Annotated in this window: 45 protein-coding genes and 1 pseudogene (1 of these 46 only partly in view); 30 read left to right on the top strand and 16 right to left on the bottom strand. The window is 61.2% G+C overall.

What is annotated here, in order from left to right; genetic code table 11:
* Positions 1-250 (bottom strand): hypothetical protein (locus QEZ49_RS05980; protein WP_280385053.1); only part of this gene is annotated, 250 nt, incomplete at its 3' end.
* 213 nt (positions 251-463) lie between these two features.
* Here QEZ49_RS05980 and QEZ49_RS05975 point away from each other — a divergent pair.
* The 9 genes from QEZ49_RS05975 to QEZ49_RS05935 all read left to right on the top strand — a co-directional run bounded on the left by QEZ49_RS05975 (position 464) and on the right by QEZ49_RS05935 (position 11078).
* Positions 464-1414 (top strand): acyl-CoA dehydrogenase family protein, encoded by a 951-nt coding sequence (locus QEZ49_RS05975; protein ID WP_280385051.1) that lies wholly within the window; start codon positions 464-466, stop codon positions 1412-1414.
* Entirely contained in the window at positions 1411-1992 is a 582-nt protein-coding gene (locus tag QEZ49_RS05970; protein ID WP_280385049.1) for an acyl-CoA dehydrogenase family protein, read from the top strand. The genes QEZ49_RS05975 and QEZ49_RS05970 overlap by 4 nt, the downstream gene beginning before the upstream one ends.
* The gene (locus tag QEZ49_RS05965) at positions 1938-3002 is read left to right on the top strand and encodes an acyl-CoA dehydrogenase domain-containing protein (protein ID WP_280385047.1); all 1065 of its coding nucleotides are present in this window, start codon (positions 1938-1940) and stop codon (positions 3000-3002) included. The genes QEZ49_RS05970 and QEZ49_RS05965 overlap by 55 nt, the downstream gene beginning before the upstream one ends.
* A gap of 112 nt (positions 3003-3114) precedes the next feature.
* Complete coding sequence (locus tag QEZ49_RS05960) at positions 3115-5115, top strand: 3-hydroxyacyl-CoA dehydrogenase NAD-binding domain-containing protein (protein WP_280385044.1); 2001 nt, start codon at positions 3115-3117, stop codon at positions 5113-5115.
* Positions 5116-5131: 16 nt separating this feature from the next.
* Complete coding sequence (locus tag QEZ49_RS05955) at positions 5132-6436, top strand: acetyl-CoA C-acetyltransferase (RefSeq protein WP_280385042.1); 1305 nt, start codon at positions 5132-5134, stop codon at positions 6434-6436.
* 172 nt (positions 6437-6608) lie between these two features.
* On the top strand, positions 6609-7928 hold the full coding sequence (locus tag QEZ49_RS05950) for a cyclopropane-fatty-acyl-phospholipid synthase family protein (protein WP_280385040.1): 1320 nt from the start codon (positions 6609-6611) through the stop codon (positions 7926-7928).
* 116 nt (positions 7929-8044) lie between these two features.
* Complete coding sequence (locus QEZ49_RS05945) at positions 8045-9589, top strand: diguanylate cyclase (RefSeq protein ID WP_280385038.1); 1545 nt, start codon at positions 8045-8047, stop codon at positions 9587-9589.
* Between the two features lie 126 nt (positions 9590-9715).
* Positions 9716-10186, top strand: coding sequence for an Rrf2 family transcriptional regulator (locus tag QEZ49_RS05940; protein WP_280385036.1), 471 nt, complete (start codon positions 9716-9718; stop codon positions 10184-10186).
* The gene (locus tag QEZ49_RS05935) at positions 10176-11078 is read left to right on the top strand and encodes an NAD(P)/FAD-dependent oxidoreductase (protein ID WP_280385035.1); all 903 of its coding nucleotides are present in this window, start codon (positions 10176-10178) and stop codon (positions 11076-11078) included. Before QEZ49_RS05940 ends, QEZ49_RS05935 begins: the two co-directional genes overlap by 11 nt.
* Positions 11079-11149: 71 nt before the next feature.
* Here the strand turns inward: QEZ49_RS05935 and QEZ49_RS05930 are convergent, their stop codons facing one another.
* Positions 11150-12787 carry a long-chain fatty acid--CoA ligase gene (locus QEZ49_RS05930; RefSeq protein WP_280385033.1) on the bottom strand — a complete coding sequence of 546 codons (1638 nt, stop codon included), beginning with the start codon at positions 12785-12787 and terminating at the stop codon, positions 11150-11152.
* A gap of 609 nt (positions 12788-13396) precedes the next feature.
* On the opposite strand from QEZ49_RS05930, the gene QEZ49_RS05925 reads away from it, so the two are divergent.
* From QEZ49_RS05925 to QEZ49_RS05910, 4 genes are all read left to right on the top strand, one after another.
* Complete coding sequence (locus QEZ49_RS05925) at positions 13397-13549, top strand: hypothetical protein (protein ID WP_280385031.1); 153 nt, start codon at positions 13397-13399, stop codon at positions 13547-13549.
* A gap of 152 nt (positions 13550-13701) precedes the next feature.
* Positions 13702-14946 (top strand): beta-ketoacyl-[acyl-carrier-protein] synthase family protein, encoded by a 1245-nt coding sequence (locus QEZ49_RS05920; protein ID WP_068458928.1) that lies wholly within the window; start codon positions 13702-13704, stop codon positions 14944-14946.
* A gap of 396 nt (positions 14947-15342) precedes the next feature.
* Positions 15343-15639, top strand: a complete 297-nt coding sequence (locus QEZ49_RS05915; RefSeq protein WP_280385027.1) for a cyclophilin-like family protein — start codon at positions 15343-15345, stop codon at positions 15637-15639.
* A 221-nt stretch (positions 15640-15860) separates the two neighbouring features.
* The gene (locus QEZ49_RS05910; protein WP_280385025.1) at positions 15861-16175 is read left to right on the top strand and encodes a hypothetical protein; all 315 of its coding nucleotides are present in this window, start codon (positions 15861-15863) and stop codon (positions 16173-16175) included.
* A 55-nt stretch (positions 16176-16230) separates the two neighbouring features.
* On the opposite strand, the gene QEZ49_RS05905 is transcribed toward QEZ49_RS05910, so the two are convergent.
* Positions 16231-16524, bottom strand: a complete 294-nt coding sequence (locus tag QEZ49_RS05905; protein ID WP_280385024.1) for a hypothetical protein — start codon at positions 16522-16524, stop codon at positions 16231-16233.
* Positions 16521-17330: pseudogene (locus QEZ49_RS05900) on the bottom strand (lyase family protein). Before QEZ49_RS05900 ends, QEZ49_RS05905 begins: the two are co-directional and overlap by 4 nt.
* Position 17331: 1 nt before the next feature.
* On the opposite strand from QEZ49_RS05900, the gene QEZ49_RS05895 reads away from it, so the two are divergent.
* The 3 genes from QEZ49_RS05895 (at position 17332) to QEZ49_RS05885 (ending at position 19156) form a co-directional block, all read left to right on the top strand.
* Positions 17332-17655, top strand: a complete 324-nt coding sequence (locus tag QEZ49_RS05895) for a hypothetical protein (protein WP_280385022.1) — start codon at positions 17332-17334, stop codon at positions 17653-17655.
* A gap of 522 nt (positions 17656-18177) precedes the next feature.
* Entirely contained in the window at positions 18178-18378 is a 201-nt protein-coding gene (locus QEZ49_RS05890) for a hypothetical protein (RefSeq protein ID WP_173953884.1), read from the top strand.
* Positions 18379-18808: 430 nt separating this feature from the next.
* Positions 18809-19156 carry a zinc ribbon domain-containing protein YjdM gene (locus QEZ49_RS05885; RefSeq protein WP_280385107.1) on the top strand — a complete coding sequence of 116 codons (348 nt, stop codon included), beginning with the start codon at positions 18809-18811 and terminating at the stop codon, positions 19154-19156.
* A 160-nt stretch (positions 19157-19316) separates the two neighbouring features.
* Here the strand turns inward: QEZ49_RS05885 and QEZ49_RS05880 are convergent, their stop codons facing one another.
* The 3 genes from QEZ49_RS05880 to QEZ49_RS05870 form a co-directional block, all read right to left on the bottom strand.
* Complete coding sequence (locus QEZ49_RS05880) at positions 19317-21806, bottom strand: EAL domain-containing protein (protein WP_280385020.1); 2490 nt, start codon at positions 21804-21806, stop codon at positions 19317-19319.
* 205 nt (positions 21807-22011) lie between these two features.
* Positions 22012-22560, bottom strand: coding sequence for a J domain-containing protein (locus tag QEZ49_RS05875; RefSeq protein ID WP_280385018.1), 549 nt, complete (start codon positions 22558-22560; stop codon positions 22012-22014).
* Between the two features lie 31 nt (positions 22561-22591).
* A complete protein-coding gene (locus QEZ49_RS05870; RefSeq protein ID WP_280385017.1) occupies positions 22592-23413 on the bottom strand; it encodes a CpsB/CapC family capsule biosynthesis tyrosine phosphatase in 822 nt (273 codons plus the stop codon).
* Positions 23414-23819: 406 nt separating this feature from the next.
* On the opposite strand from QEZ49_RS05870, the gene QEZ49_RS05865 reads away from it, so the two are divergent.
* The 7 genes from QEZ49_RS05865 to gltX all read left to right on the top strand — a co-directional run bounded on the left by QEZ49_RS05865 (position 23820) and on the right by gltX (position 32106).
* On the top strand, positions 23820-24179 hold the full coding sequence (locus tag QEZ49_RS05865; protein WP_280385015.1) for a hypothetical protein: 360 nt from the start codon (positions 23820-23822) through the stop codon (positions 24177-24179).
* Between the two features lie 214 nt (positions 24180-24393).
* The gene (locus QEZ49_RS05860) at positions 24394-25845 is read left to right on the top strand and encodes a sugar transferase (protein WP_280385013.1); all 1452 of its coding nucleotides are present in this window, start codon (positions 24394-24396) and stop codon (positions 25843-25845) included.
* Between the two features lie 605 nt (positions 25846-26450).
* Positions 26451-26990: an XRE family transcriptional regulator gene (locus tag QEZ49_RS05855; protein ID WP_348534794.1), complete on the top strand. Its 540-nt coding sequence runs from the start codon at positions 26451-26453 to the stop codon at positions 26988-26990.
* Between the two features lie 397 nt (positions 26991-27387).
* Complete coding sequence (locus QEZ49_RS05850; RefSeq protein ID WP_280385009.1) at positions 27388-28356, top strand: porin; 969 nt, start codon at positions 27388-27390, stop codon at positions 28354-28356.
* On the top strand, positions 28356-28805 hold the full coding sequence (locus QEZ49_RS05845) for a porin (RefSeq protein WP_280385007.1): 450 nt from the start codon (positions 28356-28358) through the stop codon (positions 28803-28805). The genes QEZ49_RS05850 and QEZ49_RS05845 overlap by 1 nt, the downstream gene beginning before the upstream one ends.
* Positions 28806-29086: 281 nt before the next feature.
* Positions 29087-30469: a porin gene (locus tag QEZ49_RS05840; protein WP_280385005.1), complete on the top strand. Its 1383-nt coding sequence runs from the start codon at positions 29087-29089 to the stop codon at positions 30467-30469.
* A gap of 269 nt (positions 30470-30738) precedes the next feature.
* Positions 30739-32106, top strand: a complete 1368-nt coding sequence (gene gltX / locus QEZ49_RS05835; protein WP_280385004.1) for a glutamate--tRNA ligase — start codon at positions 30739-30741, stop codon at positions 32104-32106.
* 71 nt (positions 32107-32177) lie between these two features.
* On the opposite strand, the gene QEZ49_RS05830 is transcribed toward gltX, so the two are convergent.
* The 4 genes from QEZ49_RS05830 to QEZ49_RS05815 form a co-directional block, all read right to left on the bottom strand.
* Complete coding sequence (locus tag QEZ49_RS05830) at positions 32178-32579, bottom strand: hypothetical protein (protein ID WP_280385002.1); 402 nt, start codon at positions 32577-32579, stop codon at positions 32178-32180.
* Between the two features lie 73 nt (positions 32580-32652).
* On the bottom strand, positions 32653-35553 hold the full coding sequence (locus QEZ49_RS05825) for a DUF3772 domain-containing protein (RefSeq protein WP_280385000.1): 2901 nt from the start codon (positions 35551-35553) through the stop codon (positions 32653-32655).
* Positions 35477-35866, bottom strand: coding sequence for a hypothetical protein (locus tag QEZ49_RS05820; RefSeq protein ID WP_280384998.1), 390 nt, complete (start codon positions 35864-35866; stop codon positions 35477-35479). Before QEZ49_RS05820 ends, QEZ49_RS05825 begins: the two co-directional genes overlap by 77 nt.
* 44 nt (positions 35867-35910) lie before the next feature.
* The gene (locus tag QEZ49_RS05815) at positions 35911-36258 is read right to left on the bottom strand and encodes a flagellar biosynthetic protein FliO (protein ID WP_280384996.1); all 348 of its coding nucleotides are present in this window, start codon (positions 36256-36258) and stop codon (positions 35911-35913) included.
* Positions 36259-36493: 235 nt separating this feature from the next.
* On the opposite strand from QEZ49_RS05815, the gene QEZ49_RS05810 reads away from it, so the two are divergent.
* Both QEZ49_RS05810 and QEZ49_RS05805 read left to right on the top strand, forming a co-directional pair.
* The gene (locus QEZ49_RS05810) at positions 36494-39091 is read left to right on the top strand and encodes a PAS domain-containing sensor histidine kinase (protein WP_280384994.1); all 2598 of its coding nucleotides are present in this window, start codon (positions 36494-36496) and stop codon (positions 39089-39091) included.
* A 178-nt stretch (positions 39092-39269) separates the two neighbouring features.
* Positions 39270-39746, top strand: a complete 477-nt coding sequence (locus QEZ49_RS05805) for a hypothetical protein (RefSeq protein ID WP_280384992.1) — start codon at positions 39270-39272, stop codon at positions 39744-39746.
* 101 nt (positions 39747-39847) lie between these two features.
* Here the strand turns inward: QEZ49_RS05805 and QEZ49_RS05800 are convergent, their stop codons facing one another.
* Together QEZ49_RS05800 and QEZ49_RS05795 are read right to left on the bottom strand one after the other, a co-directional pair.
* Entirely contained in the window at positions 39848-40732 is an 885-nt protein-coding gene (locus QEZ49_RS05800) for a hypothetical protein (protein WP_280384990.1), read from the bottom strand.
* Positions 40733-40914: 182 nt separating this feature from the next.
* Positions 40915-42192, bottom strand: a complete 1278-nt coding sequence (locus QEZ49_RS05795) for a TonB family protein (protein ID WP_280384988.1) — start codon at positions 42190-42192, stop codon at positions 40915-40917.
* A gap of 376 nt (positions 42193-42568) precedes the next feature.
* Between QEZ49_RS05795 and recA the strand changes: the two genes are divergently transcribed.
* The gene (gene recA / locus QEZ49_RS05790; RefSeq protein ID WP_280384986.1) at positions 42569-43669 is read left to right on the top strand and encodes a recombinase RecA; all 1101 of its coding nucleotides are present in this window, start codon (positions 42569-42571) and stop codon (positions 43667-43669) included.
* A gap of 433 nt (positions 43670-44102) precedes the next feature.
* Positions 44103-46775, top strand: a complete 2673-nt coding sequence (alaS, locus tag QEZ49_RS05785; protein WP_280384984.1) for an alanine--tRNA ligase — start codon at positions 44103-44105, stop codon at positions 46773-46775.
* Positions 46776-47012: 237 nt separating this feature from the next.
* Here alaS and QEZ49_RS05780 read toward each other — a convergent pair whose 3' ends face one another.
* Positions 47013-48233: an NADP-dependent isocitrate dehydrogenase gene (locus tag QEZ49_RS05780; RefSeq protein WP_280384982.1), complete on the bottom strand. Its 1221-nt coding sequence runs from the start codon at positions 48231-48233 to the stop codon at positions 47013-47015.
* 140 nt (positions 48234-48373) lie between these two features.
* On the opposite strand from QEZ49_RS05780, the gene QEZ49_RS05775 reads away from it, so the two are divergent.
* From QEZ49_RS05775 to rpsD, 3 genes are all read left to right on the top strand, one after another.
* Positions 48374-49585 (top strand): RNA methyltransferase, encoded by a 1212-nt coding sequence (locus tag QEZ49_RS05775; protein WP_280384981.1) that lies wholly within the window; start codon positions 48374-48376, stop codon positions 49583-49585.
* A 159-nt stretch (positions 49586-49744) separates the two neighbouring features.
* A complete protein-coding gene (locus QEZ49_RS05770; protein ID WP_280384979.1) occupies positions 49745-50350 on the top strand; it encodes a hypothetical protein in 606 nt (201 codons plus the stop codon).
* A 306-nt stretch (positions 50351-50656) separates the two neighbouring features.
* Positions 50657-51274 (top strand): 30S ribosomal protein S4, encoded by a 618-nt coding sequence (gene rpsD, locus QEZ49_RS05765; protein ID WP_280384977.1) that lies wholly within the window; start codon positions 50657-50659, stop codon positions 51272-51274.
* A gap of 154 nt (positions 51275-51428) precedes the next feature.
* On the opposite strand, the gene QEZ49_RS05760 is transcribed toward rpsD, so the two are convergent.
* The gene (locus QEZ49_RS05760; RefSeq protein WP_280384975.1) at positions 51429-53066 is read right to left on the bottom strand and encodes a tetratricopeptide repeat protein; all 1638 of its coding nucleotides are present in this window, start codon (positions 53064-53066) and stop codon (positions 51429-51431) included.
* Positions 53067-53227: 161 nt separating this feature from the next.
* Positions 53228-53591, bottom strand: the 3' portion of a protein-coding gene (locus tag QEZ49_RS05755) for a paraquat-inducible protein A (protein WP_280384973.1). It continues 926 nt past the right edge of the window; only the last 364 of its 1290 coding nucleotides appear in the window; its start codon lies beyond the right edge, outside the window; its stop codon occupies positions 53228-53230.

The raw sequence follows: 53591 nt of genomic DNA, 5'->3' as shown, positions 1-53591 counted from the left end.
ATGTGAAATCGACAGAATGGTAGCGGATTAATTCCCGTGAGGAATGCGCAGGACGAAGCGCACGGTCCGATGGCCGATGGCGGATTGCATGGCGCGCGTGCGCAACCGCTTCGCGTTGTCGGTTGATGCGACGTCCCGACGTGGGCTCGATTCCGGTGTTGGCCCGTTGAAGACGGTGGCGCGCATTTCGCGGCAGTTCGAGCCTTTTGGAGAGCTGCACCATCCACAGGTCATACGCGCGGTTTTCCACAGCCTGTCCACAGGCCGGCGCGCATGCTGAGACGCGGTCGCGGAGTGCCGTAATATGGGGGCGATATCAGGGTTCTGGCTCAGCCATCGGCGCCTCGATTGAGGACGGACGGCAAGCCCGGATTGAGCTTAACGCCAATGCAACAGCCGTGGCTCTAGTTTAGCGAGCCGCCACAGGCAGGGCGTCAAGATCCGTATGGAGGCGTAAGGGGTTATGGTCGGGCTTATGTTTTGCGTTGCGCTGCTCGGCGCCATTCTGGTGCTTGGCCTGTACAAGCCTGCGCTGTGGGCATGGTCAGCGGCGCTCGCCATCGCCGCGCTGCTCTGGCAGTCCGACGCCTTCAATGGTTCGGCGGGCTTGTTCGGCGCGCTGCTCTGGTTTGCTGCTGCAAGTTTTGCCGCGCTCGCAATTCCGTCACTGCGCCGCGCGCGGGTGACCGGGCCGCTGTTCGAGCGTGTGCGTGGCACGCTGCCGAAGGTATCGGAGACCGAAACCCAGGCCCTTGAAGCGGGCACCGTTGGCTTCGATGCGGAGCTGTTTTCCGGCGAACCACACTGGAACAAGCTGCGTGCGATGCCGTCGGTGATGCTGACGCCGGAGGAGCAGGCGTTTCTTGACGGACCGACCGAAGAGCTGTGCGGTCTGATCGACAACTGGAAGGCGCACCATCAGCAGCGAGACATTCCGGACGAGATCTGGGACTTCGCCAAACGCCATGGCTTCCTGGGCATGCTGATTTCAAAGGCGCACGGCGGCCTTGGATTCTCCGCGCAGGCGCAGTCGCTGATCATCGGCAAGATTGCATCGCGCTCGCCTGACGCCGTCATCATCGTCATGGTTCCGAACTCGCTCGGCCCCGGTGAGCTGATCGAAAAATACGGCACCGACGCACAGAAAGAACATTACCTGCCGCGACTGGCGCGGGGTGACGACATCCCATGCTTCGCGCTGACCGGGCCGACATCGGGTTCGGATGCTGCGACCATGCGCGATATCGGCACCGTGTTTCGCGGCGAGGACGGCAAGCCCGCCATCAGCCTGTCGTGGGACAAGCGCTACATCACCTCGCGCCCAAGGCGACACTGCTCGGGCTCGCGTTCCGTCTGCTTGATCCGGACAACCTGCTGGGCAAGGGCACCGAGCCGGGCATCACGGTTGCGATGATTCCTGCCGATCATCCGGGTGTGCAGATCGGCCGCCGCCATCTGCCATCAGGCGCTGCATTCCCCAACGGGCCGACCTGGGGCCGCAACGTTGTCATTCCAGCTGATTGGATCATCGGCGGCGAAGCGATGGCCGGGCAGGGCTGGCGCATGCTGATGGAGTGTCTGTCGGCGGGCCGGGCGATTTCGCTGCCATCGGTGGCGACGGCGGGATCGAAAGCGATGCTGCGTTTCACCACGGCCTATGCGCGCCTGCGCCGTCAGTTCGGATTGCCGATCGCGCGCATGGAAGGAGTTGAGGAGCCGCTCGCCCGCATGATCGAAACCGCCTACGCCAGCGAAGCGGCGCGTGCGGTGACGGCGGCGATGGTTTCGCGCGGTGAACGGCCTTCGGTGCTTTCGGCGCTAATGAAATATCAGACGACGGAGCGCATGCGCCGCTCGGTCAACGATGCATTCGACATCCACGGTGGCCGCGCGCATCTCGCGATGGACCGTCGAACTATCTGCAATCGGCCTATCGGATGGTTCCGATCGGCATCACGGTCGAAGGCGCCAACATTCTCACGCGCACGCTGATTACCTTCGCGCAGGGTGCGCTGCGTTCGCATCCCTATCTCGTCGATGAGATCAAGGCGGCGCAGGATCCGAACGAGGCGCGCGGGCTGGAAGAGTTCGACCGCGCCTTATCCAGCCATGCGGCTTATACATTCGCGAATGGTGCGGGCGCGTTCCTGCACGGCATCACCGGTTCGATGTTTGTGCCGGCGCCGGAAAAATCGTTCGATACCGCGAACTGGTATCGCCACCTCGGGCGTGCATCGCGCAGCTTCGCGTTCGTGGCCGATCTGACGATTACGACGCTCGGCGGCCGTCTGAAGACGCGGCAGAAAATTTCCGGCCGTCTCGCCGATGCGCTGTCGGAACTTTACATTCTCGCCTGCGTGTTGAAGCGCTTCGAGGACGACGGCCGGCTTTCGGTTGACCGCACGTTTGTCGATCTGGCGGCGATGAACGGGCTTTATCGCTTCCAGGAAGCGATGCGCGAAGCCATCGACAACTTCCCGGTGGCGTCGGTGCGCTGGGCGATGCGCGCAGCGGTGTTTCCGCTCGGGGCGCGCTATCGTCCGGCTCCGGATGAACTGGGCCAGCGCGCGGTGCAGCTTGTGCTAGGTTCGCAGGACGTTCGCGACCGCCTGACGCGCTACATCTATGTCTCGCACGATCCCGATGATCCGACCGGATTGCTCGAAGTTGCGCTGAAGAAGGCAATTGCCGCTGAGCAGGCCGAGAAGAAGCTGGATCGCGCGGTGCGCGATGGCCTTGTCCACCGCTATCACGGCGTCGACTGGATCGGTGAAGCAATCGAAAGGGGCGCGGTGACTGAAAGTGAAGGTCAGCAGTTGCGCGATCTCGAAGCGTTGATCGCCCGCGTGATTGCCGTCGACAATTTCGATCCCGCTGCATTGAAGCCCAACTATCGCTCCGGTTCGCCGTTCAGCAACGGCAGCACCCGCAGCGGCTCCAATGGCGCGGGCAACGGTAACGGCAACGGACATGGACGGAGCTATGAGGCTGCGGCGGAATAGGGCCGCAGCTGTTTGCGCCGCGCGATGACGTTTGGGCGTTTGACGTGAGACCAATGTAGGCCTGCGCTGCTGGGTGCGCACGTGGGTCAGATGTGAGAGGGCAGGTCACGAGATGTTCAAGGCCAAATTCCATCCGCTCACCGATCTTGAGGATTGGCGCTTTTCCGTCGACGAATGGGGCATCGCGTGGGCCGAGTTCGATCGCGAGGGTGAAAGCCAGAACGCGCTTGGCCGTCGTCCGCTTGAGGAGCTGGGACGCATCGTTGCCGCAGTCGAGGACGGCGCGCGCGACAAAAACATCGTCGGTCTTGTGATCATCTCGGCCAAGCCGCGCGGCTTTATTGTCGGTGCGGATATCCGTGAATTCGCCGAGATGAAAACCGAAAGCGATGTGTATGAGCGGCTGCGTCCGGTGACGGCGCTGTTCGACCGGCTCGAACGTCTGCCGGTGCCCGTAGTGTGCGCCATCAATGGATTTTGTCTGGGCGGCGGGCTCGAACTTGCGCTGGCGTGCCACTATCGCATCGCCACCCGGGACGCGGGCACCAAGCTCGGCTTCCCGGAAGTCAAGCTCGGCATCTTCCCGGGATTCAACGGCACGGCCCGTTCCATCCGGCAGGCGGGTCCCATTGCGGCCATGCAGGCGATGTTGACGGGCAAGATGCTGTCGGCGTCTGCGGCGCGCGCTGTTGGATTTGTCGATCAGCTGGTCGACAGTCGCGGTGCACTGCCCTGGGCGGCGCGCAAGGCAATTCTGCGCGGGCGCAAATCCAAACCTGCCGGCTTTGCCAAGCAGGCGCTGACGAAGTGGCCTGCACGCGAGTTTCTGGCCAAGCGGATGCGCGGTGAAGTGGCCAAAAAGGTGCGCGAGGATCATTATCCCGCGCCCTATCGGCTGATTGAACTTTTCGAGCGCCACGGCGGTAATGTAGAGGCGATGAAGGCGGCGGAAACGCGCGCGTTCGCGCCGCTGATGGTTTCCGACCAATCGCGCAATCTGCGCCGTGTGTTCAAGCTGTCGGAACTGCTGAAGGGACAGGCGCCCAAGAAGCTGGCGTGGAAGCCGTTGCGCGCGCATGTCATCGGCGCGGGCACGATGGGTGCCGACATCGCAGGCTGGTGTGTGGCGCGCGGCATGGAAGTGACGCTACAGGACGTTTCGCCGGAGCAGATTGCGAAGGGCATCGCGGCACAGGGGAAATTGTTCGCGCGCAAGTTCAAGACCAAGCCACAGCGCGATGCCGCGAAAGCGCGCCTAATTGCTGATCCGAATGGCGAAGGCGTTGCGCGCGCCGACGTGGTGATCGAGGCCATCGTTGAAAAGCTCGACATCAAGCAGACGGTTCTTGCAGAGGTTGCAAACAGGCTGAAGCCTGGCGCGCTGCTGGCGACGAATACATCATCGTTGCAAATCGAAGACATCGCGGCGGGATTGCCAGATCCAGGCCGCCTCATCGGACTGCACTTCTTCAATCCGGTTGCGATGATGCCGCTGGTGGAAGTGGTGCGCGGCGAGCAATCGCGCGAGGACGAAGTCAGCCGTGGCGCTGCGTTCGTCACTGCCATCGACAAGTTTCCGCTCATCACCAAGAGCGTGCCCGGCTTCCTCGTCAATCGCGTGCTGACGCCATACATGTTCGGCGCGATGAAGTTGATAGAGCAGGGCGAGGACAAGGAGCGCATCGACGAAGCGGCGCGCACGTTTGGCATGCCGATGGGGCCGATTGAGCTGGCCGACACCGTGGGGCTTGATGTCTGCGCGCATGTTGCCCGCATCCTCGGTTTTTCATCGGAAGGCTCGCAGCTGGATCGGCTGGTCGGGGCGGGCAAGCTGGGTAAGAAGTCCGGCGAAGGATTTTATGTCTGGAAGGATCGCAAGCCGCTGAAAGGCGACCGCGTGTTCGACCGTGTCGAGATGGAGCGCCTCGGGCGTGAGTTGGTCGCGCCGCTGATCGCTGAAGCTCAGAAGAGCCTCGACGATGGCATTGTCGCCAGCGCCGATCTTGTCGATGCAGGTGTGATTTTCGGAACCGGCTTCGCGCCGTTCCGTGGCGGTCCGCTGCACTATCAGGCGGAACATGCGCTGCCGCAGGCAGCCATAGCGGAACAGTGAGCGGGGAGGCAGCACGATGCAGCGTTTCATGCGACGCGTGGCGGTGATTGGCGGAGCGCGTATTCCATTTTGCCGCTCCAACACGTTCTATGCCGACCTGACCAATCTTGACCTGATGACCGGCGCACTCAACGCGCTGATCGATCGCTATGGCCTCAAGGGTCAGCACATAGATGAAGTGGTGGGCGGCGCCGTCATCACGCATTCGAAGGATTTCAATCTCACGCGTGAAGCGGTGCTTGGCACCGCCCTGGCGCCGTCAACGCCCGGCATCACCATGATGCAGGCCTGCGGCACCAGCTTGCAGGCTGCGCTCGGCAGCGCCGCCAAGATTGCGACCGGCGATATCGATTGCGCCATTGCTGTCGGGTCGGACACGACATCGGATGCACCGATTGTCGTTTCAAAGAAGCTCGCAAAGCGACTGACGCAGGCGGCGCAACGTAAAACTTTCATGGACAAGCTGAAGACGTTCAAGGGTTTTGCGCCGGGCGAACTGGTGCCGCAGGCGCCCGCCAATGCTGAGCCGCGCACGGGCCTGTCGATGGGTGAGCACGCCGAGATGATGGCGCGCGAATGGGACATCACGCGCGATGCGCAGGATCGGTTTGCGCTGGAAAGCCATCTGAAGGCGGCCGAGGCCTATCGCAGCGGCTACATGGACGACATCGTCACGCCGTTTGCCGGTGTTTTTCGCGACAACAACATCCGTGCCGATGCCAGCATAGACAAGCTTTCCAGCCTGAAAGCGTCGTTTGACAAATCCGGCAAGGGCACGCTGACGGCGGGCAACTCCACCCCGCTCACCGATGGCGCTGCGGCGGTGCTGCTGGCGTCAGAAGAATGGGCGGAAAAGCATGCTCTGCCGGTGGCGGTGTATCTCACCTATTCGCAGTCGGCGGCGAACGATTTTGTGGCTGGCGATGGGCTGCTGATGGCACCGACCATTGCGGTTTCACGCATGCTGGATCGCGCCGGGCTGAAACTGCAGGATTTCGATTTCTACGAGATCCACGAGGCGTTCGCGGCGCAGGTGCTGGCGACGCTGAAGGCGTGGGAAGACCCGACCTACTGCAAGGAAGTGCTGGGTCGCCCCGAAGCGATGGGCGCTATCGATCCGGCCAAGATCAACGTGCACGGCTCGTCGATCGCGCTCGGGCATCCGTTTGCGGCCACGGGCGCGCGTATTGTCGGCAACATGGCCAAGCTGCTGGCGGGCCACCATGGCCGCGGGCTCATTTCCATCTGCACGGCGGGCGGCATGGGCGTGGCGGCGATTCTCGAATCGAAGGACGCGGCCGAGATCCATCAGGCGGCCTGAGCTTGAGAGCTACGTCTGCAGCCAACGCCAGTCAGGCGGGATGGTCAGCGAACCTGGTGGGGATGAACGGCGCGGAAACGGCTGCGGCGGGCCCCGCCCCCTCGACAGGGGCGGGCAGTTATGCGAGCACCCCTAACTAACATGGCGCAGCAACACGGGGTACGCATCCGGCATGGCTAAGGACAAGAGCGCGAAGGCGGCAAAGCAACTCGCAGCGGCAAAGGCACTAGCCCGTGAGCTTGCAGGGACGCTCGACCTCAACGCCTCGCTGCGGCTGTGGGATGGCTCGGTGACGCCGCTGGGTGGCAATGTCACCGGCCCGTTCGAGATCTCGATTGCCGATGCCGGGGTTATCGGGTCACTGCTGCGCTGGCCCAGCCTCGACAATTTCATCCGCCACTATGTGGACAAGGGCATCGACTTCTCCGGTGGCACGCTGATCGATCTGGGTAGCCAGCTCAATCGCGATGGCCGCTCGGTGAAGCTGAAGGGCCGCGATGCGCTGAAGCTGGCGCGCCGGCTGTCACCGTTCCTGCTGGCGCGCACCGAAGACGCTGCCGACAATCAGGGCTTCGAAGGCGAGATCACCGGCCGTCGCCGCAAGACCGCGGACAACAAGGATTACATCCAGTTCCACTACGATTTGTCGAACGACTTCTACGCGCTCTTTCTCGATCCGGAGATGGTCTATTCCTGCGCCTATTACACGGATTGGGAAAATGACGTCGCCCAGGCGCAGCGCGACAAGCTGGAGATGATCTGCCGTAAACTGAGGCTGAAGCCGGGCGACCGCTTCCTCGATATCGGCTGCGGCTGGGGTGGGCTGATCTGCCATGCCGCGCAGAATTATGGCGTCACCGCGCATGGCATCACGCTATCGGAAGAGCAGCTCGCGTTCGCGAAGGAGAAGATCAAGCGTCTCGGGCTTGAGGATCGCGTCACCGTCGAGCTGAAAGATTATTCGATGATGGAAGGCCAGTTCGACAAGATTGCCTCCATCGGCATGTATGAGCATATCGGCCTGAAGAACATTCCGGTCTACATGCGCAAAATGCAGTCGCTGCTGGCGCCGGAGGGGCTTTTTCTCAATCACGCCATTTCGCGTCGCGCGCCCAAGCAGGGCTGGTTCAAGCGCGGCATGCGGCCGGAGCAGAAGGCAATTGCGAAGTACATCTTCCCCGGCGGCGAACTGGATGACATCGGCCGTTCGGCGGTGGCACTGGAGCGCGCCGGATTTGAAGTGCTGGATATCGAAGCGTGGCGTCTGCACTACGCGCGTACATGCAAGCTATGGTGCGAGCGTTTGACTGCCAACCGCGAGGAAGCGCTGAAGCACGTCAGCGAGGAAAAATATCGGATCTGGGTGGCTTATCTCGCGGGCGTTTCGCTGGCGTTTTCGCGCGGCACGCTGCGCATCTATCAGACGCTGGTTTCCAAGAATGCCAAGCGTCCGCCCGCTGTGCCGCCGACCCGTGCGGATCTTTACCGCTAGGAGCCCTGAAGGGGCGGGCAATAAAGGCCGTTAACCTTCAAAATTGCACCCGGCGGGCAAGGTCTTGGCAGCGAAACCGTGCGATCCTAGGCGGAGTTTCGTCTCGGAGCACGGATATGCTCTCCAAAGCGACGCCACTACAACGGTTGGCGCTAGCGTTCGCCTGTGCTCTGGCGATCCTGATGGTTGCTGCGGTGGCTTCGTACCGCTCGATCGAAGCCTCGCGCGCCTCGTTCGAATGGGTTCGCCATACCGGCGATGTCATCGCAACCGTGAACGCGCTGATGGAGACAGCGGGCGAACTTGCTGACAACGATTGCATCGGCATGGGGAAGCTGTCTTGCAGCGGCGAGGTCATTTCAAGCCGTAAAGCAAGCACCGCGCTTCTCGACAGGCTTTACCAACTCACCAATGACGATCCCGAGCAACGGGGCCGCTTGGCCGACATTCGCAATTCTCTGAATGAGTATCTGCGGCTGGTTGAGATTGAGTCCGCCGGTGGTGGTAATCGTGTGGAGCGCCGTCAGGCCTGGAACGATTTTGACAACGCGTCCGAAGCGTTCAGAAATCGGGAAAATGCGCTGCTCACCCTGCGTCAGCAGGCTTCCGATGCCGAATTTGCAAAAGCAGCCTGGAATGTCGGCATTGCGATGCTGCTCGGCCTGTTGATCAGCGCGGTTGCTGCGCTGGGGGCGGTGCGCGAACTGCGTCGCCGTCAGACGGCTGAGGCGCAGCTCTCCATCGAGAAGGAACTGGCGCAGCGGACATTGGATTCCATCGCTGAAGCGGTGGTGCGTGTCGACAGCGCCGGTAAAATCACACTGTTCAATCAGGCTGCAGAGTGGCTGACCGATTGCCCACGACAGAAGGCGATCGGACGCCACGTTACGGATATCGTCACGCTGCTGGATAGCGAAAATCGTTCGCCACTTTCGGCAGATGCAGTGCTGCCCAAAAACGCGAACGACAGCATGGCGGCGCTGGAGACAGCGCTGCTGGTGCGTGCCGATGGCAAGGAGGTGCCGATCCTGAATACGGTAGCGCCGATCCTCGACAGCGACGGTGCTGTCATCGGCGCGGTAAACATCATGCGCAATGACAGCGCTTCGCGCGCGGCGGTGCAGGAGCTTCGGCACGCGGCCACGCATGACATGCTGACCGGTCTGGGCAATCGCAAGCTGTTCGATGAGCGTATAGACGAGGTGCTGGCAGGGCCGCGACCGTTGCGGCTGGCGGTGTTCTATATCGATCTCGATGGCTTCAAGAATATCAACGACAGCAAGGGGCACGCTGTTGGCGATGCCCTGTTGCAAACTGTCGCCGACAGATTGCGCGGCGCCACACGGCAGAGCGATACGATCGCACGGGTGGGTGGCGATGAGTTCGTCATCCTGCTGCCGGAGGTCGGGGACGAGTCGGTTCTAATCATGATGGCCGAAAGACTGCTGGATGAATTGACCCGGCCATACAGCATCGGGGAAGACTTGATCCGCGTGGGTGCCAGTGTCGGCATCAGCGTATTCCCCAAAGATGCAGTGACGGCAGAGGGACTGCTCAAGGCCGCCGACGAAGCGATGTACGCGGCCAAGGCCGCGGATAGCTCTGGATACTGCCTGTACTCCAGACTTGTGGATCAGAAGGCCGGAGTGCGCCGGGCCTGATCAAAACCTGATCGACACTTTGATAGCCTGAACGGCTGGACGGATCTTCACAGCGATAGTCACCGCGTTGGGCAATCTGAATTGCCCCCGTTGACATGCGTCTCTGAATGTAACTAATAACATTACATGAGATGCGACAGCCGATTGTCCGGGGTTTTGCATGTTCTGCTGCACATGGCGGAGCATGACGGTCCGTCGACCTCGGAGACGCTTGCAAGGGCGATGGAGACAAACCCCGTCGTCATCCGCCGCGTAATGGCCGGGCTGCGTGAAGCAGGATACGTGCGTTCCGAAAAAGGTCATGGCGGCGGCTGGAGCATCGTTTGCGATCTGTCGGCCGTGACGTTGCGAGACATCTACGATGCGCTTGATCAGCCGTCGCTGCTTGCCATTGGCAACCGCTCCGCTGAGCCTGAATGCCTCGTCGAGCAGGCGGTGAACCGCGCGCTGGGCAAGGTGTTCGATGAGGCCGAGGCGCTGCTGCTTGAACGCTTCGGCGCGGTGACGCTGCAGATGCTCAGCGATGATTTTCACAAATCGATGCGTGCGCGGCGCAAGAGCACGCACAGTAAGGGAGTGCACGGCCATGATGCATGACGCGATCATTGTCGGCGGCAGTTTTGCCGGCCTGTCGGCGGCCATGTATCTGGCGCGGGCGCGGCGCAACGTGTGCATCGTTGATGCTGGCACGCCACGCAATCGATTTGCCGAACACTCGCATGGATTTTTCGGCCATGACGGCAGTGCGCCCGGCACGATGCTTGATAACGGTCGATCGCAGGTGGTGGCTTATCCAACGGTGTCGTTCGTTTCCGGCAAGGTGGATGGGGCGCAATCGGCTACGGACGGCGAAGGCTTCGCTGTAACGCTCGACAATGGAGAACGGCTCGCTGCCAAGGCGCTCGTGCTGGCTTTCGGCATCAGTGATGAACTGCCAGCGATCGAAGGCCTGTCGCCGCGCTGGGGGCGTACGGTGCTGCATTGCCCCTATTGCCATGGCTTTGAATTCAGCGGCCAGAGCCTGGGCGTGATCTATGCGGCGCCGCTGTCGGTGCATCAGGCGATGCTGATCGCCGAGTGGGGACCGACGACGCTTTATCTCAACGGCCATGCGCTCGATGCGGTGGCCCGGCAGCAGCTTGCCGCGCGCGGTGTGGCCATTGTCGAGGCGCCTGTCCGGCGGTTGCGCGGTGAGGGCACAGCGCTTGAGGCGATCGAACTGGAAGACGGTTCACTCAGCGCTGTGGACGCCCTATACATCGGCGCACGCACCCACCTCAACAGCCCGGTTGCGGATCAGCTAGGCTGCGCGATGGAAGAGGGCATGGTGGGCCGGTTCATAAAAACCGATGAGATGAAGCAGACCAGCGTGCCGGGTGTTTGGGCGGCGGGCGATATTGCGCGGCCGATGCACAGCGTGACATGGGCCAGCGCCGATGGCGTCACGGCAGGGGTGGCGGTGCACCGATCGCTGGTGTTTCCGGCCTGAACTCGCACATGCACGACCTCGGGTTCAAACCTGAGGCTGGTGTGGCGCGTGCAGGGGGATTGGCCCCGAAATTACGACGCCAGCGCCTTGGCGTCTTCCTCGGCCTTGAGCTCCTTCTTTGACAGCTTGCCGATCAGGGTCTTCGGCAATTCGGCGCGGAACTCGATTTCCGCCGGCAGCTCGATCTTGGAAATGCGTGTCTGCAGGTGCTCCATCAGCTCCGCCACCGTAACGGCAGCGTCGGCTTTCAGGCGCACGAACGCCTTGGGGGCCTCACCACGCTTTTTGTCCCGGATGCCGATGACGGTCACTTCCGCCACTGCCGGGTGTTCGTAGAGCGCTTCTTCCACCCGTCGCGGATAGACGTTGAAGCCGGAGGAGATGATGAGATCCTTGATGCGGTCCTTGATGTAGAAGAAGCCGTCGGCGTCCATGCACGCGACGTCGCCGGTGCGCAGGTACTCGCCCACCATCTGGGCTGCCGTGTCTTCGGGACGCTTGTAATAGCCCTTCATCACCTGCGGACCCTTGACGCAGATCTCGCCTTTTTCACCCAGTGGCACTTCCAGTTCGGGATTACTCAGGTCGCGCAGTGAGATCATCGTGCCCACCAGCGGGATGCCGATGGAACCGGCGCGTGCCGGGCCGTCAATCGGATTGCAGGCAACCACCGGCGAGGCCTCCGACAGGCCATAGCCTTCCACCACCTTGCAGCCGGTTATGGTCTCGAAGCGCTGTTTGACCTCGATGGGCAGGGCCGCGCCGCCCGACAGGCAGAACTTGAGCGAGGAAAGATCAAAGCTCGCGATCTTGGGGTGGTTCATGATCGCGTTAAACAGCGTTGGCACGCCGGGCATGATGGTTGGCTTGGTGCGGTCGATCAGCTTCAGGGCATCGTCGAGCGCAAAGCGCGGCATGATGATGATCTCGGCCGCCTTGGCGATGCCGAGGTTCATGACAACCGTCAGTGCGAACACATGGAAGAACGGCAGCACACCCAGAACACGCTCGACGCCCGGCTCAAGGTCCGGCGCCGTGGCCGCAACCTGCTGCACATTGATATAGACGTTTGCGTGGGTCAGCATCGCGCCCTTGGGCGTGCCGGTGGTGCCACCGGTATATTGCAGCACCGCGACATCATTCTCGGGATCGATGGCAACCGGCTGCATCGTTGCGGCACCGGCCAGCGCTTCGCCCTCCAGCATGACGCGATTGGCGACCGGTGATGACAGCGGCCGCGCCAGTTCGCGGGACCGGAACAGGCGGAACAGGGCAGCCTTGGTTGCGGGCAGCAGAGACGGGAAGGGTGCCACCAGCGCGCGGGCCAGACATCCCGATTGCAGCAAGGCTTCAACCTTGTCGAACAGCACCTTCAGGTCCAGCGTGATCATCAGCTCGGTGTCGCTGTCCTCAACCTGATGGGTAAGCTCGGCTACGGTATAAAGCGGGTTGAAATTGACCACCGTTCCGCCAGCCTTGAGAACGGCGAAAAAGTAGATGATGAAGGTGGGCGAATTGGGCAGGAACAGCCCGACTTTGGTGCCCTTGCGGACCCCCTGGCGCTGTAATCCGGCCGCAGCCTGCTCGACCAGGTCGCCAATTTCACCATAGGAGAGGGTTCGGCCCAGGAAATTGGTGCAAGGCAGGTGCCCATAATCGCGTACCGCGTCGTCCAGGAGGGCATAAAGCGGCGCGACCTTAAGAGGCATGTGCCAATCGATTCCGCTAGGGTAGTGGACCTGCCAAGGCAAGGTCGGCTCAGCAGCGGCGGCCGGAGCCGGAGGGCGGACTGTCGTCATCATCCTCGAGCGTCTCCCAAATAGGTGCTCGTAGTATAATGTCGAGCCGTTGCCGGACTGTTGCGCACCCGGACGGAAAGCTGTAACAGGCCGTTCAAGCACGCCCTGTTATAGAACACCTTCGGGGCTCTGCGGCCAAGTGCGGGTTTTTCAAAAAACCCAACGGAAGCAACGGTTGCGAAGATATTTTGCTGTACCGTCAAACGCAGCACGGGGCCCGGAATACGGGCTTCGGGTGTCGTGCCGGCCGGGCTCGGCTGGCGGCAGGCTTACGCTAGACTTGCTGGGCGTTTAAGTATATGTGACGCGCCAGCTTGTTGTGCTACGGGCCTTGCACTAGCTAGGAACCAAGTAATTCGGGCCCCAGGCTTCAATTAGAGCGGGGGTGGGAGACTGAAATGGACGAAGTTGGTACCAAGATCGTCGAGATCCTGAAGAAGCACATGAAGGAACCGCGCGACGACATCTCGCTGTCGACGCCGCTGACGGATCTCAAAGATTGAGTCGCTTGATCTTGCCATGATCGTTTTTGATATCGAAGATACTTTCGGCATCGAAATTCCTTACAACGCGAACGAAGACGTCGAAGACTTCAAGACCGTCGGCTCTGTAGTCGACCGCGTGAAGGATCTCATGGCAAAGGGCCCTGAGGCTGCAGGCGCCAAGGCTTGATTAAGAAAGCCTAGATAGCTCGGGGTGCATTATCAGCACGCCGGGCTCTAGCCCTGGTTTCATGCGAGCTGCCGCCGCAACGGTGGGGTCACGGCTCGCTTTTCTCGTTCTGTTGCGGCGCCAGTAGCGCCGCTACAACCGGCAGGTATCCTATGGCAAACGCGAACGGCGCACGCCGCGTCGTGGTGACCGGAATGGGCGTCGTTACGCCGATCGGCCTCAACGTACCCGATTTCTGGGCGTCGATGCAGGAAGGCAAGTGCGGTGTGACCGCGCTTGAAGGCTTCCCGCTCGAAGATCTCAAGATCCGCATTGCAGCGCAGATCAAGGATTTCGATCCAAAGCAGCGGCTGCGGCACTTCCAGCGCGACAAGCTGGTCATGCATGCTGACCGTTATTCCTGGTTCGCGGCTGCTTCGGCCGACGAAGCCGTGAAGCAATCCGGCCTCGAATTTCCGATCGCCAATCCTTATCGCTCGGCCTGCATCATCGGGTCTGGCGCTGGCGGTCTGGTCACCTTCGAGAATTCATACCGCTCACTGTTCATCGAGAACAAGCGTGCGACCCATCCGCTTACGCTGTTGCGTATTATCGGATCGTCGGCCAGCGCGCACGTCGGCATTGAGTTCGGCATCAAGGGTCCGACATTCGCGACCTGCAGCGCCTGTTCTACGGCTACGCACGCGATCGCGCTCGGCGTTGATTATATCCGCAACAACGTTGTCGATGTGGCCATCGTCGGTGCATCGGAATCCGTCATCAACTACGGCACCATGAAAGCCTGGCAAGCACTCCATGTGCTGTCGCCGGAAGGCTGCTTCCCGTTTGCCAAGAAGCGCAACGGTACGGTTCTGGGCGAGGGTGCCGGTACGCTGGTGATCGAATCGCTGGAGCACGCCCAGGCGCGCGGTGCCAACATCCTGGCCGAGATTGTCGGCTACGGTATGTCGTCGGACGCCAAGGACATGGTGAACCCGGATATCGAAGGCCCGAACGAGGCCATGCGCCGGGCGCTGGACGACGCCAAGCTGGCACCGTCGGATATCCAGTATCTGAACGCGCACGGCACGGCGACGACCATCAACGACGCCAACGAGACCAACGCCATCAAGGCGGTGTTCGGCAACCACGCCAAGAACCTCGCCATTTCCTCGACCAAGTCGATGACCGGCCACCCGCTGGGCGCCGGCGGCGGCATTGAGGCGGCGACGTGCGTCAAGGTCGTGAACGAAAACTGGGTGCCGCCGACAATCGGCCTGGATGATCCTGATCCCGATTGCGATCTCGATTACATCCCGAATGTCGGCCGCAACCTCGATGTGACCTACGCCATGTCGAACTCGTTTGCGTTCGGCGGGCTCAACGCCGTGCTCATCTTCGGGCCCGCGCCGAACTGAAAATAACGCCTTTTTGGGCGCAACGATCAAAAGCCACGTCCCACTCAACAGTGGGCGTGGCTTTCTTGTTACGGGTGTCTGATGTCCCCCGATGCTTGCCATTTAGTCGTGTCGCTGTTTTTTTGCCCGTGCGCTAAAGGGATAACTTACCCGCATCGATGTGGAAGCAGGTAAGCGGGTATGCGGAGTGCAGAAACTCCGCATGGGGATGGCGTTGGTGGGTATTGCTGCCGCCGCGCTGAGATGCATAGAGTACGCTTCCGGGTCAGCGAGAAGGCTGGCCGGCAGGGGATTGCGGCATGCGCGTGGTTATTATTCGTGCAGGTAAGGTGGCCATCGGGGCCCGTCTGTTGGAAACTCCGACAGCTGAGCGGATCTGGGCTGCGCTGCCTATCCATGCCGAGGCCCGTATGTGGGGCCGCGAAGTTTGACTTTAACTCGCCCGTCAGCTCCGATCGCGAACCGGAAGCCCGTGAGGTTGTGAACGCGGGTGAAATCGCTTTCTGGCCGGACGGCGATGCGATCGCCATCGGCTTTGGGCCGACGCCGGTATCGCGCCGGGGCGAAATACGGATGGCGAGCCCGTGTAACATCTGGGCAATGGCCCTCGACGATGTCAGCTCGCTGCGGACGGTCTATGCCGGTGAGGGCATCTCCGTAGAAGACGCCAGCGCGTCGGTGGTGGAGCGCTGAGCGGGTCTCGCCGTTCCCGCACGCGCGATTTTTAAATTGAGATACCGAACGTGGAATGAGCGGACCGGCACTGTCGTGGGGCGCCGCTTGCGGGTGAAGCCGTCTCAAATTGTGTGGCGCTAATTCCGTTTTCAGTAAGCACATTCAAAATGTTAGGTCGGAACTAAAGTGCTGCGCGGCGGTTCACCTCCTCGGCTGACGGGGCCACAGGAGGAGCGCACATGATTTTCGGAAAATCGATCGCTGTTGCAACACTAGCCGTCGTCAGCGCCATGGCGTTGTCATTCACCGCTTTCGCTCAGGATAGCGAGGTGATCGACGGAGAAGCCCTTCTCAAGGACGAGCAGCCGCCAATCGTAGACGGTGCGGTCATTGTCGATGATGCGCCGACCGCCGTTTCGCCCGGCACACGGGTCTACGGCTGGACCGGTCGCCGCAACAGCGGCAGTTGTGGCATGTATCACTATTGGGATGGAGCCCGTTGCGCTGATGCGCGGGATCGAAGATCGCCGAGCTGTCAATTGACCAGTCATTGACCTCGGCAAACGGTGAGGCGCTGGATCGCGCCTGACGGCGGGCGTGTGAAGAAGTCTACAGCACGAAAGGCCAGCCCGGCATTGCCTGGCTGGCGCTTGACCCGATTTGGAGCGGCTCGGAACGGTTCAGGAACGGTTCGGCCTGCGCAGAATAGAGCCGGTGGAGGGCGCAGATCCCAGGCCGCGCCGAACACCCGGTTGAAGATCGTGTCCACGTGCTTGAGGAGGCTGATGGCCGAGGTCGAACAGCGCGGTCGAGTTGCTCGGCCGACAGACGCGCAGTCACGTCAGCGTCGGCCTTCAGCAGTTCGAGCAACGAAAGTCTGGCCGTCGCTTCCCAGACCTTCATCGCGTTGCGCTGGACGAGCGCATAGCTGTCCTCGCGGCGTCGCCCCTGCATGCGGTCAGCGCGAGCAGGACGCGCTGCGAATGGACGAGGCCGCCCATGCGATCGAGATTCTTCTGCATGCGCTCGGGATAGACGAGCAGCTTGTCGACCACGCCGGTCAGTCGCGCGAGCGCGAAGTCGAGCGTGATCGTCGCGTCGGGACCGATGAAGCGTTCGACCGACGAGTGGCTGATATCGCGCTCGTGCCACAGTGCGACATTCTCCATCGCCGGGATGGCGGCGCTGCGCACCATGCGCGCGAGCCCGGTCAGATTTTCGGTGAGCACCGGGTTGCGCTTGTGCGGCATGGCCGACGAGCCCTTCTGCCCCGGCGAAAAGTATTCCTCCGCTTCGAGCACCTCTGGTGCGCTGAAGGTGGCGGACCTCGACCGACAGGCGTTCGATCGACGAGGCGATCACGCCGAGCGTTGCGAAGAACATGGCATGGCGGTCGCGCGGGATCGACCTGCGTCGACACGGGTTCGATCGTCGAGGCCCAGCTTCGCCGCGACATGCGCTTCGACGCGCGGGTCGATATTGGCGAAGGTGCCAACCGCGCCCGAAATCGCGCAGGTCGCAATTTCCGCGCGCTGCGACCAGCCGCGCCTTGCAGGCGCGTCGAACTCGGCATAGGCTTCGGCCATCTTGAGGCCGAAGGTGACCGGCTCGGCATGGATGCCGTGGCTGCGGCCGATCGTCGGGGTCAGCTTATGTTCGTATGCGCGTCGCTTGATCGCCTCGAGCAGCGCGTCGAGGTCTGCGAGCAAGATGTCGGCGGCGCTGCGCGAGCTGCACCGCGAGGCAGGTGTCGAGCACGTCGCTCGACGTCATGCCCTGATGCATGAAGCGCGCTTCCGCGCCGACAATTTCGGCGACCCAGGTCAGGAAGGCGATGACGTCGTGCTTGGTGACTCGCGCTCGATCTCATCGATGCGCGTCAATGTCGAAGGTAGCGTTCGTCGGCCCTTTTCCCAGATCCGGTCGGCGGCTTCCTGGGGAATCATCGCCGAGCTGGGCCATGAGCGCGACGGTCAGCATGGGCCTCGATCTCGAACCAGATGCGAAATCGGCTCTGGGCATCCCAGATGGTGACCATGTCGGGGCGGCTGTAGCGCGGAATCATTTCGAAGCCTCTGCGAATAGGAATTGCGCAGCCCTAGCAGAAGCGGAGATGCCGAGCCATGAGCGTGTTGTTGCGCGGTGGATGAATGCAGCCCTAGCAGACGCGAGGCATCAATTTCAATCGATGCGCAATGTTTTGGCGAGGTTGAAATACTTCTGCATGTCAGTTTAGTGAAAACGATCGGGATATAAAACCCACATATGCAGTGCGCTGCTGCAACGCACACAAAAATGATCTGACTTCATCCATCGAATACTTGGGCTAGACTAGAATTCGCCACAATTAATTGTGCCTTGCACTGTGCTCACTAAGCTGTGAGTGAGGACAGTTTGTCACGCGGGCTTCCCATAAAGCCGAACTACTCCAAATGGTAGCTTTATGAAACCAAACGTTACTTAGATTGGCATATGGATCTACTATATCCGTAAAGCTACGGCTTGAATTCTTCAGGCTGGAAGAAGGCAGGAACAACGAGGGCAAAAGGCCGCGTAATGTCTGAACAAATGCAAGGCGAAATCGCTCAGCTCAGTTCGGAGCTGGAGCAACTGGACGATCTGCGAGAGGGCTACGCGAGAGTGCGGGCCAAGATTCTCGGCTATCGCCAGGCTGGAATGCGGGTTCCAGAGGAATTGACCCTACTTGAGAAGAATCTCATTGCTGAGTGCATGGCAGCGTCCCAGGGACGCGACTGAGCGTTTTTCTAGCTAGCGATATTATATAAAAAACCAAGTCCATCCTGCGCAGCTTTGCTTAAGGCGCGGCGATGGCAGAGGCACAGCGAAGGCACCCCGCGGGCATACTTTTCATGCCCGCCCGCTGAGGTGGTCGCATTTCGAGTGCAGCTTTGCCCCTGGCAGCAGATTGATGCGATCGGCAGTCGGCATCGCGATCGGTTAGCTCTGTGGGCCTGTGCTTCCGTGCCTTCAGTACTTGCAAGCGACGACCGTACAGCACGCATTACTCACGCATGTTGCCGACTGCTTGCCGCTCGCTTGTGCCGCCGGTGTGTGGCGCGTGCTGGCCAACCAGCGAAGCGTCGCTCTTGTTCTCCGCCGCGATTGGACAAGCGCTGCGGCCGATTGCTATAGCCAAACAACGTTCAGCTTCAGCCTAGGAAATGCAATGAGCACGCTGCCGCCATGCCCGAAATGCAATTTTGAATACACTTACGAGGACGGCGGGCATTACGTTTGTCCTGAGTGTGCTCACGAATGGCAGCCGGATGCGGTCGCCGCTGATGAGGGGGCTAGCGGCGAAAAAGTTTATCGCGATGCATCAGGCAACGTTCTTCAGGACGGTGATACGGTGACCGTGATCAAGGATTTGAAGCTGAAAGGCTCATCCAAGGTCATCAAGATGGGGACCAAGGTGAAGAATATTCGTCTGGTCGATAGCGATCATGACATCGATTGCAAGATCGACGGCATCGGGCCGATGAGCCTGAAGTCGGAATTTGTACGCAAAGCCTGAGGGCTTTGGCGGTCGTCATTCCCGGAGCGCGTCTTTCTTTGACAGCGCTCCGGACTTGAGATGCTTCTGGCTGGACGATGGCAGCGCGGCAATCGCCAATCAAGCCGGGCCGCTTGTTTTGTATTCAACGTTCATAGTCGGGCGGCTGACCAGATCCGGTTCACCGGCCCGCAGCAGCCTTGAGCGTACTTTCGGGCGTGCCAATTTCATCGGATGTGGGTGTGATCTGCGAACGCATCTGACGACCGGCAGCAGCTAGCGCCTCATAGTTCTTCAAATCCAGCAGTGTGATCTGACCGCTCTTCAGCAGATGATCGAGCGGCGCCGGGCGACCAAGCAGATAACCCTGTGCCTCGTCGCAACCCTCAACAGTGAGAATGGTCATCTGGTCGCTGGTTTCGATGCCCTCGGCCAGAACAGGAATGTTGAGGCTTTTGCCCAGAGCCAGCACTGCGCGGATGATGGCCTTCGCCTGCGGATTGCCCTCAACATCCAGCATGAAGGAGCGGTCGAGCTTGATCTTGTCGAACGGGAAGGTTCGCAAGGTATCAAGCGACGAATACCCCGTGCCGAAATCGTCCAGCGCGATGTTGATGCCGAGATTTTTTATCTGGCGCAGCACATGCAGCGAGCGTTCCTTGTCGCTGAGGATGGCCGACTCCGTCAGCTCAAGCTCAAGGCGCTCGGGCTGCAAGCCCGTTTCCAGCAGCACCTGCATGATATAGCCGGGCAGTCCGCCGTGGGCGAGCTGGACGGCCGACAGGTTCACCGCAACCTTATATGGCGGCTCCCAGCCGGCTGCCGTTCGGCAGGCCTCATGCAAAACCCATTCGCCAATCTGCAAGATAAGGCCGTTTTCCTCCGCGAGCGGAATGAACTCGCTGGGCGGGATGAAGCCGCGCTCAGGATGCTTCCATCGCAGCAGCGCTTCGTAGCCCGTAATGTCGCCGGTGTGGACTGAAGTCTGCACCTGGTAATAGATCGTCAGTTCATTGCGTTCGATCGCAAGACGCAAATCGGATGCAAGATTGCGGCGTGCGCGCACCATCTCATCCATGGAGGCGTCGTAGAAGCAAACGGATCTCACAACGTCGTGCTTCGCGCGATACATCGCAAGGTCGGCGTTGCTGACAAGATCGGGCACGTTGCTGGCGTGATCGGGATAAATCGCGACGCCGATGCTGGCGCCCGGCAGGATCTCATTGCTTTCAACCGTGATCGGCTTGAAGAGCTCTTTTTCCAGACGTCCGAGCAGATCGACGAGGCTTACTTCGCTCACGATGCGATGCAGCACCGCGAACTCGTCGCCACCGATCCGGCCGACGAAATCAGTTTCACCAAGCACCGCCTCCATCCGCTGCCCCAGGGCGACCAGAACACGGTCTCCGGCGCTGTGGCCACGAATGTCGTTGATTTCCTTAAACCCGTTTAGATCGATGGCGATCAACGCAAACCGGCCGTCCTTGTCGCGTGCTGTCCGCAGGTCGCCATCCAGTCTTTTGTTGAAGCAGACGCGGTTAGGAAGCCCGGTCAGCATGTCGTGGAAGGCCATGTGCTCGATCTTCTTCTGGCCTTCGCGCGCTTCAGTGACGTCGTCGTACGTAAGGATGGCGCCACCGCCGGCCATCGGCCGGCATGCGATGCTGACGATTGTTCCGTCATCAAAGTGATGTTCAACGCGCGTGATGCCGTTCTGCGCGATCCATTGATTGTGGTTGTCGATGATCCGCTGCGTGCGCACTGCATCCATTCCGGTGCGCGTGCCGACTAACTGCAGAAACTGTCCCAATGGCATGCCAACAGCGACATCTTCCGGAGAGATGTCCAGGAGTTCCATCAGGCGATCATTGTAGAGCCGAATGAGAAGGTTCTTGTCGACCATCAACAGTCCGTTGGACATGTTGCGCAACGCTTCACCGGATTCGGCGCGGGCGCTGCCGTCGATGAGGAAGCTCGTAAGGCCGGTTCCGACAATAAGCGCTGCCATGCAGGTGATCGCGAGCGCCAGGCTGCTGAATGCGGCCGAGTTCGTAGCGGCGTTCGGCAGCATCAAAGGCTCGACCTTGAACGCCGTCATGCCTGTGAAATGCAGCGCGACAATGCCTAATGCAAGCAGTGCAGCCATGATGTTGCCGGAGTGCTTGGTGCGGCGCACGCCGTAATGCAATGCGGCTGCCGACAGCGAAACAGCCAGGATGATGGAAGCGATAAGATAGGTTTGATTCCACGCCACAACGCCCTGAACGCGATAGGCCATCATGCCGGTGTAGTGCATCACAACAATAGCCAGACCGACAACGCCACCGCCGACTATCGGCGCCAGACGCGTCAGCTTGCTGCCCGCAATCAGGAAGCCGAGCGTAGCGCCAAATACTGCGATCAGTAGCGACGCGAGCGTCAGCGCGGGATCGAATTCAACCGGAGCATTGGCTTCATAGCCGAGCATCGCTACGAAATGCGTGCACCAGATTGCGACACCTGCTGTCAAAGCGGTTAGGAAATACCAGCCGATGCGCTGTGTGCCGACGGTTGCCAGGGTTCGCTCGAACAGATGAGCTGTAACCCATGACCCGGCGCAGCAGATGACTGCTGCGGCAGCCACAAGCCAGGCATTGTGCTGAAATGCAACGCACCCAAGTATTTCAAACATCTTTACGTGTTCCGCCGCGAATGCTGTCTCAGGATTTGAATCCCGTGAAGGTCGCTATCCATGCACATCAACGATTAATATTGCGCGCTGCAGTGCATGCGGCAGAAGTGTGCGAAGTATGAAGTGGGTTTGAAGAAACATCTTGATACGATGTTAAACGGGCTATTCACGCATCGGTCTGTGCAATTGGGGCGCAGGTGTCGCTTCAGCGGTTTCGGCCAAAGGCAGCGGCAAGCTTGCGAAGCCAGCCTGTCTTGGATGTTTGGCGTTTTCTGATGCGCGCAGGCATGCGTCTGCGATGATTGGAGTGCGTGTTGCCTCGGATAGCCAGCTGCTGGTCGTATGCTTGGCGCTTTTCCGGCGACTTCAATTGATCCCATGCGCTGATGACCCGGCCCGCGAGAACTGAGAGACCGTCGCGTTCTACATCCGGATGCAGCACGCGCAGGATCAGCGCCATGTTGCGGCGCAGGCTGGCACCGCTCGCCGTTTGTTCGGCACCGAGCATGCGGTAGCAATCGGCGTCCGGCGCCAACAGGATCTGTTCGACAAAGAAGCGCGCAGCGGCGGTGATGAGATCGGATTCGCGCTCCAGCACTGAAGCGACGTGCTGAGCCTTGGTTTCGTCGCCCGCCGCGATGCACAGTAAGTCATCGAGCCCATCGGGCAGCGGCGCAGCGCGGACATAACGCACGCGCGAAGGCATGTGCATCAGCTCAAGTGCAAGCTTCAACGCAGCGGCGCCATCGTTCATTCGCGGCATGTTCCAGATGCGCCCGGCGCTGTCATTGGAACATCCGCCAGAAGCCGCGTACCCGGCGGCCGGCGTATGAGGCATCCGCCCGCGCGGTTTGGCTGGTCGGCTTGCGGTGCGCGGGCATCTCAAGATCTGAGGGCGGAGTGTTTAGCAGGATCGCTCGAGGGCGAACAAAGAACAGGTTTTCCGCTTCCGCGCGCCCCACGCGATCTGCCACCATCTGCAGTGCCGCTGACAGGTTTGGAGGGCGCTTCGTGACATCGTGAGCATCGGTTGCAAAGATATGGGCGCGCCCTTCATCCAGCATGCGCTCAGCCCAATGGCGCGCACCACGTCCGAATGTTCCAAGAACCGAGCCGGCCGTTATCTGCATCCAGACGCCGGCATCGGCCAGCTTTTCGATTGCGCCATAGCGCTGGTTTATCCAGCTCAGGCGCTCGGGATGGGTGAGAACCGGTACGTATCCGTGCGCCAGCAGGTCGAAGAAAAACTCCTCCATTCGCGGCGGCGCGTTGTGGTGTGGTGGCTCAACCAGCACGTAGCGGCTGTTGTGCAGCGGCAGCAAATGTCCTGAGCGCAGCCCGGCGACGAAATCCGGCACCATATGATTGTCCGCACCTGCAACGATGCGCAGTGGAATAGCGTGATCGTCCAGAACGCCCTGCAGCCACTCAACACGGCGAAGAATGTCGGCGCCTGTATTCGGATAAAGGCCGGGTAAAATGTGGGGCGTGCAGGCGACAATGGTGATGCCATCGGCAACGAATGCGCGCGCCATTGCAAGTGCCGCATCCAGATCTGGGGCGCCATCGTCGATTCCTGGCAATAAATGACTATGCAAATCAATCATATAGGTGGAGCCAACAATCAAAAACTGGCGCAAGCAGTATATGCGCAGCGTACATTCTCGCGCATGCACTGACAACGGCGTCGGGGACAATGCGGACGGGGCGCGCGAGCTCCGGGACGAAAATTGATGGGTTTATTATTGCAGATAAATGGCGCGGTTCTCCGAGAGGTTAACGGCAATGACGGGCCGGTGCGGAGTGTCTAAGTGCGCGATAGTACGGGTGAAAATTCTGAGGTGGCGGCCCTGAGTGAGAGACTGCAGTGCTCATTTGGATACACTTGGAGGCGGGCAGTTGCTGGCGAGTTAAAAAATTGTTGCCAGCAGAGATTGTGGTGTTCCAGTATGAGTCGCGTGTCGAATTTTGCAGGCCTCGACTGGTATTTTGTGTCGGGGCGAGGGGATTGTAATGCGTACAGTGTTTTCAGTGGCGTTTGTATTTTTTGCGGCCGCATCCATCGCTCAGGCCGCTACACTTCAGCCTCAGCAGGGGCGTGTTACGTTAAACGGATCGGCTGTCGTCGTCCCAACAACCGTGCGAACAGGCGACCTTGTCTGGGCAGGCGCAGAGTCGAGTGCTCAGATCGTGTATGCGAATGGATGCACGGTGACTGTCAGCGCAGGTACGAACGTGACGGTTCCGGCTCCGAGTGCCTGTCAGGGTACTGACATGACCAACTTGCTGCTCGGCGGCGGCTTGGTTGCAGGCGCGGTGACCGCAGCAATCGTTCTCTCCAACAATTCAAGCGACAAGCCGGCCAGCCCATAACGCATGCGTTCCAGGGAGCCTTGGTGGATGCGCCAGGGCTTCTAGCGCTATTGACTTGGCGGCTTTACTTCGCGCTACGCACGGATATGGAAAAAGCATTTGCGGACTTAGTCTGCAATTCAATAGGTTTATATTGTTGACTTATATTTTGTAGTTCTGAGGTTGCGTTGTGGTTCAGCGTTCTATTTTTGGTGGTCGCGCGCGTAAGTTGATAATGCTTGTGGTGGATGTTGCGCTGGTTGTTATCGCAACTGTTTTTGCCCTTCTGCTGCGGGATAATCTGGAGCTGTCTGTTGAGCGGCTGCAGGGCCTTTTTCCCTATCTCGCGTCATCGGGCATAGCGGCATTTGTCGTGCTGGTTGTGCTTGGTAGCCACCGGACTATATGGCGGTTTAGTGCCATGGTGGACTATCTGCGGATCGTTGCCGCGAGCCTCGCCATAGTCGTACTGGCGATGGTTGCCACGTTCCTGCTGCAGCGGCTGGACGACGTTCCTCGCTCATTGCCGATCATGCAGGCTGTGCTCGTTGTAGTGATGCTGGTCGGGCCCCGGGTCTGGATTCGCGTGCGCCACGCACGACGCGGCACAACCGCGGCATCGCAGGTGCTGCCGGTCGCAAGCAATTCCGAAGAAACTGTTTTGCTCGTCGGGGTAAGTGCGCTTACCGATCTTTTCCTCCGCGCCGCAAGTCAGCTTTCGGAGAATAATCTCAAAATCGCCGGCATTCTCGGTCGTAACGACCGACAGCGTGGCCGCCATTTGCATAGCTATCCGGTTTTGGGTGTTCCGGAAGAGGTGAGCGATGTCCTGCACCGTCTGGAAGTGCACGGGATCTTCGTTGATCGCATTCTGGTTCTGCTGCCGTTCACCGACATTTCTGCAGACGCGCGCGCTGCGCTACTTGCCGTCGAAAAAAACTCCAATATCCGGGTTGATTTCATTGCGGAGCGATTGGGGCTGGTTGGGCCACCTCCGGCAAGCGAAAATGAAGCTGCCGCTGATGTCGAAAATCTGCCGACGACAATGGCTGCACTGGAACAGTGCGCGCGCCGACCGTATTTCCTTGTGAAGCGCATATGCGATTTCGCTGCTGCGTTGATGCTGTCGCTGCTGGTGCTTCCGCTGGGCGCTGCCATCGCGCTCCTAGTCGCATTTGACGTGGGGTATCCGGTGCTGTTTTGGCAGCAGCGGCCCGGTCGTCACGGTCGGCCTTTCCGGGTTTATAAGTTCCGCACCATGCGGGGTGCTCACGATCACCGTGGCCGGCGTATTCCCGATGACCAGCGGACATCGGCCATCGGATACTTTTTGCGCCGTACGCGGTTGGATGAGATCCCGCAGCTATACAACATTCTCGTTGGGGATATGGCGTTCATCGGGCCGCGCCCGTTGCTTCCGATAGATCAGAGCAGGGAGTTTGATGGCAGGCTGCTGGTAAGGCCGGGGCTGACTGGCTGGGCGCAGGTTGCCGGTGGCCGGGACATATCGGCGAAAGACAAGGCGGCGCTGGACATCTGGTATGTGCGCAATGCGTCATTGCTCACGGACCTGAAAATAGTGCTGCGTACTGTGCCGATGATCCTTTTCGGTGAGCGCACGGACCAACAACTTATCGACGCGGCTTGGCGAGATTTGCATGGTCGTCAGGTTCGCGACGCCGTGTAGCCGTAGGCTCTGGCAAGCGCGGGCGTAGGGCACTGCGTTGCGTTCAAAATACGTCAGCGAACTGGAGCGGCGCGTGTCCTGCGATGCCGCTCTACACTGCATTTCGTGTTCTCTGATTTTTCGGCCCCGTAGCTTACCGCTTTTTGCCGCTTGCAAATTTCCCCGACGGTTGCACTGAGGGAGCAGTTCTCGACCCAAAGACCAGTGAAAATGCGCGCGACGCTCCTTTGCGCATAATTTTCAATTGTTGGGATGTCATTTTCAACTCGCACGGTAAGACGCGGGTCAAGCTGTATCGGTGCGTCGATTTTCCGGCCTGGCCACTGGCCTGCACACGAATGCCAGCATTGCCGCGGGCCTGCGGCTTCATTCTCGCCATTTGGATAAGCTCAGAACGAATTGTTGGTTCGGTCGCGTTCATCGCGCCGCTAGCGTTGCCTTGCATTGAGGGCTGCACGTGTCCGTCGGTAATGCCGGTGGACGGCGGCTTGCGATTGGTCGAGGGGGCAATGGACGGCAACGACTCAGTAAATCGCCGACGCAGTGCGCACGTTAACGGGCGATCTGAGGTCGAAGCTGCGCTTCCGCTGGCAATTGGAGCGCGCGTGCGTGGTTTGCGAACCCGCCGCCGCTACTCGCTGGAGCGTCTCGCGCAACGTGCGCATGTCAGCAGGGCGATGCTCAGTCAGATCGAAAACGGACAGAGCGTGCCAACCATCCTGTTGCTGAAAAGGGTTGCGGATGCGCTCGATGTCCAATTGTCAGCGCTGATTGCGCCGCCTGAGCCGCGCCGCACTGTTGTGCTCACGCGCAAAAACGCCACTGTGCTGTCGTCGGCGGGTGGATCTTTCACGCTTAGAAATCTGCTGCCGGAACACAATGTGATGTCGGCGGACATTTTCGAGGGCAGCATTGCTGTTGACCACTCAGAGGTGTTGCCATCGCGAGCTGAGGCTACTGCCGAAAGCTTCGTCATCGTGCACGGACGCGTAGAATTGACCGTTGGCGATGATAACGCGCCGCTTCTGCTGGAAGAAGGCGATGCAGCGTATGTTGTGGAAACTGACAGTCCGCGCAGCCTGCGAAACATTTTCGATGGCGAGACGCGCTTTTACCTCGTCAGAGCACGCCTGACGAATTTGTAAATTGCACGGGGAATCGCAGCTCTTTGGATAGAGCCAATGCGTATTCGCCAATTCAATTAAGCAACCATAATTTCTGTTTCCAAGAAGACGCAAATTCATTTGCGGCAGTGGGCGTATTTGCGCTGTCGCAGTCATGATCTTTTAGTGGTCGAAATAGCCGTAATAGCAGCCGTTCTGATCGGTTTCGGCCACACCTTCTGTTTTATCCGCAGGCTTCGCCCAGACTTTTAAAATGCCCGCCGACGCGCAGGGCAAGAATCGGTTAGCAGCCAAAAAAGAGCTTATATAACAATATGTTATAGCGAACATCCCTCCATCATAACGGAGGCTTCGTCGCGCCGGCTCAAAAACTCAGTTTCGAGTTTCGTGCTGCAAGGCTTTTAGCGGAGAAATGAAAATGAAAACTAATGTGCGTTTTGTGCGCCCCGGTCAGATTGTGCCATATGCGCTTTTGGGTGCGGTATTAAGCGTTGTGCCAGCGCAGGCAGATAGTACGGATCAGCTTGAAGCGCAGCTTCGCGTTATGCAGGATCAGATCCGAAATCTGCAGCAGCAGATCGAAGACAACCGGGCCGAGGCGCGGGCGCAGGCCGAGAAGCAGGCCGCGAAGAAGAAAGACGACCTTGACCTGAAGGTGAAGTGGAAGGGTGCGCCCGAGCTGTCGAGCAAGGACGGCAAATACAAGATGAAGGTGCGCGGGCGCCTCAACGTCGATTACAACGCCATCAATCAGGATCGCGACATCACCAACTCGCCTGATGTCAGCGCCGCCGAACTGCGCCGCGCCCGTCTGGGCGTTGAAGGCGTGATCGCCGAAGATACCAAGCACAAGTTCGAAGTCGACTTCGCGAGCGATACAACCTCCGTGAAGGACGCCTTCTTTGAATATACGGGCTGGGGGCCGGACTTCCGCTTGCGCGTTGGCAACTTCAAGACCTTCAACTCGCTTGAGCACATCATGAGTGCCAACTACATCGAGTTCATGGAGCGCGCTGCGTTCATCGAGGCGTTCGGTCTTGATCGCCAGGTCGGCATCGGTGCCCTGTACGTGCGCGATCATTTCACGCTTGCGGCGGGCCTCTATGGTCCGACAGTTTCCAATCAGGTGGACTGGCTGCAGGACATGAAGACCGGCGCAGCGCGCATCACCGTTGCTCCAATCAATGACGAAGGTCACGTCTTGCATCTGGCGGCAAGTTGGCGCCAGCGCCATGGTGCGCAGGAGTTGCGTACGAATATCGCGCCGAACAACGATCAGTTCTTCAACTATCGGGCGCGTGGCGCCAACCTGCACCTTGCCAACCGCTTCGTTGCCACGCCGGCGATCTTCAACCGCGATACGTTCTGGGGCCTTGAAGCGGCGTAGTGTGGGGACCGTGGTCGATCCAGGGTGAATATGCGCAGCTTAATGGCGATGTGGCGCCGCTGTTCGTGGGGCAGGACCCAGGTTACAATGGCTGGTACGTCGAAGCCGGTTGGTTCCTGACCGGTGAGACACGGCCTTATAAGGAAGGCGAGTTTGTACGCCAGAAGGTGCTCAATCCGGTGAACGAGGGCGGGCACGGCGCCTGGCAGCTCGTAGCACGATATGATGCGCTCAACCTGAAGGACAACGCGACGACGATTGCGGCGTGCGCGACCTGCGGTATCCAGAACACGTGGCAGGCGGGCGTCAACTGGTGGCTGAACGATTACACGCGCGTGATGCTGAACTATGGCGAGTCTTCGATTGAAGGCGGTTTCCTCGCCGGAGCAAACGTCAACGACGGCGCCAAGATCAAGGGCTTCGGTTCACGCCTGCAAATCGACTGGTAAACCGTTTCACTCTCCCGTACTTTCGCAAGGCCCCGGGCTGTCAGCGATGGCACGGCCGTTTTTTGCGTGCCGCGCACGCGGACTGCTCCACTGTTTCTGCACAGGCATATCCACTGTGCGACCCAATGCGCGTTGTTTTTGGTGGCAGGCAACCACGCGATTCGCATTGTAAAAAGAGCACGCTCCGACACGGTCCACTGACACATAGCTGTATTATGAATCACGTCCTCTCCGCGCACTCAAGGCGAATGCCCGACAACGGGCACATATGGAGAGCGAAGGTGAACTGGAAATCCTATTCCGGACGGAACGTGTTTGCAGCCGGCGTACTTGCGGCGCTGATGTCGACCAGTGTCGGCGCACAGGCAGATGGCATCCACCGCGTGGAAGCTGATCTTGAAGCGATGCAGGCGCAGATCCGCGAACTGCAGCGTGAAGTGGCTGAATCTAAGAAGGCCGCTAAGAAAGACAACGACCTGAAGGTGAAGTGGAGCGGCGCTCCGGAGCTTTCCAGCAAGGACGGCAACTTCAAGATGAAGGTGCGCGGTCGTTTGCAGACCGATTACAACGCGATCAATCAGGATCGCGCGATCACCGGCAGCCCGAGCGTCAGCGCTATGGAACTGCGCCGTGCACGCCTTGGCGTTCAAGGCACGGTGTGGGGTGACGTTGACTACATCCTCGAAGCGGACTTCGCCAACGACGCTGTTTCGATGAAGGACGCCTATTTCAAGTATACCGGCTGGGGCAAGCACTTCGCCATTCAGGTCGGTAACTTCAAGACCTTCAACTCGCTGGAGCATCTGACGAGCTCGAACTACATCGAGTTCCTGGAGCGCGCCTCGTTCGTCGAAGCGTTCGGTCTTGACCGCCAGATCGGCGTCGGCCTGCTGCTGACGGACAAGCACTACACGCTGTCGGCCGGTCTGTTTGGCCCGACCACGGGTACCGAAGAAGACTTCATGCGCGACGTAGAGACGGGTTCCGCCCGCCTGACCTTCGCGCCGATCAACGAAGAAGGCCGTGTGCTGCACTTCGGTGGTAGCTGGCGTTATCGTGACGGTGCCACTGAGAACCGCACGAACATCGCTCCCAACAACGATCAGTTCTTCCGCTATCGCGCGCGCGGTGCGGACCTGCATCTTGCCAACCGTTTCGTCTCAACGCCACAGATCTTCGATCAGGATAACTTCTGGGGTGTTGAAGCGGCTTACGTACATGGCCCGTGGTCGATCCAGGGTGAATATGCGCAGCTGCACGCTGACGTATCGCCGCTGTTTAGCGGCGTCGGTCTGACCTATCGCGGCTGGTACATCGAAGGTACCTGGTTCCTGACCGGCGAAACCCGCCCGTACAAGAACGGTGCGTTCCAGCGCGTGAAGGTTCTCAATCCCGTGTTTGAGGGTGGCCACGGCGCCTGGCAGCTTGCTGCCCGTTATGACGTGATTGACCTCAGCGACAATGCCAGCCTGATTGCCACCTGCACGATGTGCGGCAACCAGAACACCTGGCAGCTGGGCGTGAACTGGCATCTGAATAACCACACCCGCCTGATGTTCAACTACAACCAGTCTGACATCACCGGCGGCAACGTTGGTGCCACCAACGTAAACGACGGCGCGACGATCAAGGGCTTCGGCGCCCGTGCGCAGGTCGACTGGTAAGCACGTTTAAGGAGCCGATGCGGTAAGCTGCGTGCCAGCAGTGCTTCCGTAACGTCTTGAGGCGGGGCCGGGGCTTATCAGCGCCGGCCTTGCCGCATTCCGGCTACGCGTTTGCGAGGGGTGGAGCAGCACCGCCCGTGAACAACAGCCTTCTTTTGACGGATGCTTTCGACACCACCAATAGGGGCCAATGCTGTTATGATCGGGCTGCGCCCGGAAACTTCGTTGACCGCACTGCATCACCCCAACCACATCGATTGTAATCCGCCATGTCCGTCAAAGTCCGCTTCGCGCCGAGCCCCACCGGGCGCCTGCATGTTGGCAATGTGCGCACCGCATTGCTCAACTGGCTGTTCGCTCGCAACTCCGGCGGCACGTTCATGCTGCGCATGGACGACACCGACCTGCAGCGCTCGACAGCCGAATTCGCCGAAGGCATCAGGATCGATCTCGACTGGCTCGGACTGCGGTGGGATGTTGAGGAGCGACAGTCCGACCGCACGGATCGCTATGAGGCAGCGGCCGAAGCGCTGAAGGCACAGGGCAGGCTTTATGCCTGTTACGAGACTGAGGACGAGCTTGATCGAAAGCGCAAGCGTCAGCGGGCGCGCGGCATGCCGCCGATCTATGATCGCGCGGCCTTGAAGATCACGCCGGAAGAGCACGCGGCCCTAGCGGCTGAGGGACGCCGGCCGCACTGGCGCTTCCGGCTGGACAACAGCGAAACTGGCAGCCTCACGCCGCTGCCGACGATTGTATCGTGGAACGATCTTATTCGCGGCGACCAGACCGTAGATGTCGGTTCATTGTCCGATCCGGTGGTGATCCGGGCCGATGGCAGCTTCCTCTACACGTTCACCAGCGTTGTCGATGACGCCGAGTTCGGGATTACGCACATCATTCGGGGCGAAGATCACGTCACCAACACGGGTGTGCAGTTGCAGTTGTTCGAGGCGCTGGGCGCGGTGCCGCCGGCGTTCGGGCATCACAGCCTGTTGGTCGGCGCCGATGGCGCGGCGTTGTCCAAGCGGCTTGGCGCGCTTTCGATCGAGAGCCTGCGCGAAGGCGGTATCGAACCGATGGCGGTGTCGAGTTATACGGCGCTGATCGGTACATCCGATGCGATCGAGGCGGTGGCCGATATCGACGAACTGGCTGCGCGGTTTGCATTCTCAAAGATTTCCACTGCTCCCGCACGCTTCGATCCGGAGGAGTTGAAAAGCCTCAACGCGCGGCTGCTGCATGCAACGCCCTATGATGAGGTTGCCGCGCGGCTGGCAGATCTTGGTGTCGGCGGTGACGCGGCGTTCTGGCTGGCCGTGCGCGGCAACATCAGTGTGCTTGGCGATGCCGCGATCTGGTGGCGCGTTGTGGCTGACAGAACCGATCCGCTAATTGAAGATCGGGAGCTGACCGACATTGCTGCCGGACTGCTGCCCGCTGAACCATGGTCCGATACAACGTGGGATGACTGGATCGCGAAGGTGAAGTCCGCCAGCGGGCGCAAGGGCCGCGGCTTGTTCCATCCGCTGCGCATGGCCTTGACGGGGCGCAACGATGGTCCGGAATTGAAGGCGCTGTTGCCGTTGATTGGCCGCAATCGCGCCGCAGCGCGTCTCAGGGGCGAGCGCGCCTGAAGGCGCTGCATCGCGCGCCCGGGCAAAGCGGGTTGTGCCACGTGAGGTGTGTGCTTGTGGCGGCCGCCGACTTACTCGGTGCAGCGTCCATAGACGTAACGATAGTCGCCCGTTGCAGCTGAGCGGCCTGCGATGACGAGATAGCTCTCGCTGCCATCGGCATCGGGCGCGAGCGACCATTGCTCGTCCGCAGCCCAGGCCGAATCTTCCTGCCCGCAATCGCTGCGAACCTGCACCGAATTATCGTCCTGCGTCGCCGCCTCGCGCACGGTGCACTGACCTTCGTGCAGATCCACAGTGTTCGTGTTGATGCGGATGCGAATGTCGGCGTCATTGGCAGCGCAGCCAGGAGGCGTTCCCATTTCAGTCGGCTGCCATGAACCGTGGTAGCGCTCCGGGATCGCTACCTCAGCGGCGCTCGTCGCCGTTGTTGCGGTCATCACGGCGAAAGCGAATGCCAGAACGATACGCATGATTGCCGATTGATCCCGTGTCAGTGTTTCACTGTTGTCTGCCGCATGCCGTCAAAGCAGGTGGCGGTTGCTCTCACTCGCCATCGGGCTTGTCATTGCTGAAACCCATCGCGTTTTCAGCGTTGCGGCGTGCCATTGCTGACCGCAGGTCGTCGAGATCGCGCAGACGGATCGAGCGTTGCGGACTGGCCAGCGAAATGCCGCGTTCGCGCAGACATTTGACCGCCTGCGTACGCAGTTCGCTGCGCACCGCGCCCGCATGGACGCCTTCCGCAACAGGTACCGACAGCGAGAAAATGAGAGCGTTTTCGGCGATATCCTCGAAGGCGATGTGGATATCGTTGCACTCATCATCGCCGCGCACAGCAGCTTCCCGCAGCGCCTTGAGCACTTCATCGGGGTCGCTGTCATGGGCGACGCCAATCTCGATGAAGGTACGGCCAGCGGGCGTATCGATGGTGGCGTGGCCTGCAAGCGCGGACGCAAACGGAATGTTGATGCCTTCCGCGCGCAGGGCCCGGACGATTTCGGCCCGCAGCTCTGTCTGTGCACCAAGCGATTTGTTGATGTCGGCCAGATAGACGCGCAGGCTGAAGTCCATGCCGTTGTCGCCCAGGTTTTCCAGCACGACGAACGGCGGCGGGTGGCGCAGGATAAGCGTGCTTTTCTCGGCCACATGCTGCAGCACGCGCATGACGTGGTCTGGATCGGCGAAATACGAAACCCGCACGCCGATCGACAACCGGCCGAGCAGGTTGCGGTGGGTGAGGTTGTCGACCGTCTGCGAGATCAGCTGCGAGTTTGGAACGATGAGGCTGGCCCGATCGAAAGTTTCGATTTCGGTGGCACGCACAGCAATGCGGCGTACGTAGCCCTGGCCTTCTTTCAGCTTCACCCAATCGCCAACCTTGATCGGCCGCTCAACCAGCAGGATGAGGCCGGAGACGAAGTTGTTGACGATGGACTGGAGACCGAAACCGATACCGACAGAAAGCGCACCGGCGACGATAGCGAGGCTGGTGATATCGAACCCGGCATAGGAAATAGCCGCCAGAGCCGCGACGGCAAAACCTATGTAGCCGGCGCCGGTGTAGATGGAATTGGCTAGGCCTGCTTCCATCCGGCCTTCGGAGAGGGCCTCCTTGGCAAGCCAGCGCTGCACGATGCGGGTTAGTGCCAGCAGCGCGGCGAACAAAGCTACCGCTGCAAGAATACGCGCCAGAGAAATGCGCAATCCGCCAGCTTCGAAGCCGAAGATGGCTGCGCGGGCCCAGCTTGCGATCTCCGCGCCGGTGAAACCCCATGAGAGCATCAGCAGCGGCAGCGTAGCGGCAAACAGCATGACGATCAGTACGCCGCGCTGAATGCGTGCGAGTTGACCGCGCCCGAAATCGTCCAGTTTGAGCCGCTGGCCGATATATTCGTTCATGCCCCGCGTGTCGCCGCTCGGCGTAGGGGCAATCCATCGTATGGCGATGTAAAGCACGCCGGTTAGCAGGATCCCCGCGCCGGTAGTGAGAATCTGGGTGGTGATGAAGCGGCCCAGCGACACAAAGCCCAGCATCGCCGTGCCGATGAGAACCACCGCCAGCGCGATCAACAGCACTTTCAGCCAGATCGGTTGCCAACGTGCGATGGGCGCGCCGGGGGCGTTGCTCGGTGGCCCGAGGGGCGTGCGCACGATGACCAGCAGGAACACCGCGTAGAGCAGGCTGGCGATAAACGCCGAAACGATGCTGGTGGACAGCGGCAGCGACAGAATCCGCACCAGGCTGCTGGCCAGATGATCGAGCGCGAACACGCTGGCAATGCCCAGAACGGCCAAGTTTACTGTGCGCGCGCTGGAATCGGAAATGTTGAACAGGCGCCACCGTGGCCGGTTGGGCTGCAGCAGCGCGCGGCTGATAGACAGCACGCCGATGACGATAATGATCGGCAACACTGTAGCCTGCGCGATGCGCGCAACCTGCCAATAGAGCAGCCCCAGTTCGTCCAGACCGGCATAGAGCAGCGCCAGCGCCGCCGTGGGTGGCAGCGCATACGCAAGCGCCACCCAGGAAGCCATGGCGGCGCGTTCAGGCAGTGACGGATTGCTGCCACCGCCACGGTCGAGGCGACGACGGATCGTATGGATGACCAGAAAATAGAGGCCGGCAAACAGCGCCGCCGTAGAGGCGATGATGCCGAGCAAGGACAGCGGGCTGAGCTTGGCCGCTTCCCACCAGTTGCCGAAAATGTAGCCGAGCTGGCGTTGCGCAAGGTGAAGCTGCTTGCCGGCCTGTTGCCATACGCGCCATTGCAGCGGCGTGTCGGTCTGGCTGAACAGGAAGCGCGTGAAGATGCCGGAGCGCGCGTTCTGCACACGGCTGATGAGCTGGCGGGCGCGCTCCTCAATCAGCGCGGCTTTCTTGATGGCGCCATCGATCTGCGCGGCCAGACCGTTGAGACGCTGGCGCTCGGCGGCAACATCAGGCGCTTCGGGCGGATCTTCAGCGCCGGGAGCCTTGCCGAGCTTGTCGATCTGCGAGCGCACTTCCTCCAGGCGCGGCTTGAGCGCTTCGGCGGAGCTGCGCGCTTTCGTTTCGAGCTTCTCGATTCCCGTGCGCAGCGTGGCCAGTTCTTTCTGGGTGCCGGGCGACTGTTCGAGGTTTTTCTCAGCGGCGTCGATAGCGCCTGAAAGCGCGTTAACGGGCTTGAGAAGCTCTTCGACCGATGGCGGTGGCGTTACTTCGGCCGCAGGTGCCGGTGTTGCGGCAGGGGCAGGGGCAGGTGCGGCGGCGGCGGGTGCTGGAGCGGGCGCAGGCGTTGTCGGCTGTACGGGTGCCGGTGCCTGGCCGGCGTGGCCCGCTGCGGGAGGAGGAGCGGTTTCGCCGGGGTCCGGCTGCTGTTGCTGACCGTTAGCCGGTCCAGCTTGTGGTTGTGCCCTGAGGCGCAGCCGGGGACCTGTGGGGTTGCTGCGCGGGATCGGATGCAACCGGCGGCGCTTGAGGCGCTGCGGCGGGAGCCGGTGGACTAGCGGTTGGCGCGATCTGCTGCTGCGTGACCGTGGCGGCACCCGGCGTCGGGGCGATGGCAGGTGGTGGGGACTGCGGCTGTTGAACCGGCTGCGCCGGAGCGGCTGCGGGCTGTTGTTGTTGGCCATTCGTTGCGGCAGCAGGAGGCGTCTGCGCCAGCGCAGGGTTTGCAGTTCCGCTGGCAACTAGCGCCAGCAGCAGCATGCCCAGCGACAGCACCAACGGCAGATAACCCGTTTGAGACCGGGTTGGCTTCGCTAGCGGACTGGGCATCAAAGCTCTCTCGACCGGGAAATGAACGACATGGGGGAGAATGGTCACTCGGCGGCTTCTCCGAGGAGGTGAGGCGGGCGCGTGGACTGCGATGCCCTTTCGATGGCGAGGCTGGAACTGCTCGGCTGGGGCCCATCGATACCGCTTTCGATCACGATGTCCACCGGGCCACCGGTCATTATCAGGTGCTCTATTCCGTCGCGGCGAATGAGTAGCAGGCGGCGCTTGGGGTCAACGATGGCCTGCTCCACGATCTCGATGCGGCGTGTCGGCTTGGCAGTGAATAGAGCCGAGAAGCGCGGGTTGCGGGATTTACGTACCACCCATGCGGCGGCGACCACGCCAGCGGCGAGAAGGGCGAACGCGAGGACGCGCAAGAGAAGTTCAGTCATTTCTTATCCGATGCGCATAAGGCAGTTAGATCGTTGACAGAATTTGAATCGCTGTTTCCAAATCTGGCGCTTTCTGCAGCCGGTTCATGCGATCTTAACCCTAATGATCGAACTGTTTACCGGGCAAGCGCAGTGATCCGAGACGTTGGCAAAGCAATAAATCAGGGCTTTTCAAGGCCCTTTGGTGATCGGCGCGAAGCTTTTTGTGTGTAATGCGTATCAGAGTATAGCGGCCATGCAGGCGACCCACGCCACCCCTTCCCAGAATCAGGTAGCCTCCCTTCGTATGCGTGAGCACGACGCCATCGAGCTGCCGTCCGCGCCCTTCGAAGCCATCAATACGATGCAGGGACTGGGCGGCAATCTGACAACCATTGGTGCGATCGCCGCCGGCGGTCTGCTCGCGGTCGGTGTTGTCGCTGGCGGGCTCGGCGCTCCTGTGCTCGCGGGCATGCTGGTTGCGCTGGCCGCCCTCGGACTTTTCTTCCTTCTCGCCTACAGCGCCGGATACATCCGCATCGGGCAGCCGACCGCAGTTGCCGATGTGGTGAAGGCTGCAACCGACAGCTCCGCCGTAGGCCTGATGGTGACCGGTGTCGATGGCGAGCCGCTGTACGTCAATCCCGCATTCGAGCGCTTCGTCGGTGATGGCGAGCGCGATGGCCGGCTGGCTCTGCAGCAGAAGCTGGCAGGCAACGCGATTGCCAGCGCGGCGCTGTTCCGCCTGACGCGCGCGGCTGAACGGGGCGAGACGCTGAGCGAAGAGTTCGCACTCGACTTCCCCGACGACACAACCACGGATGCGGGCGATGAAGTGCGCACGCTGCAGCTCGCTGTCAGCCCGGTAGCGCGCGATGGCGGACAGCGCGCGGTGCTCTGGCGCGTCACCGATGTTAGCGCCGAGCGCGAACGTGAAGCACAGCGCGTTGCCCGCGTTGAAGATGAACTGGCCGGCTTTGACGACGCCCCGGTTGGCCTTGCGTCGGTGGCCGCCGATGGCAAGCTCGTGCATGTCAACGCAACGCTGGCGCGGTGGATTGGCCGTTCGCAGCGCGCGGTTGAAGACAATGGCCTGACGCTTGCCGACATCACCGCCGGTGATGGCGCGGCGCTGGTCGCCCGGCTGACCGCTAACTCGACGGCGGCGCAGGAGCCACGCCCGCTGGATATCGATCTGGTGCGTGAGGACGGCCATCTTATGCCGGTCCGGCTGGTGGCGCGTGCAGCTCCCGACAATGAAGGCCTCACGATTGCGGCAGTGAATCTGGCCGGTGAAGGCGCGGCGGAATTTGAGGACGAAGCTGCGGCCGGTGCCCGTTTTGCGCGCTTCTTCCGCTCCGCACCGTTCGGCATCGCCATGATCGGATCGGATGGGCGCATCGTTTCCGCCAACTCCGCGTTCTGCCGCATGGTGCTGGATGGCGCCGCTGCAACCGGCACGCTGGCGCTCGATGCGCTGACGCGCGCCACGAACGCTGAAACCCGCACTGCGGTGGATGAAGGCCTGAAGCGGGTTATCTCCGGGCGGATTTACAACACGCCGGTCGAGATCAGCGCTGGGCCGAAGAACGATCACGTGACCCGCGTGTTCATGAGCCCGTTTGCCGATGGCGGCGCGCGTGAAGCAGCATTGCTCTACGTCGTCGACGCAACGGAACAGAAGGCGCTCGAAGCACGCTACGCCCAGAGCCAGAAGATGGAAGTTGTCGGCAAGCTGGCTGGCGGCATCGCGCACGACTTCAACAACATGCTGACGGCCATTCTCGGCTTCTCCGACATGCTGCTGGCCCAGCATCGGCCGAAGGACGTTGCCTACAAGGACATCACCAGCATCAAGGCGAGCGCGAACCGCGCGGCGGAACTGGTGCGCAAGCTGCTGGCGCTGGCCCGTCAGCAGACCCTGCAGAACGAGATCATCAATCTGGGCGCGGTGCTGACGGATCAGGTGAACCTGCTCAAGGGTATCGTCAGCGAGAAGTGTGATCTGAAAATCGAATCCGCTCCCGATCTGTGGAACGTGATGGTCGATCGGCACGAGTTCGAGCAGGCGCTCTACAACCTTGCGGGTAACGCCAAGGACGCAATGCCGAACGGCGGCACCATCACCATCAGCGCGCGCAATGTGTCCGAGCGTGAGACGCAGAAATTCGAGCTGCGCGAGTTCAAGCCCGGCGAGTATGTGCTCATTGAAGTGGCTGACACCGGCGAGGGCATGAGCCGCGAAGTGATGGAGAAGATCTTCGAGCCGTTCTTCACCACCAAGCCGGTTGGCAAGGGCACAGGCCTCGGTCTCGCTTCCGTTTACGGCATGGTGAAGCAATCGGGTGGCTACATCTATCCGGACAGCGAAGCGGGCAAGGGCACCACGTTCCGCATTTACCTGCCGCGCTACCACGCCGACGAAGATACGGCTCCGAAGACGCTGCAGCGTTCAAAGCCTGAACCCAAGGCGACCGATCTCACCGGCACCGGCCGTGTGCTGCTGGTGGAAGACGAAGAGGTTGTCCGCAACTTCGCGGCGCGGGCGTTGAAGCGCCAGGGCTACAAGGTGCTTGAGGCTGGCAGCGGTGTGGAAGCGCTTGAGGTGATGGCGCGCAACAAGGGCAAGATCGACATCGTGGTTTCGGACGTGGTGATGCCCGAGATGGACGGCCCGACGCTGCTGAAGGAACTGCGCAAGGACAACCCCGAACTGAAGATCATTTTTGTTTCGGGCTATCCCAACGAGGCCTTCAAGTCGGCGCTGGGGGATGAGGATTTTGCTTTCCTGCCCAAGCCGTTCTCGCTTCCGCAGTTGGCGGCGAAGGTGAAGGAAGAGCTGTCGCGAACCTAGCGACAGGACCGATGGCTCACGCTTCGGACCGATAGGGTACGAAGCTGACCATAGTCAGCGCACCGCCGGAAAAAGTCTGGACCGGATTTCCGATAAGACGCACGATCAAGCCATCAGCGGGGGTCGGTTCCTGATTCTATCGGAAGCGGAGCAGCTCCCATGTGTTAAGTTGGATGCCATGCAGAGATCCAGACCGCTTGCCTTCCTGTTGCTAGCCGCGCTTGCTTCGACGGCGCCGCTCACCGTTGCCCATGCGCAGACGACGCAGAAGATCGTGCCACGCGCCGGTTTTGCCATTGCGCCGTTGCCGACTGATGAGCCGGTGCGCGATGGCATGGATGCCATCCGCGATCTGGTGAAGGCCAACCATGCTTTGGCTGTTCACCGCAGCATGACGCCTGAGCAAGGGGTGGAATTTGCCCGCAAGGTTCATGCGGAAGCGACCAAGATCCGCCAGCAGACCAAGCTTTCCGGTGAAGCGCTGGAGCGACTGAGCGAACGCTTGTCCGAGATTGAAGCTGGCGCGGATGAGGTTGAAGGCAAGCAGCCCGGCGCTGACCCGGCGGATGGCATGCTGCAGATCGATGCGGTGCTGGAGAAGTACCCTACCGAGTTCGATCATCCGGACTGGGTGCCGGTGAAGGGTCGTCGCTGAAGTTCGAAAGTCGCTGCGTTGGCCGGCGCGCACACAACAGCGCAGGCCTACACACGTGTGTGTACCGCACGCACGCGCGCGCAGATTTATAAAAGCGCGGCTTAGAATTTGCCGGTGAGACCGATGACGGGGCCGTGCTGGATCACGTCGAACTCATAGCGGCGATGGCCGACGCCCTGATCATAATCGACGGACAGCGCCTTGTAGCCAAGGTAGCTATTGAAATCGATGCCGGAGTGGCTGCCAAGGTAGGCGGAGTAAGTGCCGATAAGCTGCCAAGTGAACTGACTGCCCCAGCCGAAGCCGCCGAAATCACCCCGCAGCGCCAGCTCATGGCCCGGAGTCGGCGTGTGCGTCAGGCGCGCTCCCATAAACAGATCGACCCAGCTGACGCTGCCGGAACGGGCCCAGGCGCCGGCGCCCGATACAACCAGTCCATCGATGTTTGCGTTACCGGCGAGCGAAAGATTTACGTCGAGATCCTGATGCCAGTAACGCAGGCCCATGAGCAGATCGAGCGTGGTGTCCGTCTCAGCGGAGGAGTTGCCCCACTTGTAGCGGTTGGTCTCGTACATGAAGCCTGCTTCCACGATCCAGAAGCTGTAGTCGCTGCGCACTGCGCCGCCGACTGAGCCATTGATGTGGGGCGTGACCGAGCGCGAGCGGGCGAACGAGCTGCTGTTGCCGATATCGGCATAGATGACGTCGGAGAACAGCGTGATGGCGCCGCGCTTGGCCTCCATGTAGCTCATCCAGACGCCTTCGAGATCGCTCAACACCTGACCGGGGTTCTGCTGCACGGAAAAGTCACGGCCGCGAACCGTCGCGTTGCCGTCCACCCAGGTCAGCCAGCCGTAGGGCGTGAAATTAAATTGCCAGCCCGATGGGCCGGGTTTGGCCGATGAAATGGTTGTGCTTACGCCGTCGGCATGCGCGGAGCAGGCCATCAGAATCGACAGTCCGCACGCAAAGGCAGCTGAGCGCATTTCAAGAGTCCTTCAACAGGATACCCACCGGTTTCCCCACTCTGTCTGATCTGCGATCAATTAGTTGTGGCATTGGTGACACGGGCCAACATCAGCCTGAGGTTGCGCGTGCGTGTGTCGTGCTACGCGCCTATGCGCTGCGCATTTTGGCGGCGCGGTGGCACGGGCGCAGGGGCCGGCCGTCAGCCGAAGATGTAGTCGATGATGTAGGTGCGTGCGTCGGGTGAGAGCCCGGCGGGCGGCTTGATGAACTTGGCGCGGTGAATCGCATTGACCGCCGCATCGTCCAGCGCCTTGTTGCCGCTGGAGTGGAGCACGCGCACGTAGAGCAGATCGCCCTGCTGGGTAATCTGGAAGGTGACCAGCACACGTCCCCACATGGCGAACGGACCGGGCCGCGTTTTCATCAGGGCGTCGATCACAGCCTTGTTGAAGGCGTCGGATTTGCCACCTGCTCCGGTACCACGTACCTGCATGCCGCCACCGGAATGCATCGCCTGCTGTTGCGGTTGCGGGCGGGGACGGCGTGGCTTGCGATCGTAATAGGCCGTGACCTGCTCCGACAGATCGTTCGCGGCCGCGTCCAACATTGCTTCAAGTGACGACAGCGAGGGTTCTTCACGCTGTGCTTCGCGCGGCTCTTCCTGCTTGTTTTCGGCCTCGCGTTCCTTCTCGTCTTCCCGCTCGGGCTCCTTTTCCTGCTCAGGTTCCTTCTCGGCGTTTTCCTCCGGCTGCTCCTCGGTCGGCGGCTGCTGTTCAGGCGGCGTTTCGACCGGCTGCGCCTGTTCGATGGGCGGCGTTGGCGGAGTGGGCTGTTGCTGCGGTTGCGGCGGCACCGGCAGCGGCGGCTGATTGGCGCCGTCGTTCCATTTTTCAGTTTTGGCGTTGAAATCGGGTTCCGGCACCAGCTCGACGCTGATCGATTCGGCGCCCTGACCCATCCGTTCGCGCTGACGCTGCTGTTCGGCCAGTTCCTGCTCGATGCCAGCGAGGCCGCCGAGGTTCAGAAACTGGGCCGCAAATAGAGACACATAAATGAGGGTGACGAACAGCGCGCTGAGCCACAGCGTGCGTTCGCTCCGGACCTGATCCGCGCGCAGCCGCTCGTCGGCATTGAGCGCGCCGATGAGGGTAGTATCGGCGGGTGGTTCGGTGGCTGTTGCCTTCTCGGGTTCATCCGCTGCCGCCCGATTGGCATCGGCCGCATCCGTGGGCCTGTCCATCTGACGCGGCGGCTCGGACGGCTCGGTCGGTTGGGGTGCGTCCAGCTTCGGTGAGGTGCTCTCCGCGATGATGGCGGCGGCGACCTTGGCTGTTTGCGATGTTCCACCTTCAGCAGCATCGTCGCTGGCAACTGCTGCCGATAGTTTTTCGACATGCGGTATCGCCGCCGCAGACGTTGGCTCAAGGCCTGGCGTCTGTTGCGCGGTAGCGTCAACGGCGATGTCGTCCTTCGTCACGCCCTGTCCCTTGCCGCGTCCGGTTCCGCCGCCAGCGGCTCCCGAATCGGCATATCAGCCTGCTTGCATTCTAGCGCGCCTGCGCTGTTCCGTTTGCGGCCATTTGGCAACGCAACACAGGCAGAACAAGTGGCTAGCTGTCAGCCGCCGCCTGCGGTGTGGCTATGCGGCATGTTGGTTGGATGCCGCTGTGTTGTCGGCTATCCGCATGCGCGGCCTAGCTCGGGACGGGAAATTTTGTGGCGGGATATACCACTCTCGACAGATGAGAACAAAAGCGGTACGTTTGAGTCGAAATTGAGTGCGGGGCGGTGTTGCCATATAGGTCCGCACGGGATGACAAGCCGGCCAGATCGGGGCCGTCGACGGGGGTGGGATGGACAAGAAGAAAGCGCTCGAAGCTGCGCTCTCACAAATTGAGAAGCTGCACGGCAAAGGGTCGATCATGCGCCTGGGCGCAAACGACCATTCGATTGATGTCGAAGCCATTTCAACCGGCTCGCTGGGGCTCGATATTGCGCTCGGCATCGGCGGCCTGCCCAAGGGCCGCATCGTTGAGATCTACGGGCCGGAATCGTCGGGCAAGACCACGCTGGCGCTGCACGTGATTGCTGAAAGCCAGAAGCGCGGCGGCATGTGCGCCTTTGTCGATGCTGAGCACGCACTTGATCCGGTCTATGCGCGCAAGCTGGGCGTGAAGGTCGAGGATCTGCTGATTTCTCAGCCCGATCTGGGCGAGCAGGCGCTGGAAATCGCCGATACTCTGGTGCGTTCCAGCGCGATTGACGTGCTTGTCATTGACTCCGTCGCTGCGCTGACACCCAAGGCCGAGCTGGAAGGCGAGATGGCCGACATGCAGCCGGGCATGCAGGCACGCCTGATGAGCAAGGCGCTGCGCAAGCTCACCGGCTCCATCTCCAAGACCGGCTGCATGGTGATCTTCATCAATCAGATCCGCATGAAGATAGGCGTCATGTTCGGCAATCCGGAAACGACCACCGGCGGTAATGCGCTGAAGTTCTATTCCTCGGTTCGCCTCGATATCCGCCGCATTGGCCAGATCAAGGAACGCGATGAGGTGGTGGGCAGCCAGACCCGCGTGAAGGTGGTGAAGAACAAGGTGGCGCCGCCGTTCAAGCAGGTCGAGTTCGACATCATGTACGGCCAGGGCATTTCCAAGGTCGGCGAATTGATCGACCTGGGCGTGAAGGCCGAGGTGGTTGAAAAATCCGGCGCCTGGATCTCTTTCGACGGTGAGCGGATCGGTCAGGGGCGCGAGAATGCCAAGACCTTCCTCAAAGATAACCCGAAGGTGGCCAACGCGATTGAAAAGGCGGTTCGCGCCAATGCAGGCCTGCTCGAAGAGCAACTGCTCGCCGAGGAAGAGCCTGACGCCGAAGGGGAAGAGCCCGATGAGGATGGCGTGCTTCCGGACGAGGAGGACAGTCCCGCCAAGCCCGGTCGGGGCAAGCGGTAAGTCCGTTCAGCTGCTGTCGTGAGGGCCGTTCCAGAATAGGGACTGCCGGTTGCTTGGAGCGCGGGGCGTCATGCATTGCTGACGCCCGCTTGCGGCCTCCAGTCTGATTGGAAGCGGGGCGCTGCCGGGGCAGGGGCCGCAAGCTCGGTTCGGCGCGTTACGGCATGAGTGCCGAGCGCTGCGGGAATGCACTTTCTCGGATGCCTTGCTCGTGCCACGAGGGGCAGGGCTTCACGGGCGCACCCCGGCGGCGCTGGGGAACCGGCGGCATGAGGATCGGAAAAGGGCGCCGGGATTGTGGGTGCGACATCCCGGACCGCACCTTAGCCGCTTGACATTGAGCCTTCCGATCCGCGACGGATAGGCCGGAATATCGGCGCCCTGTCGCAGACGATGGGGGCGTACGCTGCAAGCTCTATTTCGAAAGCGACCCATGGCCTCCGCCAACGACATCCGCCGCGCGTTTCTCGACTTTTTCACCCGCAACGGCCATGAGGCGGTGCCCTCGTCGCCGCTGGTGCCGCGCAACGATCCGACGTTGATGTTCACCAACGCGGGCATGGTGCAGTTCAAGAACGTGTTCACCGGGCAGGAGACGCGCCCCTATATGCGCGCGGCGTCATCGCAGAAGTGCGTGCGCGCGGGCGGCAAGCACAACGACCTCGATAATGTCGGCTATACCGCGCGCCATCACACCTTCTTCGAGATGCTCGGCAACTTCTCGTTCGGCGACTACTTCAAAGCCGATGCGATCCCGCTGGCTTGGGAGCTGCTGACGAAGGACTTCGCGCTCGATCCCAAGCGCCTGACCATCACCGTCTATCACACTGACGACGAAGCCTTCGATATCTGGAAGAAGGTGACGGGCTTTGCCGATGAGAAAATCATCCGCATCCCCACCAACGACAACTTCTGGCAGATGGGTGACACCGGCCCGTGCGGTCCGTGCTCGGAAATTTTCTACGACCACGGCGAGCACATTTTCGGCGGCCCGCCCGGCTCGCCCGATCAGGACGGCGACCGTTTCGTCGAAATCTGGAACCTCGTTTTCATGCAGTTCGAGCAACTGCCGGGTGGCGAGCGCATTCCGCTGCCGAAGCAGTCGGTCGATACCGGCATGGGTCTGGAGCGCGTTGCTGCGGTGTTGCAGGGTGTCACCGACAACTATGACATTGATCTGTTCAAGGCGCTGATCGCCGCTTCCGTACAGGCAACGGGTGTGCCCGCGACGGGTGAGCATCGCGCTTCGCACCGCGTGATCGCCGACCATCTGCGCGCTTCCAGCTTCCTCATTGCCGATGGCGTGCTGCCTTCAAATGAAGGCCGCGGCTACGTGCTCCGCCGCATCATGCGCCGCGCCATGCGCCACGCGCACCTGCTCGGCGCGCAGGAACCGCTGATGCATCGCCTGGTGCCCTCGCTCGTGCATGAGATGGGCGACACCTATCACGAGCTGCAGCGCGCTCAGCCGCTGATTGCCGAAACGCTGCTGCTGGAAGAAAAGCGCTTCAAGAGAACGCTTGAAAAGGGCCTCGGGCTGCTCGGTGACGCGACGTCCGAACTCAACGCGGGCGACGTGCTTTCCGGCGAAACCGCGTTCAAGCTCTACGACACTTTCGGCTTCCCGCTCGACCTGACCGAGGACGCTCTGCGCGCCCGCTCGATCAGCGTCGACACGAAGGGCTTTGAAACCGCGATGCAGCGCCAGAAAGCCGAAGCGCGCAAGGCGTGGAAGGGCTCGGGCGAGGCGGCAACGGAATCGATCTGGTTTGAGATCGCGGAGAAGACCGGCGCCACCGAGTTCCTCGGCTACGACACCGAGCAGGCTGCGGGCGAGATCGTCGCGTTGGTGAAGGATGGCAAGGCCGCTGCTGCGCTAAGCGCGGGCGATGACGGTGCGGTCATCGTCAACCAGACGCCGTTCTATGGCGAATCCGGCGGTCAGGTTGGCGATGTTGGCGTCATCGCCGGGCCGCAGGGCGCGTTGTTCCGCGTCACCGATACGCTGAAGAAGGCGGGCGGCGTGTTCGTCCATGTCGGCAAGATGGAGGTCGGCAGCTTCAAGAACGGCGAGACGGTCGATCTGACGGTCGATCACGACAAGCGGTCGGCCACGCGCGCCAATCACTCCGCGACGCATCTTCTGCATGAAGCGTTGCGGCAGGTGCTGGGTTCGCACGTGGCGCAGAAGGGATCGATGGTTTCGCCTGGGCGGCTGCGGTTTGACTTCTCGCACACGAAGCCGATGGCGGAAGCAGAACTCGCTGAAGTTGAAGCGCGCGCCAACGCCATTGTGCTGCAGAACTCAGCCGTTGAAACGCGTCTGATGGCGCTGGAAGATGCCATGCAGTCTGGTGCGATGGCGCTGTTCGGCGAGAAGTATGGCGATGAAGTGCGCGTGGTCGCGATGGGCGATGCAGGCCCGAACGCCAACAAGGCGTGGTCGGTGGAGCTGTGCGGCGGCACGCATGTGAAGCGCACGGGCGACATCGGCCTCGTCAAGATCGTTGCTGAAAGCGGTAGTGCAGCGGGTGTTCGCCGCATCGAGGCGCTGACGGCGGACGCGGCGCGCGGTTATCTGTCCGAGCATGAAGCGCGCGTGCGCGAAATTGCGTCGGCCCTGCACGTGCGGCCGGAAGATGTGGCCGAGCGCGTGAAGGCGCTGGTGGATGAGCGCAAGCAGCTTGAGCGTCAATTGGCGGAAGCCAAGAAGCAGCTTGCGCTGAGCGGCGGCGGTGGTGGTGGCGCGCAGGGGGCTGGCGATGCGGTGCGCGATGTCGGCAAGGTGAAGCTGCTGGCGCGCACGGTACAGGGGCTCAATCCGAAGGATCTGCGTGGCCTGATCGATGAGGGCAAAAAGCAGGTCGGTTCCGGTGTCGTCGCCATTGTCGGCGTCACGGAAGACGGCAAGGCCGGACTTGCGGTTGGCGTTACCGCTGATCTCACCGCGTCACTGAGCGCTGTCGATCTGGTCAAGGCCGGAGCAGAAGCGCTTGGCGGCAAGGGCGGCGGTGGCCGTCCGGACATGGCGCAGGCCGGTGGCCCGGATGGTGCCAAGGCCGGCGCGGCGCTGGAGGCGATCGAGGCTGTGCTCGCCTCGGCGTAAGGTTTTTGTTTTGCGCCAGCGACTCCGCTTGCGCATTTTAGTTAGCGCTGGCGACTGCGCTCCGCACACCCGCCCGCGGGGGATGTTTTTTCGCACCGGCGACACCCCTGCGCGGCACCGGCGGCGGCCGGCTCCCCGAAGGAGAGTCGCCGGTGCAAAGGAAAAGCGGTCCGAACGCCAATGGTTCGGACCGCTTTTTTATTGAGTCGATGGCGCAATGTGCCGAGCGTCGATCAATCAGGCGGTGACGCCCATCTCAACCTTCAAGATCTCGTCCACCTTGTCGAGGAAGCCGGTGGTGGACAGCCAGTTCTGGCGATCGCCGACCAGCAGCGCGAGATCCTTGGTCATGTAACCGGACTCGACGGTGCGGATGCACACCTTCTCAAGCGAGGCGGCGAACTTTGCCAGCTCCGCGTTGTCATCCAGCTTGGCGCGATGGGCGAGCGCGCGCGACCAGGCGAAGATCGACGCGATGGAGTTGGTCGAAGTTTCCTTGCCCTTCTCGTGCTCACGATAGTGCCGGGTGACGGTGCCGTGCGCGGCTTCTGCTTCGACGGTCTTGCCGTCCGGCGTCATCAGCACGCTGGTCATCAGGCCGAGCGAACCGAAGCCCTGCGCAACGATGTCGGACTGCACGTCGCCATCGTAGTTCTTACATGCCCACACGTAGCCGCCGGACCACTTGAGCGCCGAGGCCACCATGTCGTCGATGAGGCGGTGCTCGTACCACAGCTTGCGCTTGTCAAACTCGGCCTTGAACTCGGCGTCGAACACTTCCTGGAACAGATCCTTGAAGCGGCCGTCGTAGGATTTCAGGATGGTGTTCTTGGTTGAGAGATAGGCCGGATAGTTGCGGTTCAGCGCGTAGTTGAACGTGGCGCGCGCGAACTCGCGAATGGAATCGTCGAGATTGAACATCGCCATCGCGACGCCAGAGCCCGGCGACTTGTAGACTTCGCGCTCGATCGTCTCGCCGTCCTCGCCGACGAACTTGATCGTCAGCGTGCCCTTGCCGGGGAAGCGAAAGTCGGTGGCGCGATACTGATCGCCGAATGCGTGGCGGCCGATAACGATGGGCTGCGTCCAGCCGGGCACGAGGCGAGGGACGTTGCCGCAGATGATCGGTTCGCGGAAAATGACGCCGCCAAGGATGTTGCGGATGGTGCCGTTGGGGCTTTTCCACATTTCCTTCAGGTTGAACTCTTTGACGCGCGCCTCATCAGGCGTGATGGTCGCGCACTTCACGCCCACGCCGTGCTTCTTGATGGCGTTGGCGGCATCGACGGTGACCTGATCGCTGGTCGCGTCGCGATTCTGGATCGAGAGGTCGTAGTATTCGAGTGGCAGGTCGAGGTAGGGATGGATGAGCTTGTCCTTGATAAGCTTCCAGATGATGCGGGTCATCTCGTCGCCGTCGAGTTCGACGACGGTTCCAGTTACCTTGATCTTCTGCATAGGGGCCTCGAATAGAGTGCGGGGCTGGGAATTAAGCGCGGCACCATATCGTTAGTGCTGCGCCGCAACAAGAGAACAAAGGCGTCCCTTTGAGTCCCACGGTTACTATCACGAACGGCCCCCAAGGCCACCCTGTGCCAATGGTCGGCGATAGCGGGCGGCCGCTGAGCGATGTCGTGCAGGTCTGCCATGAACGCACGATCGACGTGGGGCTGGCCGAGCTGGGCATGCCGGGGCTCGACCGCGACACGCTGGAGCCGCTGCTCACCTATTGCGCCGAACTGCGCTGTGAGGCGGATGGCGCGACCTGTCCTGGCTGCCGCCGGCGCACCGAATCGGAAGGCATCGACACCCTCGACACGTTCATCGCGCGGCATGCCGAGATTGTGGTCGGCAATGGCGCGGTCCGGCTGGTGGGACAGGGCGAAGGCGTGCTGCATACGCCGAACCTGGAAACGCTGGAACGGAACTGGGCGGGCGAGGAATACTGGTTCTGGGCCCGGCGTGTGCTGCGCAAGCTGCGCCACGGCATCCGGCGCGCCAACGTGCAGGGCAGCGCTTTTGCCGGCGCGGGCGAAACGCCTTCAGTCATTCTGATGGAGCCACAACTTGCCGACAACGTCGGCATGGTGGCGCGTGCGATGGCGAACTTCGGTCTCGATGATCTGCGGCTGGTGGCGCCGCGCGACGGCTGGCCCAACGAAAAGGCGCGTGTGGCCGCATCGGGCGCCAACTACATCATCGATGATGCGGTGAGCCATGACGGGCTCGACAGCGCTATCGCCGACGTCAACTGGTTGGCCGCCACGACGGCGCGGCAGCGTGATCTGCGCAAGCCGGTGATGACGCCGCTGGAGGCCATTGAGGAGATGCGCCGCCGAATCGCGGCTGGAGAACGCTGCGGAATTCTATTTGGGCGCGAGCGTTCTGGGCTTGAGACATCGGAAGTAGCAAACGCCGACGCACTTATTATGATTCCGGTAAATTCTCGTTTCGCCTCTCTCAACCTCGCGCAGGCGGTACTGATCCTCGGCTACGAGTGGATGCGGGGTAGCGGGGCCCAGAGTTTGGGTCGTGTTACAACCTATGAGAAGCCGCTGGAGGCGGGGCTCAACCTTGGCCGCGACCGGGCGGCCACAAAGGACGAGCTGTTCGGCTTTTTTGCCCATTTAGAACGGGAATTGGAGCGGATGGGGTTCTTCAATCCGCCGCATAAACGTGCAACGGTCGAGCGTAATATCCGCACGATGTTTACCCGCATGGGGGCCACCGAGCAGGAGGTGCGCACGTTGCGTGGCATTGTTGCAACTCTGTCGAAAGGCAAGGGAGATGCCCGCAGGGGGTCAAACTGACCGCCATTATTAGGCCAAGTTTTGAGATGAGCGATGCGCCTAGAGTGGGCGGATTACTGCTGCCGACCGCATATTGGCGGCGGCCAAAAGTAAACAAGATAAGCAGGGACGGTTTTTGAGATGCGGATCATGAAATGGGCGGGGAGGGGTTTGGTATGCATGGCAGCCGTTGCTCCCGCAATGTTGTCGGCCCCCGCCAGCGCTCAGGAATTGAGCGAGAAGGCCACGCGCACGTTCATGGAGTATTCCTGGACCCTCACGCCGGAGCGCTTCACCAAGCCGAACGGTGAGACGATCCTGATCGACAAGTCCAAGCGCGATGAAGTGCAGGTTCCGCTTGATGTTGCGCGCGAAGTGATCCGCGCCGGCCGTCTGTCGGCCCATGCGCAGGCCTGCGGTCTGGCCAAGGAGCAGGGCGACAATCACAATTCGCTGATGCGCCGCCATCTGGATTCCAAGCGCTGGTCGCCGCAGCAGATCGTCTACATCAATCAGCTGCACCTCACTGTGGTTATGCTGCTGACGGGCCGCATCAAGCTGGTCGAGAAGGGCGAAGGCGAGGGCACCGACAAGGAAGTCGTGGTCGCGGAAGAAGCCCAGAAAAACACCCAGACCTGCTCCGCCGAGCAGAAGGAAAAGGTCAAGGAGATGATCGCGGCCTATGTGAAGTCTGGCCCGGCCCTGGCTTCCAGCGACAAGCCGGCCAGCGGCAGCGCTGCGGCGACGGGCTCCACCACGGTCGTTCCCAAGACCACCGCGGAATAATTAATAATACGGCGCGTCCTGGGGGCGCGCCGCTTGGCTAACGGGGGCGATATCTGACCGCCCTCGCTGATTCTCCTGCCTTTTTCTCTTTGTCTTTTCCGGTGTAGACGGTTGACGGGGCCACCGCCTGTCTGTATCAAGCCGGTTGACGCGGGCCAGACTATCGGGCCCGTGTTTTTCATTGCGCACCTGTGGCGGCCTTTCGGGGCTGCCTGTCGGCGCTCTAAGGCTTCCTGGTCGGAGGCCGTGAGTGCAGAGGAGGGGGCGCTCCAAGCCACATCAAGCAACCCGCTGGAGTGCTGTTACATGACCAAGCGCATTCGCGCCAAGTACAAGATCGATCGTCGTCTCGGCGAGAACATCTGGGGCCGTCCCAAGAGCCCGATCAATCGCCGTGAGTCGCGTCCCGGCCAGCACGGCGAACGCCGCATGCAGAAGCTGTCCGACTACGGTCAGCAGCTCAAGGCGAAGCAGAAGCTGAAGGGCTACTACGCGAACCTCAACGAGCGCCAGTTCCACAAGATCTACGTTGAAGCTTCGCGCATGAAGGGTTCGACCTCCGAGCTCATCATCGGCCTGCTGGAGCGCCGCCTGGACGCCGTCGTGTATCGCGCCAAGTTTGTGCCGACCGTGTTCGCTGCTCGTCAGTTCGTCAGCCATGGCCACGTGCTGGTCAACGGCCGCCGCGTGACGGTGTCGAGCTATCGCGTCAAGGTTGGCGACGTTGTTGAAGTGCGCGAGAAGTCGCGTCAGCTGCCAATGGTTCTGGAAGCCGTCAAGAGCGCCGAGCGCGACGTGCCGGATTATCTGGAAGTCGACCACGGCCGCATGACCGCCAAGTACGTGCGCGTGCCGACCCTGTCGGATGTGCCGTATCCGGTGCACATGGAACCGAACCTGGTCGTCGAGTTCTACTCGCGCTAGTTGACGGGATTGATCGCACGCCGATCGCCTGTAACGAATTTCAAAAGGCCCCCGGTTTCGGGGGCCTTTTTTGTTTTGTGCTTTTTTGCGCGCTGGCGACTCTCCTCCGGAGAGCCGGCCGCCAACGCGAATGGGTGCGGCGTATCTGCAGACTTCAGGTCTCTTCTTTCACCTTTTCATTCGGTGCGCCCGCGCTTTCAATCGCGGCGATATCGTTGTCGAACGTCTGCAGGAACCCGCGCCATTGAGGATGGCCAGTGCGCTCAGCGAGCGGGGCTATAATTCCGCGGCCTGTTTTGAGCAGGCGCAAGGCCGCCTCGTTATCATTCATGGCTCGATGAACTCCGCCCAATTTGCCATAGCTCACAGCCAGGTCGACCAGCCCACGGGCATTGTCGGGGTCAGCGTTGGAAAGGCGTTCTGCGATGGCGAGGCTGTCGCGGAAAGTTCTGAGGGCGTCGGTGAGGTTGCCCTGGGCGACGAGCACGTCGCCAATATGGTCGTAGGAGACGGAGAGATCGCGCTGCCATCCTGCATTGTCGGGGTCAGCGTCGGCGAGGCGTTCTGTGATGGTGAGGCTGTCACGGAAAGTTCTGAGGGCGTCGGTGAGGTTGCCCTGGGCGACGAGCACGTCGCCAATATGGTCGTAGGAGACGGAGAGATCGCGCTGCCATCCTGCATTGCCGGGGTCAGCGTCGGCGAGGCGTTCTGTGATGGTGAGGCTGTCACGGAAAGTTTTGAGGGCGTCGGTGAGGTTGCCCTGGGCGACGAGCACGTCGCCAATATGGCCGTAGGAGACGGAGAGATCGCGCTGCCATTGGGCATTGCCGGGGGCGGCGTTGGCGAGGCGTTCTGCGATGGCGAGGCTGTCGCGGTAAGCCTTGAGGGCGTCGTTGAGGTTGCCCTGGGCAACGAGCACGTCGCCGATATTGTCGTAGGACACGGAGAGATCGCGCTGCCATCCTGCATTGCCGGGGTCGGCGTTGGCGAGGCGTTCTGCAACTGTGCGGCTATCGCCGAAGGCTTTGAGGGCGTCGGTGAGGTTACCCTCGGCAACGAACACGTTGCCGAGGCCTATGCGCGCCCAGAACTCGTCGTGGGGATCGATACCTTTATTACTTAGGGAAAGCACTTTTTCGAATGCGTTGGCGGCCGCCGGCAGCGAGCCAGCTCTGAGCATTGCGTGACCATAGGCGACCTGTCCTTCGGCATTATCCGGATCGAGTTCGACGGCCTTGGCGAGCGCAACACGCGCCCGCCTGGGGTCCGACAGCCGCGCGAGGGTACCGACATACCGGAAGCGGGCCGCGGCGGTCTGGGCCGCGATGTCTCGCTTTTTCGCTTCTTCCTCGGCGTCCTGTTCCAGCAAATCAAGGGCGTCATCCGTCTCTCCGGCGGCCAGCAGTTCGGTCACCCGCTGCATGCGTGCGTCGCCCTGAGCGGCGCGGGCCTCGACGTCGGCGACCGCTTGCGTCAACGCCTGCTGTTGCATGGCGTCGGGAGGCGTGGCCCCGGCTTGGCGGATAAGGCGATCGACAATGCGTGCAGTGGCATCCTGCTGGCGCTGACTTTCCTGAAGCTGCCGTTGCACGTCTTTGAGGGTTTCATCACGCGCATCGTCGCGCTTGCGGGTAACAAAGAACCAGTGGAGAAGCTTGGCAAAGCTCGCAACGGAAATCAGCGCAGCGGCAAATTCGATCCATGCTTTGAGGTCTGGGTCCGGTCGAGCGCCGAAGGTGTCTTGAAAAAAACGCCAAAACCAGTCGGCCCAAAGGCGCAAGGTATCGAACATGGTATCTTCCCCTCAGAGGGCAACACGACCGGTGTGGGTCGTCGCTCTGATCAAAATACTATTGTTGTTATGCTCCGGTCGGCGATTTGCAACGCAGAATTGGGCATTATGGCGACGGATGTATTCCGGGTTGCGCCTGCGGACGTCGTTCAGGCGGCTAGTTATTCCGCTGGCTCGGTGCTGGGGCGATAACGGCGGCCGGGATTGGTGGGCAGCGTGACAACCTGACTGGCGGCGTTGGTGGGAGCCGTGGTTGCGGGCTGCATTGCGTGCGCTGACGCAACCTCGGGCAAAGCGTAACCGGCAGCCTGGGAGCCGTCATGTGATGTCGCGACAGAAGCATCATCCCGGGCATCGGCCGTTGCTAACGCGGCAGCTGCCTCGGTTGCGCTGCTGCGCGGTGGCACGGTGTTGGCCCAGCCGTAGGCGAGCATGGTGATGATGGCGGAAGCCGCAAAGAAGTAGACGCCCGGCATCACCACGGCTTCCGTATAGCCCGACGAATTGACGTAGAAGATCATCAGC

The organism is Hyphomicrobium sp. D-2 (assembly GCF_029872155.1).
In the GTDB taxonomy this organism is placed as follows: Bacteria; Pseudomonadota; Alphaproteobacteria; order Rhizobiales; family Hyphomicrobiaceae; genus Hyphomicrobium_A.
This window is presented reverse-complemented; position numbering and strand designations above follow the sequence as displayed.

Coding starts and splice junctions, on each gene's coding strand:
- QEZ49_RS05975 (WP_280385051.1), top strand. CDS start 464: ATGGTCGGGCTTATGTTTTGCGTTGCGCTGCTCGGCGCCATTCTGGTG.
- QEZ49_RS05970 (WP_280385049.1), top strand. CDS start 1,411: ATGATTCCTGCCGATCATCCGGGTGTGCAGATCGGCCGCCGCCATCTG.
- QEZ49_RS05965 (WP_280385047.1), top strand. CDS start 1,938: ATGGTTCCGATCGGCATCACGGTCGAAGGCGCCAACATTCTCACGCGC.
- QEZ49_RS05960 (WP_280385044.1), top strand. CDS start 3,115: ATGTTCAAGGCCAAATTCCATCCGCTCACCGATCTTGAGGATTGGCGC.
- QEZ49_RS05955 (WP_280385042.1), top strand. CDS start 5,132: ATGCAGCGTTTCATGCGACGCGTGGCGGTGATTGGCGGAGCGCGTATT.
- QEZ49_RS05950 (WP_280385040.1), top strand. CDS start 6,609: ATGGCTAAGGACAAGAGCGCGAAGGCGGCAAAGCAACTCGCAGCGGCA.
- QEZ49_RS05945 (WP_280385038.1), top strand. CDS start 8,045: ATGCTCTCCAAAGCGACGCCACTACAACGGTTGGCGCTAGCGTTCGCC.
- QEZ49_RS05940 (WP_280385036.1), top strand. CDS start 9,716: ATGAGATGCGACAGCCGATTGTCCGGGGTTTTGCATGTTCTGCTGCAC.
- QEZ49_RS05935 (WP_280385035.1), top strand. CDS start 10,176: ATGATGCATGACGCGATCATTGTCGGCGGCAGTTTTGCCGGCCTGTCG.
- QEZ49_RS05930 (WP_280385033.1), bottom strand. CDS start 12,787: ATGCCTCTTAAGGTCGCGCCGCTTTATGCCCTCCTGGACGACGCGGTA.
- QEZ49_RS05925 (WP_280385031.1), top strand. CDS start 13,397: ATGATCGTTTTTGATATCGAAGATACTTTCGGCATCGAAATTCCTTAC.
- QEZ49_RS05920 (WP_068458928.1), top strand. CDS start 13,702: ATGGCAAACGCGAACGGCGCACGCCGCGTCGTGGTGACCGGAATGGGC.
- QEZ49_RS05915 (WP_280385027.1), top strand. CDS start 15,343: ATGCCGAGGCCCGTATGTGGGGCCGCGAAGTTTGACTTTAACTCGCCC.
- QEZ49_RS05910 (WP_280385025.1), top strand. CDS start 15,861: ATGATTTTCGGAAAATCGATCGCTGTTGCAACACTAGCCGTCGTCAGC.
- QEZ49_RS05905 (WP_280385024.1), bottom strand. CDS start 16,524: ATGAAGGTCTGGGAAGCGACGGCCAGACTTTCGTTGCTCGAACTGCTG.
- QEZ49_RS05895 (WP_280385022.1), top strand. CDS start 17,332: ATGTCGGCGGCGCTGCGCGAGCTGCACCGCGAGGCAGGTGTCGAGCAC.
- QEZ49_RS05890 (WP_173953884.1), top strand. CDS start 18,178: ATGTCTGAACAAATGCAAGGCGAAATCGCTCAGCTCAGTTCGGAGCTG.
- QEZ49_RS05885 (WP_280385107.1), top strand. CDS start 18,809: ATGAGCACGCTGCCGCCATGCCCGAAATGCAATTTTGAATACACTTAC.
- QEZ49_RS05880 (WP_280385020.1), bottom strand. CDS start 21,806: ATGTTTGAAATACTTGGGTGCGTTGCATTTCAGCACAATGCCTGGCTT.
- QEZ49_RS05875 (WP_280385018.1), bottom strand. CDS start 22,560: ATGAACGATGGCGCCGCTGCGTTGAAGCTTGCACTTGAGCTGATGCAC.
- QEZ49_RS05870 (WP_280385017.1), bottom strand. CDS start 23,413: ATGATTGATTTGCATAGTCATTTATTGCCAGGAATCGACGATGGCGCC.
- QEZ49_RS05865 (WP_280385015.1), top strand. CDS start 23,820: ATGCGTACAGTGTTTTCAGTGGCGTTTGTATTTTTTGCGGCCGCATCC.
- QEZ49_RS05860 (WP_280385013.1), top strand. CDS start 24,394: ATGCTTGTGGTGGATGTTGCGCTGGTTGTTATCGCAACTGTTTTTGCC.
- QEZ49_RS05850 (WP_280385009.1), top strand. CDS start 27,388: ATGAAAACTAATGTGCGTTTTGTGCGCCCCGGTCAGATTGTGCCATAT.
- gltX (WP_280385004.1), top strand. CDS start 30,739: ATGTCCGTCAAAGTCCGCTTCGCGCCGAGCCCCACCGGGCGCCTGCAT.
- QEZ49_RS05830 (WP_280385002.1), bottom strand. CDS start 32,579: ATGCGTATCGTTCTGGCATTCGCTTTCGCCGTGATGACCGCAACAACG.
- QEZ49_RS05820 (WP_280384998.1), bottom strand. CDS start 35,866: ATGCCCAGTCCGCTAGCGAAGCCAACCCGGTCTCAAACGGGTTATCTG.
- QEZ49_RS05815 (WP_280384996.1), bottom strand. CDS start 36,258: ATGACTGAACTTCTCTTGCGCGTCCTCGCGTTCGCCCTTCTCGCCGCT.
- QEZ49_RS05810 (WP_280384994.1), top strand. CDS start 36,494: ATGCAGGCGACCCACGCCACCCCTTCCCAGAATCAGGTAGCCTCCCTT.
- QEZ49_RS05805 (WP_280384992.1), top strand. CDS start 39,270: ATGCAGAGATCCAGACCGCTTGCCTTCCTGTTGCTAGCCGCGCTTGCT.
- QEZ49_RS05800 (WP_280384990.1), bottom strand. CDS start 40,732: ATGCGCTCAGCTGCCTTTGCGTGCGGACTGTCGATTCTGATGGCCTGC.
- recA (WP_280384986.1), top strand. CDS start 42,569: ATGGACAAGAAGAAAGCGCTCGAAGCTGCGCTCTCACAAATTGAGAAG.
- alaS (WP_280384984.1), top strand. CDS start 44,103: ATGGCCTCCGCCAACGACATCCGCCGCGCGTTTCTCGACTTTTTCACC.
- QEZ49_RS05780 (WP_280384982.1), bottom strand. CDS start 48,233: ATGCAGAAGATCAAGGTAACTGGAACCGTCGTCGAACTCGACGGCGAC.
- QEZ49_RS05775 (WP_280384981.1), top strand. CDS start 48,374: ATGGTCGGCGATAGCGGGCGGCCGCTGAGCGATGTCGTGCAGGTCTGC.
- QEZ49_RS05770 (WP_280384979.1), top strand. CDS start 49,745: ATGGCAGCCGTTGCTCCCGCAATGTTGTCGGCCCCCGCCAGCGCTCAG.
- rpsD (WP_280384977.1), top strand. CDS start 50,657: ATGACCAAGCGCATTCGCGCCAAGTACAAGATCGATCGTCGTCTCGGC.
- QEZ49_RS05760 (WP_280384975.1), bottom strand. CDS start 53,066: ATGTTCGATACCTTGCGCCTTTGGGCCGACTGGTTTTGGCGTTTTTTT.